Below are 54,727 nucleotides of genomic sequence, written 5' to 3'. Positions count from 1 at the left end.
TCGGGGCGCGCGAGCGCGCGGTCCACTAGGCGTCAGGGGACGTCCGTGCGACATGCGCGTCCACGACGACCTCCGCGCGCCTCCGGCGCCCCATCGCGAGCTCCGCGACGAGCTCGCCGCCGTCGTCCGCGAGCCGCGGCTCGTCCGAGATCCGCTCCCCTCCCTGGCGCCCGGCGCCCGCGCGCGCTCCTCCCGGCTCGTGCTGCAGCTCGACGCGCAGGTGCGGCGCGCCGACGGCGCCCGGCGCCTCGAGGCTGCCGCGCGCCGCGAGCTGCCCCTCCCCCCTCGAACGGCGACGAAGGCCGCCGCCCACGGAGACGTCGCCGACCAGAGCACACGCTGAAGCAGTGCGCGGGAGATCACCGCATGTACCACCAGAACTACAATCCGATGGGGAACAGGCTCCTCTCGACGCTCCTCGCCGCGATCCCGATCCTCGTCCTCCTCTACTTCATCGCCCTCCACCCGCACCGCGACGCGGAGGGGCGCAGGCACCTCGGCATCTCCGCGCCGTACGCCGCCTTCTACGGCGTGCTGGCCGCGTTCTTCGTCTCGTGCCTCCCGTTCGGGATGCCGCTCCCGTCGGCGATCTCCGCGTTCGCCCTCGGGTCGCTCTCCGGCTTCCTCGGGATCATCTGGATCGTGCTGGCGGCGATGTTCCTCTACACGATGACGGTGGTGACGAAGAAGTTCGAGATCGTGAAGGAGTCGATCATCCACATCTCCTTCGACCGCCGGCTCCAGGTGCTCCTCATCGCCTTCTCCTTCGGCGCGATCATCGAGGGGACCTCCGGGTTCGGCACGCCGGTGGCCATCGCCGGCGCGGTCATGGTGGGGCTCGGCTTCTCCCCGTTCCAGTCGGCCGTGCTGAACCTGCTCGCGAACACCGCCCCGGTGGCGTGGGGCGCGATCGGGACGCCCATCGTGACGCTCGCGGCGGTGAGCGGGCTCGACCAGGTGACGCTCTCGGCCATGGCCGGCCACCAGCTCCCGTTCGTGTCCGTCCTCGTGCCGTTCTGGCTGGTCGTGACGTTCGTGAAGATGGAGGGCGGCACCTGGAAGCAGGGGTTCGAGGTGTGGCCCGCCGCGCTCGTCTCGGGCGGCTCGTTCGCCATCATGCAGTACTTCGCCTCGGGGACGCAGTCGTTCCATCTCATGACCGACGTGGTGTCCGGCGTGTTCTCGGTCGTCTGCACCGCGCTGTTCCTGCGCTTCGTGTGGCACCCGAAGACCCGGTTCCTGCTGCGGTCCGAGCGCACGGCCGCGGCGGCGGCCGAAGCCCGCAGCGTGGGCGCCGCCGGCCGCGGACCGAGCACGACGTGGGAGTACCCGTACACGGTGGGCCAGACCGCGTATGCCTGGCTCCCCTGGGCCATCCTCATCGCCTGCTGCGCGATCTGGGGCATGCCCACCTGGAAGACGTATCTCAACAACCTCTTCTCCGGCGTGAAGTTCCACACCACCCTGCTCGGCTCGCCGTTCGCGGGGACGCTCTCGCTGCCGGTGTGGGACATGCCGGCGCTGCACAACCTCGTCCAGCGCATGCCGCCCATCGCGCTGCCAGGCGCGAAGCCGGAGGCGGCGAAGTTCACCATCAACTGGCTCTCCGCCGCCGGGACCGGCGTCTTCGTGGCCGCGCTCGTGTCGGGCCTCGCGCTCCGGATGAACGCCGCGCAGTGGCGCGAGTCCATCACCCGGACGCTGCGCCGCATGAAGACGCCCGTCCTCGTCATCGGCCAGGTGCTCGGCCTCGGCTACCTCACCCGGTACGCCGGGACGGACGCGGTGCTCGGGCTCGCGTTCACCACCGCCGGCGCGGCGTACCCGTTCTTCGCAGCGTACCTCGGGTGGCTCGGGGTGTTCCTCACCGGGTCGGACACCGCGTCCAACGCGCTGTTCGGGAGCCTGCAGCGGATCACCGCCCAGCAGCTCAAGCTGAACGAGATCCTCATCGTCGCGACCAACTCCACCGGCGGCGTCATGGGCAAGATGATCGACGCGCAGTCGATCATGGTCGCCTGCGCCGCCTGCTACGAGAACCCCAAGGAGCGGGCGCACGCGCTCGGACCGATCTTCCGGACCGTGTGGTGGCACTCCCTGGCCGGCGCTGCGGTCATCGGCCTCATCGCGCTGCTCCAGGCGTACGTCTTCCCGCACGCGATCCCCATCCCGCCCCTGAAATGAGTGAAATGAGCGCCGCGGGAGGGCTCCTCGCCCCTCCCGCGGCCGCGAGCGCGCCATGCCCCGGGTCGCCCTGTTCATCCCCTGCTACGTCGATCAGCTCTACCCCGCCGTCGGGCTCGCCACCGCGCGGCTCCTCGAGCGGCTCGGGTGCGAGGTGGTCTTCCCCGAGGAGCAGACCTGCTGCGGCCAGCCGATGGCCAACGCGGGCTTCGACGCCGACGCCGCCCCGCTCGCGCGCCGGTTCGTGGAGGTGTTCGCGCCGTACGAGCACGTGGTCTGCCCGTCCGGGAGCTGCACCTCGATGGTCCGCAACCACTACGACGGGCTCGTGCCGGCGGGCCCGGGGCTCGAGCGCGTGAAGCGGAGCACCTACGAGCTGTGCGAGTTCCTGGTGGACGTGCTCGGCGTCACCCGGCTCGAGGGGCGCTACCCGCACAAGGTCGGGCTGCACCAGAGCTGCCACGGGCTGCGCGAGCTGGGGCTCGGCACGCCGAGCGAGCGGGTCCTCCCGCCCTCGAGCAAGGTCGCGGGGCTCCTCGCCGGCCTCGAGGGGCTCGAGCTGGTCTCGCTGACGCGGCCCGACGAGTGCTGCGGGTTCGGCGGGACGTTCGCGGTCGCGGAGGAGGCGGTGAGCTGCCTCATGGGGCGCGACCGGATCGCCGACCACGTGCAGGCCGGGGCCGAGATCATCACGGGCACGGACGTCTCCTGCCTGATGCACCTGGAGGGGCTCGCGCGGCGGCGGCGCGAGCCGGTGACGTTCCGGCACGTCGCCGAGATCCTCGCGGAGGCGACGGCATGACGGTCGCGCGGTGTCCGTGCGCCTGGCTGGCGGCGCCGCCGGCCCGCGTCGAGGTGACGAGATGACCGCTGGACACGCGGAGCGCGCGGCGCGCTTCGCCGCGGACGAGCCGCGGGCGCACTGGCACGACCAGGCGCTCTGGTTCGTGCGGCTCAAGCGCGATCGGATGGCCCAGGCGGTCCCGGGCTGGGAGGAGCTCCGGGAGCGGGCGGCCCGGATCAAGGCCCACACCCGGAGCCACCTCGCCGACTACCTCGAGCAGTTCGAGCGCAACGCGACCGCCCACGGCGCGGTGGTCCACTGGGCGCGCGACGCCGAGGAGCACAACGCGATCGTCCACCGGATCCTCTCCGGGCGCGGGGTGACCCGCCTCGTGAAGTCGAAGTCCATGCTCACCGAGGAGTGCCACCTGAACCCGTACCTCGAGGCGCGTGGGATCGAGGTGGTGGACACGGACCTCGGCGAGCGGATCGTCCAGCTCGCCGGCGAGCCGCCCTCGCACATCGTCCTCCCCGCCATCCACAAGAAGAAGGAGGAGATCGGCGAGCTGTTCCACGACAAGCTGGGCACGCCCGCCGGCCTCGCGGATCCGAAGCAGCTCACCGAGGCGGCGCGGGGCCACCTCCGCCAGAAGTTCCTGGCCGCGCAGGCGGGGCTCACCGGCGTGAACTTCGCGGTCGCGGAGACCGGCGCGGTCGTCGTGTGCACGAACGAGGGCAACGCCGACATGGGCACCTCGCTCCCGCCCATCCACGTCGCCTGCATGGGCGTGGAGAAGGTGATCCCGCGCGCGCGGGACCTCGGGGTCTTCCTCCGGCTCCTGGCCCGGTCGGCCACCGGCCAGCCGGTGACCACGTACACGAGCCACTTCCAGGGGCCGATCCGCGGCGGCGAGCTGCACGTCGTCATCGTGGACAACGGCCGGAGCCGGCTCCTCGCCGACGAGACGCTCCGGGGCTCGCTCGCGTGCATCCGCTGCGGCGCCTGCATGAACACCTGCCCGGTGTTCCGGCGGAGCGGCGGGTACAGCTACGACTGGATCGTGCCGGGCCCCATCGGGATCGTCCTCGCCACCGCGCGCGACCCCGTGCGCCACGCCTCCCTGCCCATGGCCTCGACCCTCTGCGGCTCGTGCGACGCGGTGTGCCCGGTGCGGATCCCGCTCCACGACCTGATCCTCGCCCGCCGGCGCTCCGCGGCGCGCGCGGGCGCCGGCGGCCTCGCGAAGCGGCTCACCATGAAGGTCGCGGGGCTCGTCCTCGGCTCGCGGACGCTCTACGTCCTCGCCGGAAAGCTCGCCCGTGGCGTCGGCCGGCGCGCGCCGCGCGGGCTCCTCTACGGACGGTGGAACGCGTGGGGGCGCCAGCGCGAGCTGCCCCCGCTCCCGGCGGAGAGCTTCCGCGAGCGGTGGCGGAAGGAGCGCGCGCGGGAGGTCCGCCGTGGCTAGTACCGCGCGTCAGCAGTTGCGAGCCGGCGCCGCACGCGCGGTACGCGGGTGGGGGTTCGGGGGAGGCGGCGCTCCGCCTCCCCCGGTAGGGCTCCGCGGGGAGGGCCCAGGCCTTGCGCATCTTCTGCAAGGCCTGGAGCCTTCCTCGCGAAGTACTGCGGAGCACATGGAGTCGACTGGTTCATAAGTCATGCGGAGCAGTACTAGCCGAGAGGACATCCTCTCCGCGCTCCGGGCGGCCGAGCCGCCCGCGGTTCCCCTCCCCGAGCTCCCGGAGCCCGGGCCGCTCCCGGCCGATCCCGTCGCCGCCTTCGAGCTCTCGGTGCGCGCCGTCGGCGGCGAGCCGGTCCGCGTGCCCGATGCCGCGGCGTTGCCCGGGCTCGTCCGCGCGCTCGCCGAGCGGCTCGGGGCCCGTCGCGTCGCGAGCGCCGTGGACCTCCCGGGCGTCGGCGACGTGGACCTCCAGGCGCTCCCGGATCCGCACGCGCTCGAGGGGATCGACCTCGCGATCCTCCCGGGCCTCTTCGGCGTCGCCGAGAATGGGGCCGTCTGGGTGGACACCCGACCGCTCGCGCACCGGGGCGTCTTCGTGGTGGCGCAGCACCTCGCGCTCGTGGTCCGCGCCTCGGAGATCGTGAGCGACCTCCACGCCGCCTACGAGCGCATCGACCTCGCCGGCCCCGGCCTCCGGCTGTTCGTGTCCGGCCCCTCGAAGACCGCCGACATCGAGCAGGCGCTCGTGATCGGCGCGCACGGCGCGCGCTCCTGCACGGTGTTCGTGGTGGGCTAGTACTGCTCCGCACAACTCATGAGCCAGTTGACTCCATGTGCTCCGCAGTACATCGCGGGGAAGGCTCCAGCCCTTGCAGAAGAGCCGCAAGGCCTGGGCCCTCCCCGCGGAGCCCTACCGGGGGAGGCGGAGCGCCGCCTCCCCCGAACCCCCACCCGCGTACCGTGCGTGCGGCTCCGGCTCGCAACTTCTGACGCACGGTACTAGTCTTCCTGGTCGGCGCTCGCTGGTGCCGATCGAGGGGTGGTTGCTGGTAACGCGCACACCATGCCTTGGCTGAAGCCCGCCGCGCCGATGCCGAGCGCCAGGGCGAAGCGACCGCGCATGTTCTCCAACGCGATCACGTGCGTGAGCTCGACGAGCTGGGCGTCGTCGAGGTGCTTCCGCAGCTCGGCGAAGAGCGCGTCCGGCACCTCCACGGGCGTGCGGCTCATGCCGACCGCGTAGTCGAGCACGAGCTTCTCGACCTCGGTGAAGAGCGCGCTCTCCCGATGGGAGGACAGCACCAGCAGTTGCTCGTCGCTGAGGCCCGAGCGCCGCGCGATCTGCGAGCCCATGTCGATGCAGTACTCACATTGCGTGAGCGTGGCCGCCTTCAGCTCGGCCAGCACCTTGAGGCGCTCATCGAGGCGATGCAGCTTGGCCGTGGCCTGCTCCAGCCTGCCGTAACCGCGCAGCAGCGCAGGCACGTGCGCGTACATCTCCAGCGGCTCGATCATGCGCTCTGGCTCGCGCCCGGTGAGCCGTGCGAGCTGCCGGCGTGTGAAGACGTAGGCCAGCTTCACGAGCGGCCCCGCTTCGCGGCCGGAGACTCCTGCAATGCGTGCCATGCAACGCTCCCTTCCCCGGGCCAAGCGCCGGCTCGACCGCCCTGCAAGCAGCCGCCCGCGCGCCGGTCGTCCCCGTTCGCCCTGAGCGTAGCGCCGCGCGGTGCGCGGCGCGGAGTCGAAGGGCGCTCATCCGCTCGTCGCCGCTGCTTCGCCTGCGCCTGCTCCTGTCTTTTCGCCTCGGCCACCGCCCGCGCCAGCGCGGCCTCGTTCGTGGCCGCTGCGTCCGGCAGGTCGCTGCGGACGCGGGCGAGCTCGCCGAAGGCGTACGGGTCGCTCATCCGCTACGGAGCTGGGCGAGGGCGGCGTCGGCAGTCTTGCGTTTGCTCGCGCGCTGGTCCGGTGCCGCCGCGATAAACCGATCAGCGCCAGCCGCGCGCGCTCCGGGCGTACGATCTCGCTTTCCGAGCATCCTGTCTCCGGACGCCTACAAGCCGAGGCTCGAGCGATCGATTATCCGGGTGGCGTACCCCCGCCGGCGCGGAACACATTTGATGGTTACCGAGCGTCAGCTGCAGGGCGGACGCTGGGTGACGCAACTGCATCCGTCCTCTATGATTCTACACATGCGCTACTTCACCAGAGGCTGGGCGTCAGGCGAGCTGAGCGATGACGTGAGCGACCAGGCGAAGGAGGCTTATCACGCCCGAGTTGCTGAAATTACTCCGCGGTTGCCGCCAGCAATGGTTCGCCTGGTCCATGAAATCAGCGTACATGATGGCATCATCGAGCAGGTCATCTGGAACTCACACCTGAATCGCTTGCAGCTTACGATCGTTTGTACAGACGCGTACCAGAATTACATCCAGGCCCAATTGACCTACAGCGGAGCAATGCTTGGCTCATCTCGAATCGAATCACTGCAGAGGGCGGCCCTGAGCCGCGAGACCGAACTGCTCTACGACGAAGTGGATATCGATGATGATTCCGTATTTTCGCACCGCCTGCTGTTCGATCCATGCGAAGAGGTGACCATTGATTTCAAGAAACTCGAATTAGTCGTTTCTCCACGTGCCGATCAACGGGTTCATCTCGGAAGAGCATTCATCGTGGAGGGGCCCGAAGAGCTCGCCTGAGTTTGGCATCTCGCCGTGGCCCGGAGCCCGCAGATTGCGAGCACAGACTCGCAGTCTCGAACCAGCGAATCGCCTATGTCATCGTGAATTCCGCTTCCGTTCGCGCCGCGCTTCTGCCCAGCGACCGAGATCGCGCCCTTCTATCCACTCCTTCGGGCTCACGAATAGTGATTCGGAAGTCCTCGACCTTCAGAAGATCGCGCAGAGCTCCACGGATCCGACGTTGCCCAGCGAGCCGGGGGCGGTCGCCCTGAAGAAGCCGTGCCAGTCTCCCTGCACATCGCGCGAGGTGAGGTGCAGGTCCATCACCCCGACGGTCTCCACCGGGCTCTTCGCCAGCCGGTACGGGTAGACGCCCACGTCGCTGGACAGGCCCCCCAGCGCGTCCGCCACGTCGGCGAGGCCGTACGTCCCCACCGTGGCGATCTTTCCGAAGTCCCTCACGATGAGGTTCGCGAACGGGCTCGCCGTCGGCGTCCCGACGAGCAGCGAAGTGTCGGAGCCGAACGCCTGGCAGTCCCCGCTCCCTGTCTCCGCGCCGGTCCACGCCATCTTGCAGCCCGTGACCGCGGCGGTTCCATCGCAGAGCGAGCCGGTCCCACCGTCCGTCCCAGGGCTCGCGGTGCTGCCGCCGTCCGAGCCACCGCCGCAGGCCACGAGGACCAGCGCCAGCGCGCTCGCGAGCAGGCCGATCGATCCATTCGTCATTTGCTCTCTCACTGATGTCCCCCAGCGTTGACCGACCGTCGCGCGCAGGTGCGTCGCATTCCTTCAGCTCGAGCGACGCACTCGCACAGACGCGTTGTCCCGGGTCCCTACGTCCCCGTTCGCCCTGAGCGTAGCGCCGCGCCATGCGCGGCGCCGAGTCGAAGGGCGCTCACCGCCGCTGCTTCGCCTGCGCCTGCTCCTGCTTCTTCGCCTCGCCCACCGCCCGCGCCAGCGCAGCCTCGTCGATCCGGATGTCCGCCTCCTTCCAGATCGCGTCGAGGAACTCCTTCCGGTGCTGCTCCCGCCGCTCGCGCGTGAGGCGCGCCCGCATCACGTCCTTCAGCTCGTCGAAGCTCGGGTTCCGGGCCGGCTCCCGCCCGAGCAGCTTCACCAGGAAGAAGCCCCGCTCCGTCTCCACCACGCCCGGGTGCACCTCGCCCGTCTTCCCGAGCCTGAACGCCGCGTCGGCGAGCGGTGCGCCGAAGCGGTCCGTCAGCTCCTCGCGCGACAGCGGCGGGAGCTCGCCGTTGGTGGCGGCGGCCTCCGGCAGGTCGCTGCGGACGCGGGCGAGCTCGCCGAAAGCGAACGGGTCGGCGGTCCGCCCCCGGAGCTGGGCGAGGGCGGCGTCGGCAGCCTTGCGTTTGCTCGCGCGCTGGTCCGGCGCCGCCGCGATGAGCGCGATCAGCGCCAGCCGGGCGCGCTCCGGTCGTACGATCTCGGCCCGGTGCGCCTCGAAATAACCGCGGACCTCGTCGTCCGCCGGGGCCCGCTTACGCTCGGGCTCCTCGAACTTCCGCTGTAGGTACAGCGCTGCGAGGGACTCCGCGTACTGGCGCGTGAACTCAGGATCACGCTGCAGCCCGGCGTCCTCGGCCAGGCGCGCGAGGTACCGGGTGCGGGCGATGCCCTCCACCACTGCTGACGCGTTCGCCCCAGCAGGGCCAGCCAGCGCCGCCTCGAGATCCGAGCCGTGGACCTCGACGCGCCGCGCGCGCGCGACCACCTCGCCCGTACTTGCATCGAGCGGGCGGGGCGGCGCGGCGAGGCGATCTACAAGAACGCCAATCCCGGAGGCAGCGATCACTGCGAGCGCAAACAGAACGTTCCTGCTCATGCCGCCTCCACCTGCGTCGCCCGCCCAGATTCCGACGACTGTCTCGAGTTCAGCCCCGATCTCATCCAGGCCACCAGTCACGAAGAGCCAAAAGACGCTCGACCTCAAGTCAAGGAGAGGGCGGCAATCAACTCTTCATCGGTCGCAAGCCGGACTCGTTCCGACCAAGAAACACCACACTCTCCCGGCATCGCTGCCCCTTCGGACCGGACACCGCGCAGCGCTCGCGCTTTGATAGTTACGGTTTGAGCAGGCTCTTCCTCCATACTGTCGTCATCTCGAAAACGCGGGAGAAGCGCGTTGAACCTATATTCAACTCCACCATTAGCCGGAACCATACCTATCTCGCTTGCGAGCCAGCAACCGTTTGGCAAGCGTGCGCGGTTCATCGGCCACGAAATATCGGAGACATCCTCAAACACCAGCCACGCCCTCCTCATCGGCACATCCGCTCCTTCCGACAAGGGCGCATCAAGATCAAGCACAAGCCCCCATGACACAACATCCCACCGAATAGCCGCCACCCGCGCATCTCGGGTAATTTCGGCTGACTCAGAACCACTCAACAGCTTGACCGTGCTCATTGCTCTACCGACCCTTCGGTTCCGAACGAGGAGCCTTGCCCGATTCGATGTTCTTTACGTCTTCAGCAGACACAGGGCGGCCAGGCTGCTCACGCCCATTAACGAACCGCTTCCCTGCCCTATTCACATGGATCTTCGGATCGTGAGTATGACTTTGCCCTGCGCCATGATCTTCTTTTTGTAAAATGTCCGTCCGCCCTCCGCCAGGCTGGTTATAGCTCCCAGGAGGGGTCGAGTGAGTGTCGACCAGCGTCCCGTCCGGCTGCCCGACGAACCGCCCCTTGTCTGACGTCGAATATGTCCAATACGGCGCATCATCCCAGCTTGCAGTCGGGGCAGGCACGACGAGCAGTCCAACAGCGCCACCCAACATAGCTGACCGCAACACCACTACCGCCTCGGCCTCAATCGCTTGCGACAAGGCAATTACTTTGGCTACCCAACCAGGGAGCGCTATCGCCCTTCCATCTGGATCGATATACTTGTAAGGATCATTGCGGACATAGGCGTAACGGCTCAGCGACGCCGGATCGCTCGGGTCATCGCCGTAGGTATTGGCCGGGCCAAGCCTTCCAACTTGGTACCCATAAACCTGCCCGTTGCGCTGATCGACACTTCCAAATGGCAGAGCAACGATCGGGTCAGCCGTTAGCCACCTCGCCCGAACCGGCTCGTAGTACCTCGCCCCGAAGTAGTAGAGCCCCGTCTCCTCGTCGAGCTCCTTCCCGGTGAACAGGAACTGCTGCCCCTTCACCGGCGCGCCGTCGGACTCGCTCCGCCGATCGCGCCACACCTCGCCGAACGGGAAGTACTCCACGTGCTCGTGCACGCGCCCGTTCTGATCGGTGACCCAGCTCGTCGAGCCGAGGTGATCCGGGTGGTAGTAGTACGTCGCCGGCCGCACCTTCGTGGTGTCGATCCGGTGCTGCAGCACCGGGTCCGGGCCCGGGTAGACCGGGCACTTCTGCGGCTGGTAGTCCGACGGGTCGCACCCGCTCACGTTCGTCGCCACGGCAGCGGTCACAACCGCCGCGGTGGACGTGGTCGGGCTCTCCGGCTCGCTCCATCCGGGCGGAGGCAGGAGCTTCGAGGCGAGGCGGGTCTCGCCGACGAAGATGTGCTTCGTCCCGGCCTTCCGGCCCTTCAGCGAGAACCACTGGCCGATGGTGAGGCTCTCTCCGCCACGACCGAGCTTCGCCACCCGCTCCCCGGCCGCGTCGTAGACGAACCGCGTGACGTGCAGCCCACCGCCGTCGATCACCGCGTCGAGCCGATCGTCGTCGCTCCAGTAGTACCGGCGCAGGTGATCCGAGGTCGAGGTGCAGGTCGGATCCCCGTGATCCCGGCACTCCCGAACCGTGTTGCCGTTCCCGTCGTAGACCAGGAGCTGGTCGCCGATCTTCGTGGCCTGGTGCGGCCCCTTCCCGCCGTACTCGTACCCGAACGCGTGGTTCGTCTTCGGCGGGAACGCGACATCCACCCCCGTGTCCAGCACCGACCGGATCGCGTGGACCTGGGTGTTCGACGTCATGTTGTGGATCGGGTCGTAGTCGTAAGTGGCCTCGAAGGTGTCGCTGATCCCCGGCCGGGTCTCGGCCCTCCCGGTGGCGCTGGTGAGCCGGTACAGGTCGTCGTAGCCGAACGCGAAGTTCACCGGTCCGGACCGCTGCGACGTGGGCGGCGGCAGCGCGTTCGTCATGCCGAGGACGTTGCCCACCCGGTCGTAGCGATACGAGAGCGCCTGGAGCTGCTGACCGGGAACCTCGGTGCGCAGCGAGGCCAGCCGGCGGCTCTCGGGGTAGTACGTGTACGTGCTGACCGCGCCGTTCCCCAGCTCGACCCGACGCCGCTGGCCGAACACGTCGTACGTGAGCAGCCGGAGATAGGTCTCCTGGCCCGCCGGGTAGTGCGCCGTCGCCGGCCGCACGCCGGTCGCGCTCTTCACCAGGCCGCCGGCGTCGTACTGGTACGTCACGGTCTCGCGGTCCGGATACTGGATCTCCTGCATCCGGCCGAACGAGTCGAAGCGGAAGCGCGTCTCGAACCTCTTGTCGAAGTCGCCCGGTCGGAGCGGCTTCACCACCCGCGTGGTGCGAATCGTCTCGCCGAGCTTGCCGTACTCGCGCTGCTCGCTGCCGGCGTCGTCCAGCACGTTCACGATGCGTCCCGCGCCGTTCCCCGGCGCTCCCGGGGGCCCGTACACGTACGTGACGTCAGGCGCTTCAGGGAAGTCCACCGTGACGAGCTGGTCGAGGTCGTAGCGGTAGGTGATGGCCTCGTTTCGCGCACGCAGGTTCGGCGTGCGCTTCTGCCAGAGCTTGCTCGCGTCGTCGAACGTGAAGGACACGAGCCCGGTGTCGGGGTTGTCGATCGACGTTCGGTTGCCGAGCAGGTCGTAGCCAAGGCGGGTCGCATGGCCGGCCGCATCCGTCACGATCGTGAGCTGGCCGAGCGGATCGTACGCGTACCGGGTGAGGTAGGGTGCCCCCTTGTTCCGCTCCTCCACCGCGACGACCCGCTCCGCGGGATCGCGGTACATCACCTTCACCTTGCGCTCCGGGTCGGTCACCTCGGCCCGGAACCGGATCGCGCCGTCCAGCCCGCCGAACCCGTAAACGACGTCGGTCACGGCGTGCGTCGCGCCAGTGGAGGGCTCCACCGGCTCGTCGGTCCGCGTCTTCCGGTCCATCGCATCGAGGACGTAGGTCGTCGAGTTCACCATCGGCACGTCGTTGAAGAGCGGCGACGAACCGTACTCGAAGACGTTCTGACCCTGCTCCACCACTCGGAGCAGCCCGTCGAACGCCTGCCGCCCCGTCACGGACCAGCCCACCGACGTCGAGGCGCCATCGCTCGAGGTGGCGACCTCGGCCGTCTTCTTGGTCTGGACGACTCGCTTCAGCCCGTCCACGAGGATGACGGTGTCGATCGAGCGCCCGTCGGGCCCGCGGTTCCGGGTGCGCGCGTACGGGAAACGCGGCGAGAGGGCGTATTCGATGTCGACGGTCGGCACCGTGGTGTCGTAGGGGCCGAAGATGCGCCGGATCCGCCCGAACGCATCCAGCTCCCGGCTGGTGACATTCCCGTTCAGGTCTACGGTCTCCCTGACCTCGCCGAAGCGGTAGTCGTGCCTCGCCGTGGAGACGTAGTGGTGCGCGTCCTCGATCCGCTCCACATAGGTCCGGACGACCGGGTCGTAGCCGTAGGTGTACGTCTGGCGCACCGAGTCGACGACCGGCGCCAGATATTTCTGGAGGAGCCCGTCGTCGTTCCACTCGAGGTTCGACTCCACGGTGCGGCCCTGCTCCATCAGCGAGAGGATCCGTTTCAGGCTGCCGCGCTCGTCGAAGTATCCCTCGCGCTTCTGGAGCAGCCCCCCGCGCGCGTCCTTCACCTCGACCCGGAACGGGCGCGCCACCGAGTAGTACCGCTTCGCGGCCGTGTCGTCGGCCCAATAGACCACCGACGCCGTAACGTCGTCGGCTATGTTGGCAGGGTTTGCGTCCCCGAGATCCGTGAATTCCTTCACGTTGCCATAGGTGTCGTACAGGAACCGCTGCTCGGTCGTGACGCCAGCGGTCGGCTGCCCCTCGTGGAAGCGCTTCTCGGTCCGGGTCAGGGCGGGGAACAGCACCCCGCACCAGCCTTGGTCGTTGGTGAACATGAAGGGGCGCCGCGCGTCGCAGCCGGGCTCACCGTCCTGAAGCCGGTAGCCGGCTTCGAGGTACGGGTCCGCGTAGATGTTGACCGTCTCTACGAAGAGCTTGCCGTCCCCATCGAGCAGCCTCTCGGAGGCGAGCAGCCCCTTGAAGGCGATGGCCTCGTTCCGGTACGTGCGCACCACCTTGCGCAGCGGCGCTCCCACGGCATCGGGCTGCATCCGGTCGTAGCGCGGGTTCGTCGTGGTCACCGAGTCGAACCCGAGGAACTCCCGCTCGGTGCGGTCGTACCGCCCCACCCCGTACACCACGTCGATACGCAGATCGTGCCCGCCATCCGCGATGGCGCCCCCCGCGGCGCCGCTCCGGCCGTCGCGAACCACGGTCCAGTCGAGCACCCAGCGGCTCTCGGGCATCTCCACGGTGTTGCCGGTCCGCGCGTAGTGCAGATCGATCGCCCCGCCGAGCGGCCGGTCCACGTGGACGAGCAGATTGGCGCCGCCAAGCTGGTTGCGCCGGACCCACACGTCCTGGTTCGACCCCTGATCGCGCTCCTCCGCCTTGAGGACATGGTCAACCAGCCCGTCGCCGTCCATGTCCATCATCCCGAGCTGGTACCCTGAGACACGCCGCAGCGTGACGTCGCCGCCGACGGAGAAGTGGAGCCAGGGTGTGAGCGGCCCGATCATGATGCCGTAGCTGAAGGCGGCGTTCACGTTGGGCTGGGCGCTGTAGGTGCCGTTCACCTCCACCGCGTCGATGAACTCCGAGCTCGCGACCTTGCGGAGCAGGGCGTCTCCAGCGCCGCCGAAGAGGCCGTGGCCGCTGATCCACGGCTTCGTGGCCGCCGCGGGCCAAGCCGGCATCGCCCACGCGCGCTCGGACAGGAAGCCCGCCCCCGTGTTCAGCATGACGTAGAACTTCGGGTCGCTCGGCGAGCGGCGGACCCAGTCCGGCAGGCCGTCTCCGTTCACGTCCACGAGCGAGACGGCGGTGGCGGAGATGCTGCTCTCCCAGTTGGCTCCGCCCGCCCAGTTCTCGGCGAACGCGAAGCCGAGGTTGCTCTGCAGCGTGATGGCCGTGGTGCGCCGCACGCGATTCGGACTCACCATCGAGGCCGACACGCCAGGCGCGCCGCGGATCGCATCGGAGACGTCGTCCAGGTTCGGCCGGCTCCAGTCCTCCGCGGGGTAGCAGTCCGGCGCGCCGAACGCGGTGCCGAGATTCAGCCGAACGGAGAATCCAGGCTTTCCGTTACACGACCCGTCGCGGCGGACGGCGTCGGGCAGACCGTCGCCGTTGATGTCGACGAGCTCCTCCTCGGTGGACGACAAGTTGACGCCACCGCCGACGCCCATGCCGGGCAGCATCCCCGCGACGGCCCGGACGATGCCGTCCTCCGGGCTGATCTTGGTCCACGGGTTCGAGACCCCGAGCCCCGCCGAGAGCGTGACGTCCTTGTTGGTGCGGAGCGCGACCGCGCGGTGCTCGGGCGGGCGGGAGGCCAGATCGTGGATGCCCGTGATCCGAACGTCCACGCTGCCGCCGTCGCCGCTCACCACGTCGATGACGCGGTCGCCATTGAGATCGAGCACATCGGACTTTTGATGCGTGGTCCCCGTGCCGATGGAGACGTTGAGGCTACCGATGGAATAGCTGACTCCAGCAGAGAAGGACCGTGACGAGCCGCCGCTCTTGCGAACCGATTTGCCGATCCGGAATGCCTGCCCCGCCACGACCGAGCCGTCGCCGGGCTGCACCAGCCCGCCCTCTAGCGCGGCGTGCATTCCGGACGCGGTGATGAACGTGTTCCCGTCGCGCGTCACGTACCCGGGCACGTCCGGCGAGAGGCCCGGCGAGTCGGGGGTCCAGCGCGTTCCGCCGCGGCGCGGCAGGAGCGGAGCGGCGAGCTGGAGCCGCTCGGCCGCCTCGCCGCCCTCGGCGAGCCGGTCCGCGGTCTCGGCGTTCTGGGCGGCGTCGCCCGAAGCGTAGTCGTCGGGGTCGATGATCAGCCTCGCGGCGTCGAACGGATCGTTCGAGCGCCACACTCCGTACCGCCACCCGTGGTACCCGCCCGCAAAGATCGAGAACAGCGGGACCGACTCGCTCGCCCGCGCCACCGCGTCCCAGGTGCGCCTGAGCGGCGGAACCGCACCGGAGATGGTCGGCCGCCAGGTCTCGCCGAACTCCACCTCGGAGTGTGCCTCGAACCAGAGCCGGGCCCCGGCGGCGAGGGTCACGGTAATCGTCGCAGGTGCCTCGTCGAGCCGCTGCTTGAAGACGACCCCGGTGTCCGTCCGCGCCGAGATGAAGACGGGCCGCGGCGTGCTCCCGCCCTCGAGGATCTCCTGCCGCGTCGAGATGGTGTAGACCCCGGCCGCCGGCGCGACCCAGGGCTCGGGCGCATGCGGGTCCGGCGAGGGCGAGAGCTTGTCGCCACCCACCGGCCAGCCGCGCGCCGGCAGGTGCAGCGGGACGTACGGATCGACGCTGAACCGCGTGTAGGCGGCGTCGTCCGCCGTGGGAGCGCGGCAAGTCCCGCCCACGCCGTCGCAGACGCTCGTCATCTCACCGCGAATGCTCCAGTCGGTCGCGGCAGGATCCACCGGAAGATCGGAGTCCACGCGGAACACGAGGCGGTCCCCGCTCGCCACGGACCAGCTCCCCTCGATCGCCTCACCGGCGAAGGTCTTGTCGGGTGCGTACGTCTCGTCGAAGAGGAGCTCGACGCCAGCGGGTGTTTCGCCGCAGCGACGATCTCCCGTCTCCGCGCCCGCAGGGAATTTCTGGATGCAGACGTGCAGCCAGTCCGTCGAGAGCTTCTTCGTGAGGGTGGAGTGAATTTGCAGCGTTCCCTTCACCGGGACGGTGAGGGCGGTCATGGGCTGACCGGCCAGGCGGAAGTCGCGGCTCGCGTCGAAGACCCACACCTTCCCTCCGGTCGGGTCCACCAGCGACGGATCGTGGCCCCGGTACGTGATCACCGGCGCGAAGGACACCGCCTCGAGCGGCGTCGGCCCCGTCGTATCCACCGGGACGTCGGAGAGCGTCGAGAGCAGGAACACCAGGCGCGAGCCCGGCGAAACGTGGACCGCCTGCAGCGACACAGGGGAGGCCGCCTTGTCCCCGAGCTTCTTCTCCACCGTGAGGAGCTGCTCGGTCAGATAAGTCGAGTGCGCCAGATCCACGCTGACGCGGAACAGAGTGAGCCGCACCCCGTCCCATGCAGGATCCACCGGGCGCTGCAGGTCGTGGGCGAAGGCGAGCGCCCCCGAGACGTCCACCGTCCCTTCGTACGGCGCGAGCCACTCCAGCACCGGGCTCGAGGGCGTCCGGGTGATCGCGTCGTTCACGCCCGCCGCGTCGGGATCGCCGGCGGCCGGATCGGTGGCGATCTCCTGCAGCCCCGCCTGCGGGAGGAACTGGAACTCTGCGTCACCGGCGGATCGCGGCTGGTTGAGCAGCACGCCGCTCCCGGTGACCAGGTCCACCCGACCGTCGCCGTCGGCGTCGGCGAGGAATACGTCTGACTCGCTCCAGGACGAGCTGAAGCCAGCGTTCACCCAGGCGGTCCCGTAGCCGGCCTGGCCGGCGTTGTTGGTGCTGGCGCTCCGCTCGTGGCCGAGGCGGGAGAGTGGCAGCGTCGACATCGGGCCGTCCGCGCCGGGATCACCCGGCGGGAGGATGGGCCGGAGCGTCCCGGCCGCCCCCTGATTGAACTCGACCCGCACGCAGCGACCGTCCGGACACGAGCCGAGGGTCACCAGGCGGTCCGGCAGGCCGTCGCCGTTCACATCCACCAGGCTGGAGCGAGTCTCGCCCTCCGCCTGCGTTCCCCCGCGGCGGTACCCGCCGCTGCCGCCGATCTTGTCCGGCGCCGGGCCGACGCCGGCGTAGAAGTGATATCCCCACCCTCTCTCCTCGGAGCGCGTCATGGGGAGCGTGTCGCCGCCCTGCGGGAACTTCCACGCCTGCGGCTCGTCGAACGGCGCCGACAGGTCCGCGTCGGTCCAGCGAAACGCGTGCTCGTGGAAGAGCGGTCGTGCGCCGTCCGGCCCGGCGCCGTACACGGCGATCTTCTTCACGCGGGACTTGCCGAACGAGCCGGTCTCGTAACCGAGACGATACTCGCGGATGGTCTCCGCCGGGGGGCAGCTATCCGCCGAGGACGAGCAGTCGGGCTCGAGCCGGACCAGCACGCTGCCGAGCCGCCGCCGCGTGACGACCTTGAAGCCCAGGCGCGCGGAGCTGCTCACGTCCGGCCGCACCGAGGACCCGGTCTGGGTGCTCTCACCGTGCAGGTCAACCACATAGGCGCCGTGCTCTGAAACCTGACCAAACGCCGTGCCGGGATCGCGGACGGCCTTCCCGGGGTAGCGGATCGAGCGGAGATAGACCTGGCGGAAGTCCTCACCCTGGCTGGCGTCGCCCACGTCGCGCTGGTCGTGCTCGTAGGCGTACTCGGTCAGGTTGCCGTGGGTGTCGATCACCTGCTCCAGCATCCACTGGCCGATCCGGTCGTCCCGGTAGCTCTGAAGCCGCGCGCCTGCGTGCCGGCCGTACACGAAGACCGTGCCGGACTTGTCGGTGATCTCCCACCAGTAGCTCTCCGGCGTCGAGCCGCACCGTCGGATGCGCCGGAAGCTCTTCTCGATCCGCGCCCGGAACCGCGTGGCGGTGGTCCCGTCCTCACAAGCTTCCGACGTCACACCCGCCGATGGGACGAGTTGCTCGCCGTCAGCGAGGTATCGCTCGTCCCCATCATAGAACGGCACCCCGAACCGCGTGTCGATCTGCACGGACGGCACGGTCAGATCCCACCCCACCCCGAGCCAACCGTTCCCGGCGCTCGAGTCATAGGCGAAGCGCAGCTCGGGCTGGTACGCGCCGCGGGCGCGCGGCAACCGGACCGGCAGGGCGAGCTGGGCGGTGCCCATGTTGTTCGCCTCGGGCGCCTCGATGAGGTCGAGCCCCGCGGAGGGATCCGCGGCCTTCAGATCCTTGAGCGAGTTCGGGTTGAACGAAGCCGGGCCGGGGTGATCGGGCAGCACCAGCACCGCGTTGATCATGAAGGTGAAGTGGGTGGTCTCGCTGACGACCCGGTTCCGCGCAGGCTGGAGCTCGACGCGCGGCAGCGCCCGCCACTCCTCGGCCGCCTCGTCATAGTAGTAGGTGCGCACGTCGTCGGGCGGCACGCCTTCGGGCAGCAGGGCAGGATCGTACGGGAGGCCGACCTTCACCGGCTTCGCGAACCGCTGGCCGCGCGGCAGGAACCGGTAGCCGGCCTGCGGGGGGGCGGTGACGTTTACCATGCCCGGATCGAGCGGCGGCACCACCTCCGGCCCCTTCCGTGTGATCGAGAGGGCAGTCTTCGCCGAGAGCGCGCCCTCCGGGACCTCGAGCGAGACCTCCGTCCCGAGGGTCACCTTGCCACCGCGGCCGTCCACCTCGCCGGCGCCGGTCTGGTTCTCGCGGCCGAACCGGGCGTCGTCCGAGAGCGCCACCGCGGAGCCGACCTCGCCCGTGGCCACCTCGGCCTCGCGATCGTCCGAGAGCTCCAGGGTGCGGACCAGCTCGCTCCCGTCCGGGAAGCGGGCGGTCACGGTCACGAGCCACGTCCCGGTGTCGCTCGCCGGCCGGGAGAGCGGCGTCGAGAACGCGCCAGCCACCGCCACGCTCGCCCCGCCGATCTCGACGGTCCCCGGGCCCGCCGGCGATTCGGCCCACCCCTGCACGAAGGCGCGATCGCCGAAGCGCTCACCGACGCGCGTGGTATCGCGGAACGCAGGAGGCGGGTAGGTGATCACGAGCCGCGGCGATGCGACCCGCGGTCCTACACCCGATCCCGCCGCGACGAGCTCGCTCACGCTCGTCGCTGGCAGATCTGCGCGCGCCGAGGACGCCAGAGTGAGCCGGACGGCATCGGCGGTGCGCCCATCCAGCGGCAGGGATGCTGCGGGCGGGGCCAGCTGGACCGCGCCGGCGTCGCTCCAGGTTCCACTGTCACGAGTGGCGACGGCCGCCTGGCCAGCGGCCGAGGTGACCCGCAGCTCGGCGTGATGGAGTGCCGTCGGGCGATCGAAGATCAGCTCGTGGCTCGACGCCATGAGGGTCGCCGAGGTGCCGTCGTCGCCGTCGAGCTCGGCCGCGAAGCGAGCGTGGGCCTCGCGATCGAACGGATCGGTTCCGTCGTCGAGCACCTCGACGAGCCGCAGATCATTCACCGTGACGGGCCCCGTCGCGTCAGACGGGAGGCAAAGCAGCACCTCGGCCGTCTTCTGAAGCTGCTCCGGGTCCAGCTCGTCGACCACCGTCCGGCGGTGGTCGGTGGCGGTGATCCAGAACCCGCCGGACGGCGCCGCACCAGCGACGCTACGGGAGAGCACCACGGCGCGCTGGACGTTCGCCTCGTAGACCAGGTACGCGCGGCGCGCGACATGCGCGGCGGGGCGCGCCAACAGGGAGCGCATACAGGCGTCCCCTTGCTGGGTGCCAGCGGGCTGAAGCACCGAGGTCGCGGGATCGGCCCGCGCGACGACCACGTTCTCGAAGGTCATGCCTCCGGAGCGCGTCGCCTCTGCGAGCGCCTGCACGTCGCGCGGCGCGAGCGGCCGGCCCCCGCCCCACAGCTCGAGCTCGCCGATCCGCGGGGAGGCGCCAGTCGCCGTGACCGTGATGCGAAACTCTCGCCCGCGCAGCGGCGGCTCGACCACGCCACCCGACCAGCCGCTCGTGCCCACGAGCGTCGCCATGTTCGCTACGGAGAGCTGGACGTCCGCCGCGCCGGCGACGCGGATCTCGCGCACCTCGACCTCGTGGTCGAACGTCGCGACCAGCACCGACGGCGCAGGGATCGCGACGGTCGTCGTGGTGTCGCGGTCCGTCAACGCATTGAGCGGAGCGCGCTGCTCCGTGGTCACGACCGCGGCGGCGAGTCGGATCGTGCGCGGGTCCACGCTCGGCGCCTGCGTGCGCTCTCCGCACGCGGCGAGCAAGGACACGACGGCCAGGATGGTCCAGGTGCGGCTCATGACTTTTCCCCTCCCCTTCACATCCCGACGAAAGCCACCGGAGCGTAAGCGTTCTCGGACGCGGAGATCCGCGTCGGAACGGTGCTCCCGCTGGCGACATCGGCGCTGCTGGCGGTGACGTACGCGTCGTAGGCGACCCCGGGCGAGATGGAGCCCGGCGGAAACGCGGCCGCGGTGCCGGAGCTCCACTGACCGCTGACGAAGTGCGAGATCGGGTCCTGCTGCGTCGGGTGCGTGTAGAGGCTGGCGAAGTACGCAAGCGCCCCTGGAACGGCGTTCCAGGTCACGTCCGCGCCGCCCTGCGCCGCACCGGCTGCGGTGACGCCGGTCGGAGCCTCGAGGATCTCGGGCTCGCCGATCACGAAGACGACTGCGAGAGCGCCGCTGCCTCCGCGCGCCGTGGCGTCCACCCGGTAAGCCCCGCGATCCGGCAGCACCGCGTACGACCAGAGCGCGATCCGCGGGAAGCCGGACGGATACACCGTCAGCAACGGAGCCGAGTCCGGCAGGCCGGGGCCGGTGATACGGAGATCCCAGGTGTCCGTCGGGCCCGCCCCGTCCGGCGCGACGATGGACAACCAGAGCGCCAGGCCTGGTTCAGCGAGGCCGTAGTCGATCCGACCCCTGCCGCCCGGAAGAGGAGCGGCTCGCCCGCGTTTCCACGCCCGACCCCGACGCGCGCCGCGGAAACGTCGAAGCGTGGCGGAAGCGCCGGCGAGACCTCCGCAGTCGCGGCGAGCGTTGGGAGATCGGCGCTGTAGGCCAGCGTCTCCACCGTGATCGGCGGTTCGAGCCCAGTCATCGCGCAGCTCGGCGCGCCCGGGTACGAGATGGTCACCGCCCCGGCCGTGTCCCGCGCCACGCATCCGTAGGATGCGGCACCCGGGATCGAAGCCCAGGAAACCACCGCGCCATCTGGCGCGAGCTCCGGCACCGGAACCGCCAGCCGCAGCGTCGGATCTGCATCGACGTCCGTTCGGAGCGATGCTCCTTCGGTCGCGATGGACACCGCGTACTGGCCGGTAGCGGGCGGTACCGCAGGGAACGTCCACGCGGAGAACGAGCCGGCGGAGGCGCCCGCGTAGGTAGCGGTCCCGACCTCCGCCGCGCCGTCGAGCAACGCGACTGGAAGGGTCCCCGCCGGACCCGCACCCGAGGCATCCCGAACAGTCGCGAGCACGGCGAGGCCGGTACGGCCCGAGCCATCCTCGTACGTGCCGCCGCGCGCAGTGAGCACGTACACATGCGAGCCGGGGTGATCCGCGCACCCGAGCGCCGAAAGGACCAGCAGTAACACGGCACCGATGTCGTGGCGCACGCCTCCCCCTCGCACGACCGGGATGCGCGCTGCGCACGCCGGCATTCGGTAGGCCCTGGGGCCTCGTGGGTCCGGGCTTTTGCCTTCCCGCCTCGCGGTCGGGGTCGCTCTTGTCGTGCCTTCGCCTATACGATTGCGCTCGGTACGCCTCGTTCGTCAAGCACTGACCGTGATGTTCGTGATTCCGCTACACTTTTCATGCGCCTAGTCGCGCAGGGCTCGCGCTCACGCGTTGTCGCTCTCGCCAGTGACCCTCTGGATTTCCTATGGGTAAACGGGAAGCCAGCCCGACCCGAGCCCGCGCCGAGGGCCTCGGGGTCGGAGCGGCGACGAAGGTATCCCGCACCTCACCATGAGTGCCCGCCGCGGCTGCGGTGTCGAAGGGCGGGCGGCGCCGAAGTTTACTTCTTCGCCGGTGCCGGCGCCGCGGCGGCGGGCACGGCGGCGTGCGGCCGGAACGGCCAGGTGTCGTACCGACGCGCGAGCACCAGCCCCGCGGCGAGCGCCAGCAGCACGATCCAGGCGACCCGGCGCCGCCGCCGCGCGGCGCGATCTTCGTACGGATCCTCGAGCGTCCGGCGCGCGCCCGGCGGCAGGGCCGCCACGTGCGTGAGGGCGGAGCCGAGCGGCAGGTTCACCTTCACCCGGCCGTTCACCGCCCACCCGTTCGCGTCCAGCACCGGCCCGAGCGTGCGCTGCCTTAGCTTGAGCCACGCGATGAGCATCGAGGGGCCCGAGACCAGCATCAGGAGGCCGAGCACCGCCACGATCTTCGCCCACCAGGGCTGCAGGTCCATGAAGCCGGAGACGAACCCGCCGAACAGGGTGCCGATGGCGCCGGCGCCGACGCCGAGGGCGGCGATGATGCCGACCATCTTGCCCACGTCCACCGGCGCCGGCGGCGGCGCCTTGGCGCCCGTCGCGGCGCCCACCGTGACCTCGGCGCCCGCCGCGAGCCGCCCCTCCGACTCCCGGTCCTTCGCCGCCGCGAACCGCGCCACCTGCTCCTCGATCATCCGCAGGAACTTCTTGTAGGGCGCGAAGAACGCCTGGCGGATCGAGATGGGGTTCTCGACGATCTTCACGATCGTCGCGTCCCAGTCCCGGCCCTTGCGGTCGTAGAAGATCCCGTTCCGGCCCACGGTCAGGTAGTCGGAGTCGCCCTGCGTGAAACAGGCGGCGATCTTCAGGCTCTCGCCGCCGGGCCGCCGGCAGTCGCAGTACGCGAGGAACATCCGGGACCGCCCGGCCACCGCGGCGTGGGCGGCGGGATCGTCCACCCGGACGCACAGGTCGCAGCTCCGCGCGTCGAGGTAGAGCGTGCCCGCCTGGAACACGGCCTGTCGCGCCGGGTCGTACAGGTCCACGAAGGAGACGAAGTTCCGGAGCAGCGCGTGCAGGTCGCGGTGGTAGTGGACCATCCGGATGACGTCGCCGATCGCGGCGTCCTCCGCCTCGAGCGCCGCGTCCTCGGCGAGGAGCGCCTCGACGCCGCCCTTCCCCTCCGCGAGAATCGCGCGCACCCGCGCCGCCCCGAGCGGCTCGACCGCCGCCCCCGCTTTCTCGCCGCGCCACGCCTCCCAGGCGAGGAACCTGGCCCCGACGAGCGCCCACTCCTCCGCGGTGAGCGAGGTCTTCGCCTCTCCGTGCAGCGGCATGACCACCTCGCGCCGGAGCACGTCGAGCGCCGCGGCCCAGGCCGGGTTCACGCCGGCGAGGAGCGGCAGCGCCCGCCCGGCCTCGACCCGCGCCAGCGGAAACCGCGCGACCTCCTCCTGCGACGCCGCCAGATCGTGGGCGGCCAGGGCGACCAGCTCCGGCTCGGACCGGTTCATCGCCGCCGCCGCGCGGGGATCCTGCGCCGCGAGGCTGCAGCGCACGAAGAAGTCGTCCACCTTCGCCTTCACCGCGAGGTACGCGGCGCCCGCCGCGGCGGTGCGCTCTCCGAACACCGCCACCTCCGGTCCCTCGCCCGCGCGCGCCCACGCGTCGAAGCGCGCCGCCTCCTCGAAGAACGTCTCGAGCCGCTTCGCGTCGATGCCCGGCTTGCCGCTCCGATCCGTGACGCTCCCGACGCACGCCATCACGTCGAGGACGAGCTGCCGGGTGGCCGGATCGCGCGCCGCCTCCGGCGGCACGACGCCGTCGCCGTTGAAGACGGTGTTCTCGTAGATCCGGGTGACGTCGGCCACATCGGCGATCGACACCGCGTCCGCGTCCGGCTTGCCGAGGTGCCGGAGCACCTGCCGGGCGGCGCCGAGGAGCGCGCGCCCCGCGGGGCGCGACCCGTCGATGGCCGAGAGCGGCAGGGCCGCGCCGGCGTGGACGAGGACGCCGAGGTCCACCAGCCGCTCGCCGCACCAGCGGACCGCCGCGACGATCTCCGCGGCCCGGACCCGGCCGTCCCCGTCGGTGTCGAGCAGCTCGAGGGTCCGGGAGTCCAGCTCGAGCCCCTTCGTCGGGCACGACAGCGCGACCCAGAGCTTCTGGTCGAGGTGCACCAGCTCGGCCAGGTCCTCCGCGGTCTCGAGCCGGACCTGATCGAGCCCGCCCACCCGGTGGAACCGCCACCGGTGCGGGCCGCCGGCAGGGCGGGACCGTTCGGACGCGGCGGCCTCGGGGGCGGGGACCGGTTCCAGGTGAACGGGCTGGGACACGCGACGACTCCTTGCCCGCGCGCTCGAGCAGCGGGCCGCGCCATTATCCCACCATGCGGCCCGCCGTCCGCCAGCCTCGCGGCACTCCGGGCGGGTTCTCGCCGGGCCGCCGCTCGTGCGCCCGGTCGGCGTTGGGCGAGGGCCACGAACGCGGGCGCGCCCACTCGGCCGTGACGCGACGCGCCGCTCCCCCCCGGCTATGAGCGCTCCCGTCCGACGGCCCGCCGCGAGGCACCGGCCCAGGGGGAGATGAGCCATGGACTTCGAGCAGGAGGTCGCCGAGCTCCGGCGCTGGTTCGCGAGCCCGCGGTTCGCGGGCCTCAAGCGCATCCACACGGCGCGCGAGGTGGTCGAGCAGCGCGGGACGATCCGTGTGGACTACGCGGTCGCGCGCACTGCGGCCGAGGCGTTCCACGCGCGGCTGCGCGAGCTCTTCGAGCAACGGCGGTGCATCACCACCTTCGGCCCCTACTCGCCCGGCCAGGCGGTGGCGATGAAGAGGATGGGGATCGAGGCCATCTACCTCGGCGGCTGGGCCACCTCGGCGAAGGGCTCGGCGCACGAGGATCCGGGCCCCGACCTCGCCAGCTATCCGCTCAGCCAGGTGCCCGACGAGGCGGCGCCGATCGTCCGGGCCCTGCTCACCGCCGATCGGAACCAGCATTTTGCGCGCGCGCGGATGACGGAGGAGCAGCGCCGCGCCGCGCCGGCCGTGGACTTCCGGCCCTTCATCATCGCCGACGCCGACACGGGCCACGGCGGCGACGCGCACGTGCGCAACCTGATCCGGCGCTTCGTCGAGGCGGGCGTGCCGGGCTACCACATCGAGGACCAGAAGCCCGGCGTGAAGAAGTGCGGCCACCAGGGCGGGAAGGTGCTGGTCCCGGAGGACGAGCAGCTCAAGCGCCTCTCCGCGGCCCGCTTCCAGCTCGACCTCATGGGCGTGCCCGGCATCCTCGTGGCCCGCACCGACGCCGAGTCCGCCACGCTGCTCGACGGGCGCGGCGACGATCGCGACCATCCGTTCATCCTCGGCGCGACCAACCTCTCGCTGCCCACCTTCCGGGCGGCGTTCCTCGCCACGCTCCGGCAGTTCCAGCGGGCGGGCGTGGAGGAGCTGAGCGGGAACGAGCTGTACGCGCTGTGCGACGAGGAGCTCGCGGCCGCGGACGCGTGGCTGGAGCGGGGCGGCTTCGCCCGGGCGATCGCCGCCGCCGCGGCCGACTACCGGCGGGGCGCGATCGCGAGCGTGGACGCCGTCCTCGACAAGGTCTTCGACCGGCTCGTGGACGTCTGGCAGCAGGAGGCGGGCGTCTGCACCTACGCCGAGGCGGTGGGCGAGGTGATCGGCTTCCGCCAGAGCGAGGGCTACCCGCCGGGGATGAGCAAGGCGGAGTGGCTGGAGTTCGCGGAGCGCGCCCCGTTCTACAAGGCGCGCGAGAAGGCCCGGGCGATCGGCGTCAACATCGCCTGGGACTGCGAGCACGCCAAGACGCCCGACGGCTACTACCAGGTGCGCGGCGGCATCGACTACGCCATCGCGAAGTCGCTCGCGGCGGCGCCGTTCGCCGACCTGCTCTGGATGGAGACGAAGACCGCCGACCTGCGCGACGCGAAGCGGTTCGCGGACGCCATCCACGCCGTCTTCCCGGACAAGATGCTGGCCTACAACCTCTCGCCCTCCTTCAACTGGGACACCACCGGGATGGACGACGAGCAGATGCGCCGCTTCCCGGAGGAGCTGGGGAAGCTGGGCTTCGTGTTCGACTTCATCACCTACGGCGGCCACCAGATCGACGGCCTGGCCGCGGAGGAGTTCGCCGCCGCGCTCCGCCACGACGGCATGCTCGCGCTGGCGCGGCTGCAGCGGAAGTTCCGGCTGCTCGAGTCGGGCTACCGCACGCCGCAGACGCTGGTCGGCGGGCCGCGGGCCGACGCCGCGCTCATGTCGATCTCGGGCCGCACCGCCACCACCAAGGCGATGGGCCGGGGCTCGACGCAGGCCCAGCACCTCGTCCAGACGGAGGTGCCGCCCAAGCTGCTCGAGGAGTGGGTGGACGCCTGGCGGCAGCACCACGGGATCCCGGGCAAGCTGCGGGCCACCCTCAAGCCGCACACCGCGGAGTCCGACCTCCTCGAGCTGGCGCTGGTCTCGTCCGACGGTCAGAAGCTGCTCGACGTGATCTTCGCCAGCATTCACGACCGGCGCGGCCGCAGCATCCTCTCGGTGCGTGACCAGAACAACTTCGAGCTCGGCCTGCGCAGGAAGCGGCTCATGACGCTGGCGCAGCTCTTCCTGCTTCACCGGTACCGGGTGGACTCGGTGCACTTCGTGACGCCGACCGAGGACAACCAGCGCCAGGCCGAGGGGATGAAGGCGCTCGGCCTGTACCGCTCGGTCGTGCAGGAGGTCGGGGAGATCATCGTCGCCGAGGTGGACAAGGGGCGGGTGCGGGAGCTGGTCACCGACCGGGAGGCGCTGAAGGCGCTCATCGCGCGCCAGCCGGCGTAGGCCCCTGGCACCCGGCCGTGGGTGCCGCTCGCGTCGAGCCCCTGCGACGTACGCCGCCCGCCTGCGCTGCTCGCCCTTCGACTCCGGCGCGCTCGGCGCGCCGGAGCCTGTCCTGAGCGGAGCTGCCGCAGGCAGCGGAGTCGAAGGGCTCAGGGCGAACGGAGATCATGTACCTCGCGACGCGACGCAAGCGGGTGGCGCCGTCAGCCGCCGCGTCCGGCGCGGTGCCGCGGGTTCCGCCGGTCCCGCGCGGCGGCGAGCTGCAGCTCCACCATCCGGTCGAAGGCCGCGCGCATCGGCTCGAACCGGGCGGGATCGCCCTCGAGCGCGCCGAGGGCGATGGCGGTCGCCTCGAGCGTGGACAGGAACTCCGGCTCCGGCTCGCGGCGCAGCTCGCGGTAGCCGCCGGGCCGGTCCGGCGCGACCGCGATCCGCGGCAGCGCGGCGAGGCGCGGGTTCGCCTCGAGCATCTTCACGACCTGCACCCAGGTCCCGTCGATGACCACCAGGATCCGGGGCGGGTCCTTCGCCCGCTCCGCGGCGGGCACCGCGCCGGGCCCCGGGAACAGGAGCGCGGCGCCGGGGTCGGCCGCGATGGCGGAGAGGGGCGGCCTCGCGTCGAGCGCCACCCCGGTGTGCAGCTCGGAGTTCGGCAGCGCGATCCGGGTGAGCCAGGCGGTGCAGATGGCCAGCCGCGCCTCGCGCGGATGCTGGAGGAGGACCACCCGGGTCCGGGTGGGGATCTCCGGGAGCTCGGCGCAGACGCAGAACGCGGTGGGTCGCAGGCAGCGGCGGCAGGTCTCGCGCACGGGGGGCGGAGACTAGAGTCACCGACGCCCCGGTTCAAGGCCTCCCGCCGCCCGGGCGCCGCCCCGCCCGGGCGCGCTGCGACCGGCCCGGCGCGACCGGGAGTCCGTCGTATACTCCCGCGGACGGCGCGGGGACGCCGCCGCGGGGGACGGCGCATGAGCGGAGCGCAGGCGGCCGCCGAGCGACGGATGCGGGCGATCCGGAACATCGGGATCATGGCCCACATCGACGCGGGCAAGACGACGCTCACCGAGCGCCTCCTGTTCGTCGCCGGACGGACCCACCGGATGGGCGAGGTCCACGAGGGCGACGCGGTGATGGACTGGATGGACCTCGAGCGCGAGCGCGGGATCACCATCACCTCGGCGGTCACCCGGTTCGAGTGGGCCGGCCACGAGCTGCACCTCATCGACACCCCCGGCCACGTGGACTTCACCATCGAGGTCGAGCGATCCCTCCGGGTCCTCGACGGCGCCATCGCGGTCTTCGACGCCGCCCACGGCGTCGAGCCGCAGAGCGAGACGGTGTGGCGGCAGGCCGACCGCTACCGGGTGCCGCGCCTCGCCTTCGCGAACAAGCTCGACCGGGTGGGCGCCGATCTCGCGATGACGCTGGCCTCGCTCCGCGCCCGCTTCCCCGATCACGTGATCGCCCCGGTCCAGCGGCCGCTCGGCGTCGAGGCCGCCTTCATCGGGCTCGAGGACCTGGTCGGCCGCCGGACCATCCGCTTCGAGGATCCCGACGACCCGCGCGTCCTCTCGGTCGCGCGGGGGATCTCGGCGGAGGCGGAGGCGGACCGGGCCGCCCTCGTCGCCGCCCTCGCGGACCTCGACGACGCCGCCGCGGACGCGGTGCTCCAGGATCGCGATCTGGACGAGGCCGCCCTCCGCGCCGCGATCCGGCGCGCCACCATCTCGGGCCGCTTCGTCCCGCTCCTCTGCGGCGCCGCGCTCCGCAACAAGGGCATCCCGCAGGTGCTCGACGCGGTCTGCGACTACCTCCCCTCCCCGCTCGACGTGCCGCCGCCCGCCGGCGTGCACCCCGACACCGGCGAGGAGGAGCGCCGACCTGCGAGCGAGTCCGCGCCACTCCTCGCCCTCGCCTTCAAGGTCTCGCTCCTCGACGAGCGCCGGCGGCACGTGTTCGTCCGGGTCTACTCGGGGCGCATCGCCGAGGGTGACGCGGTCTGGAACGCGAGCCAGCGCCGGTTCGAGAAGGTCGGCCGGGTGCTCCTCATGCATGCCGCGCAGAAGGAGCGGGTCCCGGCGCTCGGCGCCGGGCAGATCTTCGCGATCGCCGGCCTCAAGGTGACGCGCACCGGCGACACGCTCACGGACAAGGGCCACCCGCTCCTGCTCGAGCGGCTCTCCGTGTACGAGCCGGTCCTCTCGCAGGCGATCGAGGCGCCGTCGGCGCGCGAGCGCGAGCTGCTGATCGACGCGCTGGCCCGGATCGCCGACGAGGACCCGACCTTCCGGCACGGCGAGGACCCGGACACGGGCCAGCTCGTCGTCTCGGGGATGGGCGAGCTGCACCTCGACGTCGTGGCCGAGCGGCTCCGGCGCGAGTTCGGCCTCGCGGTCCGGACCGGCCCGCCGCAGGTCCTGCTCCGCGAGACCATCACGGCCGAGGCGGAGGCCGAGGCGACCTTCGAGCGGACCACCGACGAGGGGCCGATCTTCGGCGCGGTGTCGGTCCGGGTCGCGCCCCTGCCGCGCGGGGGCGGGCTCGAGTTCCGGCTCGCCCCGGCCGCGGCGGCGCTCCCGTTCCTCCGGGAGGAGACGCGCCGCTTCGTCGAGGACGGCGCGCGGGAGGCGGCCGAGGGCGGCGTGCTCGAGGGCCACCCGCTCCAGGACCTCGCGGTGACGCTCACCGGCGCGACCTGGCGCGAGGGGGCGTCGAAGCCGTTCGCCTACAAGGTCGCCGCCGCCGACGCCGTCCGCACCGCCGCCACGCGGGCGCGCCCGGTCCTGCTCGAGCCGGTGATGCGCCTCGAGGTGGTCCTCCCCGCCGAGGCGCTCGGCGACGTCCTCGGGGGGCTCGATCGCCGGCACGGCTCCGTGAGCGACGTCGCGGACCGCGGCGTGGCGACCAAGGTGATCCAGGCGGAGGCGCCGCTGCGGAGGCTCTTCGGGTACGCGACCGAGCTCCGCTCCGCGACCCAGGGGCGCGCGCTCTTCACGATGCGGTTCGAGCGGTACGACGCGGCGTGAGGGAGGCGTCGGGCCGGTAGCGCCTCGTGCCCGTACCCGGCTGCGAACCCGCCCTTCGACTCCGGCGCGCTCCGCGCGCCGGAGCCTGTCCTGAGCGCCAGGCAGCGGAGTCGAAGGGCTCAGGGCGAACGGGAAACCGGCGTCTCCCATACGAAAGAACCCCGGCGGCCAGCCGGCCACCGGGGTCCCGGAACGACGCTCGAGCGCGCCGGCCTACAGGCCGATCTTCTTGAAGAAGTCGTTCCCCTTGTCATCCACCAGGATGAACGCGGGGAAGTCGACCACCTCGATCTTCCAGACCGCCTCCATGCCCAGCTCGGGGAAGTCGATGCACTCGACCTTCTTGATGTTCTCCTCGGCGAGGACCGCGGCGGGGCCGCCGATCGACCCGAGGTAGAACCCGCCGTGCTTCTTGCACGCGTCGGTGACCTGCTGGCTCCGGTTGCCCTTGGCGATCATCACCATCGACGCGCCGTGGGACTGGAGCAGGTCCACATAGCTGTCCATGCGGCCTGCGGTGGTCGGGCCGAACGAGCCGGACGGCTTGCCCTTCGGCGTCTTCGCCGGGCCCGCGTAGTAGACCGGGTGGTCCTTCAGGTACTGGGGGACGCCCTTGCCCGAGTCCACCAGCTCCTTGAACTTCGCGTGGGCGATGTCGCGGGCCACGACCAGCGTCCCGGTGAGGAGGAGCGGCGTCGAGACCGGGTGCTTGGTGAGCTCGGCGAGGATCTCCTTCATCGGCTTGTTCAGGTCGATCTGCACGCCGTGCTGGTGCTTGCCCTTCTTGAGCTCGAGCGGGATGAGCCGGCCCGGGTTGTGGTCGAGCTCCTCGATCCAGATCCCCTCCCGGTTGATCTTCGCCTTCACGTTCCGGTCGGCCGAGCAGGAGACCGCGACGCCCACGGGGCAGGACGCGCCGTGGCGCGGGAGGCGGACCACGCGGACGTCATGGGCGAAGTACTTGCCGCCGAACTGGGCGCCGATGCCGAGGCCGTACGCCCTCTCGAGGAGCCGCTTCTCGAGGTCGAGGTCGCGGAAGGCCTGGCCGCCGCGGTTCCCCTCGGTGGGGAGCGCATCGTAATACTTCGCCGAGACCATCTTCACGGTCTTGAGGCACTGGTCGGCGGAGGTGCCGCCGATGACGATCGCGATGTGGTACGGCGGGCACGCCGCGGTGCCGAGGTACTTCATCTTCTCGACGAGGAACTTCTCGAGCTTCTCCGGCGCGAGGAGGGCCTTCGTCTCCTGGTACAGCATCGTCTTGTTCGCCGAGCCGCCCCCCTTCGCCATGAAGAGGAACTTGTACTCGGCGCCCTCGGTCGCGTAGAGGTCCACCTGCGCCGGCAGGTTCGTGCCGGTGTTGGCCTCCTTGAACATGTCGAGCGCGACCGTCTGCGAGTAGCGCAGGTTCTCGCCCGTGTACGTGAGGTACACGCCCTCGGACAGGTAGCGCTCGTCCTTCGCGCCCGTCCAGACCTGCTGGCCCTTCTTGCCGATGATGGTGGCGGTGCCGGTGTCCTGGCAGATCGGCAGCTCGCCCCGGGCGGCGATCTCGGCGTTCTTGAGGAACGCCATCGCGACGCCCTTGTCGTTCTGCGACGCCTCGGGGTCGGAGAGGATCTTCGCCACCGACTCGTTGTGCTCCGGGCGGAGGAAGAACGAGACCTCGCGCATCGCCTCCTTCGCGAGCCGCGTGAGCGCCGACGGCTCCACCTTGAGGATCTCCTGCCCGTCGAACTGCGCGACGGAGACGCCCTCCTTGGTAAGGAGCCGGTACTTCGTCTGGTCCTTCCCGAGCGGGAAGGGATCCTGGTACTCGAACGCGGGGGTGGCCATGGCGGTCTTCTTCTCCTTTGGCTGCGAGATAGAGAGAGGGGCAACGGAACACCGGCTCGAGCGCTGCCGGTGAGCCGTGCTTGCCGGGCGCTCAGGTAAGCACGGAGCGGCGCCGGTGTCGACCGCTGGCGCGCGCGAATTTGCGTGGGAATTCCGCCCGGAGCGGTCCGGTTTCGCCCCGTCAGGAGAGCCCGGGGGCGGCCGGCGCCGGCGACGCCGGCGCGTGCCGCGGCGCGAGGCGATCCTTCAGCCCCAGGAAGGGCCGCTCGATGACGTGCCAGCTCGTCCACGCGAGCGCGAGGCTCGCGAGCGCCCCCGCGACCGCGTAGGCGAGGTACCCGGCCCGCGTCGCGAGGAGCGCGGCCCCCGCCGGCGTGGCCCGGAGCGCCCGGAGCGCGCCCACGTGGACGAGGTAGTGCACGACGTACAGGCCGTAGCTGTAGCGCCCGAGCGCGACGAGCGGACGCGCCTCGAGGAGGCGCGCGAGCGGGCGGCCGGTGTCGGCGAGGAGGACCGCGCCGGCCAGGAGCCCGCCGGCGGCGAGGGCGAGGAAGGTGTGGCTCCAGATCTCGAGGGCGCGCACGTGCATGTCGAACCCGCGCGGCGCCCCGAGGGCGAGGAACGCGGCCGCGCCGGCGGCGGCGATCCAGGCCCAGCCGCGCCGGACAGCGGCGCGGCCCCGCTCGGAGCGGAGCAGCACCGCGAGCAGGGCGCCGAGGGCGAGCGAGTCGATCCGCCCCGGCGTCACCCGGTAGGCGGTCCCGACCGGCCACCCCGATGCCGCGATCGCCGCGCGGAGCGCCGGCCCCGCCGCGAATAGCGCCGCCGCGAGCGCGCCGAGCCGCGCGCGTCGCCCGCCGCGCGCGACCAGGACCAGCGCGGGCCAGACCAGGTAGAACTGCTCCTCGACCGCGAGCGACCACAGGTGCGAGAGCGCCGGGATCACCTGCCGCGCCGGGTACGCCCAGTTGCCGAGGTAGCTCCAGTACCACCAGCCCCAGCGCCCGAACGTCCAGGGATCGACGAGCCCGAGCGCGGGGCCGGCGAGGCCGAAGACGGCGAGGACCACGAAGTACAGCGGGAAGATCCGCAGCGCGCGCCGGACGAGGAAGCCGGACCAGTACCGCTCGTCCCCCAGCGTGTCGACGAGGATCCCGGTGATGAGGAAGCCGGAGAGGACGAAGAACAGGTCCACCCCGGCCCAGCCGAGGCCGAGCGCGGCGATCGCACGCCGATCCCAGGCGCCCTCGCCCGGCCACGCGTTCAGGAAGTGGCAGGCGAGGACGCCGGAGATGGCGATCCCGCGGAGCCCGTCCAGGCTCCGGATGTGCGCGGCGGCCGCTACTTCCCCGCCTCGAGCCGGCGGACGATCTCGTCGGCCATCGCCTTGGTCCCGAGCTTCCCGCCGAGGTCGCCCGTCCGGCAGCCGTCGGTGATGGCCTGGTCCACCGCCCGCTCGACGGAGGCGGCCTCCGCCTCGAGCCCGAGCGAGTGCCGGAGCAGCAGGGCGGCCGAGAGGATGGTGCCGACGGGGTTGGCGATCCCCTTCCCCGCGATGTCCGGGGCGGAGCCGTGGATCGGCTCGTACAGGCCGGGCCCCTTCTCGCCGATGGACGCCGACGGGAGCATGCCCATGGAGCCGGCGAGGACGGAGGCCTCGTCGGTGAGGATGTCGCCGAACATGTTCTCGGTGACGATCACGTCGAGCGACGCCGGGCTCGTCACGAGCCGCATGGAGGCGGTGTCCACGAGCAGGTGATCGAGGGCGACGTCCGGGTTGGCCTTGCCGGTGGCGGTCGCGATCTGCCGCCAGAGCCGCGACGACTCGAGCACGTTGGCCTTGTCCACGCTCGTGACCTTCTTCCGCTTGCGCGCCTTCGCGAGCCGGAACGCGAGCTCGACCACCCGCCGGATCTCGAAGTCCGCGTAGTCGAGGGTGTCGAACGCGTGCTCGACGCCGTCCCGCGTCGCCCGGCCCTTCGGCTGGCCGAAGTAGAGGCCGCCGGTCAGCTCGCGGATGACGAGGATGTCCACCCCGGCGAGCCGGTCCGCCTTGACGGGCGAGGACTCCACCAGCGCCGGGTGGACCCGCACCGGGCGCAGGTTCGCGAAGACGCCGAGCCCCTTGCGCAGGCCGAGGAGCCCCTGCTCCGGCCGCACCTTCGCGGTGGGATCATCCCACTTCGGCCCGCCGACGGCGCCGAGGAGCACCGCGTCGGAGGCCCGGCAGTCGGCGAGCACCTCGTCCGTGAGGGCGACGCCGTGGGCGTCGATGGAGCACCCGCCCATGAGCCGCTCGGTGAAGGTAAAGGAGTGGCCGCCCTTGCGCGCCACCACCTGCAGCACCCGCACCGCCTGCGCCGTCACCTCCGGCCCGATCCCGTCGCCCGGCAGCACCACGATCTTCGCGTTCATGTCCTTCCCTGTCTCCCTGTCCCGGACCCGCCGCGCGGGCCTCGAGGTGTTCAGTCACCGACCAGCGTGAGCCCGTACTCCATCGCGTCCACGAGGGCGATCCAGCTCGCCTCGATGATGTTCGAGCTCGCGCCGACCGTGCTCCAGCGGCGCTTCCCCTTCTGCATGTCCACGAGGACGCGGGTCACCGAGGCGGTCCCGCCCTTCCCGTCGAGGATGCGGACCTTGTAGTCCGAGAGCTGCAGCTCCGCGATCCGCGGGTACCGGCCGACGAGCGCCTTGCGGAGCGCCGCGGCGAGGGCGTCCACCGGGCCGTCGCCCTCGGCGGCGGTGTGCTGGACCTCGCCGCCGACGCGCACCTTGACCATCGCCTCGGCGAAGAGGCCGCGGCCGTCCCGGTGCTCGACGTTCGCGACGAAGTCGATCAGCTCGTAGGGCGGGCGGTAGCCCGGCTTCTGGCGCGCGAACATGAGCGCCACCGAGGCCTCGGCGGCCTCGAAGGCGAAGCCCTTCGCCTCGAGCGCCTTGATCTCGTTCAGGACCGCGCCGACGTCGGCGTCCTCGCCGATCTCGAGCCCCCACTCCTCGGCCTTCGAGAGCAGGTTGCCGCGGCCGGACAGCTCCGAGACCACCACCCGCATCCGGTTGCCCACCAGCGCCGGGTCCACGTGCTGGTAGGAGGTCTCGCTCCGGCGCATCGCGGCGACGTGGATCCCGCCCTTGTGCGCGAACGCCGACTTGCCCACGTAGGCGAGGTGCTCGTCCGGCGCGAGGTTCGCGACCTCGGCGACGAAGTGCGCGACCTCGAACAGCGTCGCGAGCTTCCCCTCCGGCAGCGTGCGCAGCCCCATCTTCAGCTCGAGGGCGGGGATGATGGAGCAGAGGTTCGCGTTGCCGCAGCGCTCGCCGTAGCCGTTGAAGGTGCCCTGCACCTGGGTGGCGCCCTGCTGCACCGCCGCGAGCGAGTTCGCCACCGCGCACTCGGAGTCGTTGTGGCAGTGGACGCCGAGCGGGTGGCGGATCGCGGCCTGGACCTCGCCGACGACCTCGCCGATCTGCCAGGGGAGCGACCCGCCGTTGGTGTCGCAGAGGACCAGCGTCTCGGCGCCGCCCTTCACCGCGGCGCGGAGCGTCTCGAGCGCGTACTCGGGATCGGCGCGGTAGCCGTCGAAGAAGTGCTCGGCGTCGTAGACGACCCGGCGCCCCTGCGCGCGCAGGTACGCGAGGCTCTTCTCGATGATCCGGAGGTTCTCCTCGCGCGTCGTCCGGAGGACCTCCTCGACGTGCAGCGTCCAGGTCTTCCCGACGACCGTGCAGACGGGGGTCCGCGCCTCGACGAGCGCCTGGATGTTGGCGTCGTCCTCCGGCGCGCCGTTCACGCGGCAGGTGGAGCCGAACGCCGTGATCTTCGCGTGCCGCCATGGGACGTCGCGGGCGCGCTCGAAGAACTCGGCGTCCTTCGGGTTCGACCCCGGCCAGCCGCCCTCGATGAACGTCACGCCGAGGTCGTCGAGCCGCCGCGCGATCCGGAGCTTGTCGTCGCACGAGAGGGAGACGCCCTCGCGCTGCGTCCCGTCCCGAAGGGTCGTGTCGTAGATCTGGATCACCGCCGCGCTCTCCCGGGACGGCGTACCCCGCCCGCCGGATCGCCTGCCGATCCGGCGGCCGCACCGCCGCCCGCTGTGGTCGAGGTCCGAGAGGACCACACGCCACTATACACGACCGCGCCGAGCCGCTGGGCCCGCTGCCGCGTGCGCATCACACCGCCCGCCGTCCGGCCGGCCAGCGGCCGAGATCGGCCGGATGGTGGAGACCCGGTGGCCCCCGCTCCGCGCCCCCGAGCCGCCGGCGTGGCGCGCCGCGCGAGGGGACGCCGGCTCGCAACTTCTGACGCCCGGTACTAGGATTCGCCGCTCGTTTTCCAAGGGGAGCGACATGGCGAAGCCGCAGATCGAGGACCTGGTGAAGGGCAAGGGGCCCGAGGCGGTCCGGGGCAAGACGGTCGAGGTGCACTACACCGGCCGGCTCACCGACGGGAAGCAGTTCGACTCGTCCGTCGGCGGCAGCCCGTTCTCGTTCCGGCTCGGCGCCGGCGAGGTGATCGAGGGCTGGGATCGGGGCGTGGCGGGGATGAAGGTGGGCGGGAAGCGGAAGCTCACCCTCCCCCCGGAGCTCGCCTACGGCGCCCGCGGCGCGCCGCCGGACATCCCGCCCAACGCGACGCTCGTCTTCGAGATCGAGCTCCTCTCGGTCTTCTGACCGCCGGCCGCCCGCCGGGCGCTCCGGCGCCGGCCCTTCGGCGCGCTCCGCACCGCGGGGGGCGCCGCCGGCGCCGGCGCGTGGCCGAGCCGCGCCGCCTCGACCAGGGCCGAGAGCCGCGCGAGCGGCTTGCCCGCCGCGTTCCGGTCGAGCGTCGCCTGCACGGTCGCGCGCACCCGGGCGGCGAGCGCCGCCTGCGCGTCCGGGTCGCGGAGCACGCTCCGCGGCGACCGCACCCGGACCGGCCGGTGGAACACGATCTTCCACCGCGCCGGCAGCGGGACGAGCGAGAGCGGCAGCCCGAAGATCGAGCCGATGACCGGCTCGAGGCACCGCACCGTCCAGGCGACCGGCAGGCTCTCCTCGCCGCCGAGCACCGCGACCGGCACGATCGGCGCGTCGAGCGCCGCCGCGACGCGCACGAACCCGCGCTTCCACGGGCGTTGCCGGTACGCGCGCCAGAACGGCTTGCAGTTCCCCTCGACGCCCTCGGGGAAGATCCCGCAGGCCCGGATCTCCGGCGGGAGCCGCTCCGGCCGCTTCATCCACGAGACCGGCACCGCGCCGAGGCGGCGGAGGAACGGCCCGAGGAGCGGCGCCGCGAGCGCGCTGTCGTGCGCCGCGAAGAACGGGGCCTTGCCGGGGCCCAGCGCGTTCGACACGGTGAGGCCGGTGAAGAACGCGTCGAGCGGGAACCACCCGGCGTGGTTCATCGCGTACACCGCCCGGCCGTCGCGCGGCAGCCACTCCGTGCCCTCGACCTCGAGCCCGAAGTAACCGACCCGCAGCAACGTCCGCATGAGCGGCTCGACGCTCCGCTCCAGCAGGGCGTGGTCGATTCGCGGCGGTACGGACGCGTCCGCCCGCCGGAGCTTCAGGAGCATCGGTTCCCCCGGGGCTCGCCACGCCGCCGCTCGCCGCGGCACGCAGCGTGTCGGCACTCTACGATCGGACGGCTCGCGTTGGGATGGCCCCGGGCGGACCGATTCGGCCGTCGAGGCGCTCGGCGCGCCGTCCGGCGCGTCCCGATCGCCGCCTCGCGCCCCGCGGGTGCGGTCGCAGCGCGCGGGCGGAATGGTTAGCTCGATCGGCACACGAACCCGACCCGGAGGCGGAGATGGTCCAGGCGATCGACGTCGAACGGCTCTCGCTGCGTGACGCGCTCGACCTCGCGATCCTCATGGAGCTGGAGGCGCGCGACCGGTACGAGGAGTTCTCGCACCTCGTCGGCGGCCGCTACGAGGGGGACGCGTCCGACGTGTTCCGGTCGATGGCGCAGTCCGAGGAGAGCCATCGCCAGGAGCTCGCCGCGCGCCGCGAGCGGCTCTTCGCGGGCGTGCCTTCCGCCGTCACGCTCGACCAGCTCGACGACGTCGAGGCCCCCGACCGCGGCGAGCCCCGGGTCTTCATGTCCCCGCGCCAGGCGCTGGCCGTCGCCCTCGACTCCGAGGAGAAGGCGCGGGACTACTTCGACGACGCGCTCCGCCGGGTGAAGGACCCCGCGGTCCGGGCGCTCTTCCAGGAGCTGCGCTCGAAGGAGGAGCAGCACGCGGCGCTGGTGCGCGCCAGGATGGCCCCGCTGCCCCCGGGGCCCGATCTCGAGGATGACGAGGCCGACGAGCCGGGCTCGGACCCGGGCTGATCCGCGACCCCCGCTCGCGTCGAGCTGCTGCGCCGGCGTCGTCGCCGGCGCAACCTCACCCGGCGCGCGCCGCCAGGAACCCGCTCTGCCGCAGGGCGGCGATCACGGCCGCCTCGTCCGGGCCGGGCACGCCGCGCGCGGCCGACTGGGCGAGGGCGTCCACGATCTCGTTCACGGCATGGCCGTCGTGGCCGCGGACCCAGCGGTAGGCGACGGACAGCTCGCCGGCCCGGGCGTCGAGCGCCTCGATGAGGTCGCGGTTCAGCACCGGGTCGCCGCTCGCCGTCCTCCAGCCCTTGCGCCGCCAGCCGTGGATCCACTTGGAGAGGGCGTCCACCACGTAGCGCGAGTCGGAGAGCACCTCCACCGCCTCGCCCGCGGGCAGCCCGTCCAGCGCCTCGAGCACCGCGCGGAGCTCCATCCGGTTGTTCGTGACCGCGTAGGTCCCGTCCACGACCCAGCGCGTCCCGCCGAAGCGGAGCGCCCCGCGGACGCGGTCGAGCACGACGAACCCGGTGCCGCCGGGGCCGCCGGGGTTCACGAGCGCCGAGCCGTCGGAGAAGACGAGGAAGCGAGCGGGGGTTGGCATGGGGCGCGCACCCTACCCCGGCCGCCCCACCGCTCGCCAGCGCCGCCGCTACGCGCGCTCCAAGATCCCCACCAGGAAGCGCCAGAACCGCTCCACCGACGGGATGGAGACGTGCTCGTCGGGCGTGTGCACGTCCCACATGCTCGGGCCGATCGACACCATCTCCATGCCCGGGTACTTCTCGCCGACGAGGCCGCACTCGAGCCCGGCGTGGATGGCCTTCACGAGCATCCGCTTCCCGAACAGCTCCTCGTGAACGCCGTCCACCAACCCCACGAGCGCGCTCCCCGGCTCCGGCTTCCAGCCCGGGTAGCCGTTCGAGTGCGCGACCTCGAACCCGGAGAGCGCCGCGACGCCGGCGATGCGGCGGGTGAGGGCGCGCCTCGACGCGTCGAGCGCGCTGCGGGTGAGGAACGACACCTCCACCCGGTCCTCGTACGTCTCCACCAGCCCCATGTTCGTGGAGGTCTGCACCAGGCCGGGGATGTCCGGGCTCATCGCCTCGACGCCGTGCGGACCGGCCAGGAGGAACCCGATCACCGCCCGCGCGTCCGCGGCGGAGAGGACCGGCTGCGGCTCCGCCGGCTCGAGCGCGACGGAGAGGTTCGGGTCGAGCGCGCCGAAGGCCGCCCGCCACTCCTCCGCGAGGCGCCGCACGTCGGCGGCGAGCGCCGCCTCCCGCGCCGGATCGACCAGCACGATCGCCGACGCCTCGCGCGCGATGGCGTTCCGCTTGTTGCCCCCCTTCACGCTGACGACGCGCAGCGCGTGCGCCTCGACGATCGCCTCGAGCACCTCCGCGAGGAGCCGCAGCGCGTTCGCGCGGCCGGCCGCGATGTCCATGCCGGAGTGGCCGCCCTTCAGGCCCGACACCTTGAGCCGGAGCGCCCTCCGGCCGGCGCTCGGCGCGTCGCGCCTCACCCGCCGGGTGGTTACCGTGTCCACGCCGCCCGCGCAGCCGATGGTCAGCTCGCCCTCCTCCTCGCTGTCGAGGTTCACGAGCCGCCGGGCGCGGAGCCACCCCGGCTGGAGGCCGTTCGCGCCGGCGAGGCCGGTCTCCTCGTCCACGGTGACCAGGACCTCGAGGGCCGGGTGGCGCACGTCCTTCGCCGCCAGCGCCGCCAGCGCCGTCGCCACCCCGATGCCGTTGTCGGCGCCGAGGGTCGTCCCCCGCGCGCGCACCACGTCGCCGTCGCGGTACGGCTCGATGGGGTCCCGCGCGAAGTCGTGGGGCGTGCCCTCGTTCTTCTCGCAGACCATGTCCACGTGCGCCTGGAGCGCGACGGCCGGCCGGTCCTCCCTCCCGGGCGCCGCCGGCTTGCGGAGGAGCGCGTTCCCCACCGCGTCGCGCTCGGCCTCGCACCCCAGGGCGCGCGCCTGCTCGACGAGCCACGTCATGGCCGCCCCCTCGTTGCCGGAGCCCCGCGGGATCCGCGAGAGGTCGAGGAAGTACTTCCACAGGAGCTTCGGCTCGAGATCGGCGAGGTCGGACATTCGGAATCTCCCGGAGACCGGAACCGGCCCAACATACAGCGATCGGGGGGCGCCGGCACCGCCGCGCGGCGCTCGCGACGAGTTCCCGGCGGCGGTTGACGCCGCCGCGCTCGGCGACGACGCTCACCAAGCGGTGAGCTCGTCATCGCTCTCCGAGCGGGCGGCCGCGCGAGCGCCGCGCCGGATCACGCCCTCGCCCTCTGGACGCGTCGCGCCTCGGGGTGACCTCCGCGCGGTCATGGCTCACCGCGGGTCGTTGCGCGAGCGAGCACGCGGACCCCACTCCTTCCCAGCGGAGCGGTCGGGTGCGGGCGGGAGGGGTGGCGATGGAGTTCGACCCGAGCGAGGAGCAGCGCGCGCTCTGCGAGGCTGTCCGGGCGTTCGGGCGGACCCTGAACGATCGGCTCGGGGAACGGGATCGCCGCGAGACGTTCGACGGCACCCTCTGGCGGCGCTGCGCAGAGTTCGGGCTCCAGGGCCTGCCCATCCCGCCCGAGCACGGCGGCTCCGGCCAGGACCTCACGACGACCCTCCTCGCGATGGAGGCGCTCGGCCACGGGTGCCGCGACAACGGCCTCGTGTTCTCGCTCAACGCGCAGCTCTGGGCGGTGGAGCTGCCGCTCCTCCGGTTCGGGAGCGACGCCCAGCGGCGACGCTGGTTGCCGCCGCTCTGCCGCGGCGAGCGCATCGCGGCGCACGCCATGACGGAGCCGGCATCCGGCTCGGACGCCATGGCGCTCGCCACCCGCGCCGTCCGCGACGGAGACACGTACGTGCTCACCGGGACGAAGACGTTCGTGACGAACGGACCGGTCGCGGATCTCGTCCTCGTCTTCGCGACGGTCGATCCGGCGGCGCGCGCGGCGGGCGTCACCGCGTTCCTCGTCGAGCGCGGCGCGCCCGGGCTCACCCTGTCGGGCCCCATCGCGAAGATGGGCCTCCGGACCTCGCCGATGGGGGAGGTGATCCTCGACGGCTGCCGCGTCCCCGCCGAGCAGCGCCTCGGCGCCGAGGGCGCGGGGATGGGGATCTTCACCGCCGCGATGGAGTGGGAGCGGTCCTGCATCTTCGCGGCACACCTCGGCGCGATGGAGCGGCTCCTCGAGGAGACCATCGCGTACGCGAAGTCGCGCCGGCAGTTCGGGCAGGCGATCGGAAAGTTCGCGGCGGTCGCCGACGCGATCGTGGACGCCAAGGTCGCGCTCGAGGCCGGCCGCCTGCTCCTGTACCGCGTCGGGGCGCGGAAGGACGCCGGCCGGGACGCGGTCCTCGACGCCGCGATCGCGAAGCTCTTCGTCTCGGAGGCGCACGTCGCGCAGGCGATGTCCGCGTTGCGGTTGCACGGTGGGTACGGCTACACGACCGAGCTCGGGATCGAGCGCGAGCTGCGCGACGCGATCCCCGGGACCCTGTACTCGGGGACCTCCGAGATGCAGCGGAAGATCATCGCCCGGCTGCTCGGGCTCTGACCGGGACGCCATGGAGCCGCGCACGCTCGTCGAGTGCCTGGACGTCGGGGTCGCGCGCGCCTCGCCCGTCAAGCTCGCCGTCGCGGACGCCGGCGGCGCGCTCTCGTACCGGGCGCTGCACGCCGGGGCGCGGGGGATCGCGGCCCGGCTCGCCGCGGCCGGCGTCGGGCGCGGCGATCTCGTCGGCGTATGGATGGACAAGGCGCCCGCGGCGGTGCAGGCGATCCTGGGCGTCCTCCGCGCCGGCGCCGCCTACGTCCCCCTCGACCCGCGCTCGCCTTGGCCGCGCTGCCGCGCCGCCGCGCTCGACGGCGGCCTCGCCGCGGTGATCGTGGACGCGCCGAAGGTCGATCCGTTGCCCATGTTCCTCGAAGGCCAGGCGCCGCGTCTGGTCCTCGTCCACGGCGTCGAGGCGGAGCGCGCCCGCGCCGCCGTGCCGGGACGCGCGGTGGAAAGGCTCGAGGCCGCGGCGGCGCTGCCGCCGGCGCCGGTCGCGCCGCCCGCGCCGGACGACCTCGCGTACGTCCTCTACACGTCGGGCTCCACCGGCACACCGAAGGGCGTCGCGCACACGCACCGGTCGGGGACGGCGTTCGTCCGGTGGGTGCAACGGCGGTTCGAGATCGCCCCCGACGACGTGTTCTCGAGCCACGCGCCCCTTCACTTCGACCTGTCGATCTCGGACCTGTACGCGTCCCTCGGCGCGGGTGCCTCGGTGCGGCTCCTCTCCGCCACCGAGGGCATGCTCGCGCCGCACCTCGTCCGGACGCTCCACGCGTGGGGGATCACGGTCTGGTACTCGGTGCCGTCGATCCTCGCCTCCATGCTGGAGCACGGGCTCGCCGCGCGGCCGCCGGCGACGCTCCGCCTCGTGCTGTTCGCGGGCGAGGTGTTCCCGATCGCGCAGCTCCGCCGCCTCCGCCGGGCGCTCCCGGGCGCCACGCTCGTGAACGCCTTCGGACCGACGGAGACGAACGTCTGCACGTATCACGTGGTCGCGGCGGACATCCCCGACGCGCGAACGGAGCCCGTGCCCATCGGGATCGCGTGCGAGGGGCTCGACACGTTCGTCGCAGACGAGGACGGCCGCGTCGTGGAGGGCCCCGGGGTCGAGGGGACGCTCTGGGTGAAGGGCGCGCACGTGATGCGCTGTTACTGGAACGCGCCGGACCGGACCGCTGCGACGCTCCGGCAAGACCCGCGCGGCCTCCCGGGCACCGCCTGCTGCACCGGAGACCGCGTGAGGAGGCTCCCGGACGGTACGTACGAGTTCCTCGGGCGCCGCGACCACCTGGTCAAGGTCCGCGGCCACCGCGTCGAGCTGGGCGACGTCGAGGCGGCGCTCGCGGCGCACCCGGCGGTGGCCGAGGCGATCGCGGTCGCGCTGCCAGACGTGATGCACGGCACCCGGATCGTCGCCTCCGTGACGCTGCGCGCCGGCGAGGCGGTGGACACCCGCGCGCTCCGAGCGTGGATGGGCGGGCGGCTCCCGAGCTACATGGTGCCGAGCGGGCTCGAGGTGCGGCCGGACCTGCCGCGGACGACCACCGGGAAGGCCGACCGCGCGCGGCTGCGCGTCGAGTGGGAAGGCGAGGGGGGGCGGAGATGGCGGACGGAACGGGGTGGCGGGGCGGGGACGACGGGATCGAGGGCGCGCTCCTCGCGTTCATCGCGCGGGAGGTGGCGAGCACGCCGGACGGCCTCACGACGGAGGAGCACCTCGTCGAGACCGGGCGCGTCGACTCGCTCGGCCTCCTCCAGATCGTGTCCTTCGTGAACACGAGCTGGCGCGTGGACCTGATGTCCTTCGGGGATCCCGGCGACCTGCGCTCGATCGCGACGCTCGCGGCCGCCGTCCGGCGCGAGCGTACGGCCCGGCACGCCGTGGCGGAGGGCGCGTGAGCGCCGCGCTGGCCGCGAACCCGGCGACGGGGGCGTGGGCGTCGTTCCGCGCGGACCTCGGGCGTTACTTCCGCTACGCGCGCGCCGAGACGTTCTGGGCGCGGCTGCGGATCGCGGTCCACACGGAGGCGCTCGCGGCGCTCGCGGTGTACCGCTTCGGGCGGTGGCTCCAGGACGAGGCGCCCGCGCTGGTGCGCGTGGCGATGAAGCTCCCGCACTCGCTCGCGCACGAGACCGTGCGCGTGGTGCTCGGCATCTGCCTCTCGCCGGGCGCGCGGATCGCCCCCGGCTTGTACATCGGCCACTCGGGAGGGATCTGGGTCGCCCCCGACGCCGTGATCGGCCGCGACTGCAACCTCTCCCAGGGCGTGACGCTCGGGGCGGGCGGCACCGTCCGCCGCGGCGCGCCGGTGCTCGGCGAGCGGGTCTGGATAGGTCCGAAGGCGACGGTGATCGGGCCGGTGAAGGTCGGCGCCGGCGCGGTGGTGGGGGCGAACTCGCTCGTCGTGACGAACGTGCCGGAGCAGGGCGTCGCGGTGGGAGTGCCGGCGCGGATCGTGGCGCTCTCCGGGTCGGGCGCCCTCATCGGGTGAGCGTCGCTTCTGCTGCTCCGCGGCGGCGCGGCGGACTATTCACTTTCGGTACGCCTTGTCGGGATCCACCCCGAGCCGCTGCAGGGTCTCGTGGTCCGGCACCCCCGTCGCGGCGAGGTGCTCGTCGGACTGGAACCTCCGCACGGCGCGGGTGGTCGGCTCGTCGAGCTCGCCCCGCCGGTGCGCCGCGAGGTAGCCGCGCTCGGCGAGCGCGCGCTGCAGCTCCCCGATCGCCCCCGGCGCGAGCAGCCCCTGTGGTGACGCGGGCACGCGCGGGCGCCCGGCGCGTGGCGGGATCCCGCGCGGCGCCGGCCCCGTGGTCTCCGGCGGCTGCTCCGCCGCGCGCTCCTTCGGATGGCGCTTGACGCAACCGGCGGCGAGCGCGCCGGCGAGGAGCGCGGCGACGGCGATCCGCCTCGTCATTGCTTCCCCCCGCTCGGCTGGGCCCGCGGCGGCCCGTGGCCCGGCGAGAGGCCGCGGCGCGCCTGCTCCAGGACCCCCTCCTTCTTCTTCGCCTTCGGCGGCGGGAGCGCGCTGAAGCTGGCCGTGAGGCCGCGCACGAAGGCGTTCCGGAGGATGCCGACGATCGTCGGGACCGCCTGGATCTGGGGGCCCGTCACGGTGCCCTGGATCGGGATGGTGGTGGCCACCGCGTCGCGGCCGCGCGTCTCGTCGGCGAAGATGTCGAGCGCCGCGTTCCCGACCAGGGCCTTGAGCGCGTTCCCGATCCCGGGCTTGGCCGCCTTCAGCTCGGCGCCCTTCAGCACCGGGCGGACGCCGCCGTCGAGCCGCCCGTCGAGGGCCTTGAACGCGACGGCCACCTCCAGCTCGCCCTTCTCCGGCTTCACCCCGCTCTTCGCGCCGATGAGCCCGGAGAGCTCGGCGACCTGGAGCCCCTGGAGCTTGCCCTCCCCGGCGAAGGTGAGCGACTTCGCGAGCGGATCGGCCGTCGCGAACACGGTCATCTTCCCCGAGCGCTGCACCGTGGCGCGCGCCGCGAGCACCGTCGGCTCGTGCTGCGCCAGAGCCGGGCGCGTGGCGAAGTTCTCGAGCGTCGCCTCGATCCCGTGGACGCGGACGCGAGGGCGCTCCTTCTCGCGCGCGTCGATCCACAGGATCTCGCCGCGGCGCACCTCGACGCGGTCCAGGCGGAAGGGCGCGAGCCGCTCGAGCCGCCGGCCGATCTTCGGCACCTCGCGCGGGGTCTGGCTCGCGCGCTTGTCCTCGCGCTCCGGGGCGAGGAGGAGGTTGAGGCGCGGGCGGTCGAGCTCGACGGCGGCGACCACGTGACCGCGGAGGAGCTGGCGCCCGTAGAGGCCGACCTCGACGCGATCCGCCGCGATGTACGGCAGCGCGGCGCCTCCGGCGGTCGTCTTCTCGATCCGCAGGTCGTGGATCTCGCACGAGAGCCCCCGGAGCTTGACGTTCACCCCCGAGAACGACCCGCGCATCCCCTCCAGCCCGGCGAGCGTCCGGCGCAGGTACCAGCCGACGAGCGGCGTCAGCGCGAAGTTCAGCGCGATCAGGAGAACGGCGATCGCGCCGAGCGCGATCGCGACCACCTTCGCCAGCCGGCGCACGACGAGAGTCCCTCCGTCTCCATCGTGCTCATCCTGCCCGCGGCGAGATCGGGAGACGCGCGCCCGCCCGCCCCGCCGCGGGGCGGCGACCGCGCCGCGCCCGCCCCGCCTCGGCCGCGTCGCGGCAAACCGCTCCGTGCGGTCACGCGCCGACGGCGGCGAGCGCCTGCTCGAGATCGGCCTCGAGGTCGCCCGCGTCCTCGATCCCCACCGCCAGCCGGAGCAGCGCCGGGGGCGCCTCCGGGTCCTGCTTCCGCCGCCACTCGACGAGCGACTCGACCCCGCCCAGCGACGTCGCGTCGCGGAACAGCCTGAGCTTGCCGGGCAACGCCCGCGCCGCCTCCTCGCTCGCGAGCTCGAACGACAGCATCGGCCCGGGCCCCTTCATCTGCCGCGCCGCGAGGGCGTGGCCTGGGTCGGTGGGCAGGGACGGGTGCCACACGCGCGCGACGCGGGGGGCGAGGAAGGCGGCGAGCCGCGTGGCGGTCGCGGTCTGCTGCCGGACGCGGAGCGAGAGGGTGCGGACGCCGCGGAGCGTGAGCCAGGTCTCGAGGGCGCCCGGCACCGCGCCCGAGGTCGTGCGCGCGGCGCGGAGCGCGTCGGCGAGGGCCGGGTCCCGCGTGACGAGCACGCCGCCCAGCGCGTCGGAGTGACCGGCGATGAACTTGGTCGTCGAGTGGTAGGAGAGGTCGGCCCCGAGGGCGAGCGCCTGCTGCAGGACCGGCGTGGCGAACGTCCCGTCCACGATCAGCCACGCGCCGGCGGCGCGCGCGCGGGCGGCGTGCGCGGCGATGTCCTGGAGCTCGCAGGTGGGGTTCTTCGGCGTCTCGAGCCAGATCGCGTCGCCCTTCCCGATGGGCGCGTCGAGCGGGACCTCCTGGATCCCGAAGCGCGCGAGCGAGGCGATGGCGTGGTGCGTGGCGTGGTATCCGCCGCGGGCGATGGCGACCCGCCTCGGCGCGAGGTGCAGCAGCGCGGCGTTCGCGGCGGCCTGGCCGGAGGGGTACGCCACCGCGTGCCCGCCCTCGAGCGCGCCGAGGACCGCCTCGAGGCGGCGGCGGGTCGGGTGCTCGGCCCGCGCGTACACGAGCCCCTCCGCGTTCCCGGCCTCGTAGGTGGTGGAGACGTGGATGGGCGGCGCGACGTCGGGCGCGGGCTCGAGGCCGTCGTCGGCGTGGAGGGCGAGGGTCTCGGGCGTGAGGGATGAGCTCATGATGGCGCATGGTCGCGTCGCGCCGGCGCGGACGCAAGCCGTCGGCGCGCCGGCCGGCGTGCGCCGCGGCGGCTCGAGCGCGGGCAGGCGTCATCCGTCACGAGCCGGCGTCCCTCACAGGGCGCGCGCTTCTGTTACGAGCGCGACCCGGTCCGCCGGATATAGGATGCGGCCATGGCGAGAAAGCGCGTCGGCATTCTCACGGGCGGCGGGGACGTCCCCGGCCTGAACTCGGTCATCAAGAGCGTCGTCTACCGCGGCGCGGAGCACGACATCGAGGTGGTGGGCCTCCGGCGCGGCTGGGAGGCGCTCACCCACCTCGACCTCGGGGACCCGGCCAGCCGGGCCCGGTACGTGCTGCCGCTGAACCGGGACAACACCCGCACGGTGGACCGGAGCGGCGGCACCTTCCTCCACTCCTCGCGGACGAACCCCGCGAAGATGAAGACCCTGCCGCGCCACCTCGCGGGCCAGACCTTCCCGTCCGCGCAGAGCACCAAGGGCGGCGTCACAACGACCACCTTCGACGTCTCGCGGCAGGTGCTCGCCAACCTCGAGGGGCTCGGCCTCGAGTACCTGCTCGCCATCGGCGGCGACGACACCCTCTCCTACGCGCAGAAGCTCCACGCGCAGGGGTTCAAGGTGATCGCGATCCCGAAGACGATGGACAACGACGTGCGCAACACCGAGTACTGCATCGGCTTCTCCACCGCGATCACCCGCGCGATGGACGCCATCGAGCGGCAGCGCACGACGGTCGGCTCGCACGAGCGGATCGGCATCTTCCGCGTGTTCGGCCGCGACGCGGGCTTCACCGCGCTGTACACCGCCTACGTCTCCTCGATCCGCTGCCTGATCCCCGAGTACAAGCCGAAGCTCGAGCTCCTCGTGGATCTGCTCCACCGCGACAAGCTGGAGAACCCGTCCTCGTACGCCCTGGTCGTCCTCTCCGAGGGCGCGCAGTGGGAGGGCTACAAGGTGCAGGAGTACGGCGAGCCCGACGCGTTCGGCCACCGGAAGAAGGCGAGCGTCGCCGAGTCGCTCTCCGACGAGATCAAGCGGCGCACCGGCGAGGAGACCATCGTCTCCGATCTCACCTACGACCTCCGCTCTGGCGAGCCCGACTTCATCGACAAGATGGTCGCGCTCACGTTCGGCACGATGGCGTTCGACGCCGTGCTCGAGAACAAGAGCGGGCTCATGTCGGCGCTGGTGGACGGGAAGTACGACCTCGTGCCGATCCCGGATCCGAAGCTCGGGCCCCGCAAGGTGGACGTGGACTCGATGTACAACAAGCAGCGGCTGCGGCCGATCTACGCGAACAAGCGCGGGCTGCCGATTTTCTTGAATAAGATCTAACGGGGCGTGCCGCCCCGCCCCGCCGAGCAGAGCTCGTCGGGGCCCCACCCCTGCTGCGCGGGGCCCGTGACCTCGCGCGCTTCGCTTCGCGATCGCGCGCGAGGTCCCCGCGCGGAGGGGCTGCGCCCCTCCCCCCGCCTGCGGCGGGGTCCCTCCACCCTGCGTGACGGCTGTAATCCGCTTCCACGCTCCGCACGCACGACGCGGCCCGCAGTCGCCCGTGGTCCGTGCCCGTCACCGTCACCGGTACTCTCCGTGACCCGTGAACCGGGTCGCGTGGCCTGTGGCCCGATCCCGTGATCCGACCGCGCCGTCGGATCACGGGCCAGGGGACACGGGAGGCGGGATGCGGGCACGGGAAACGGTTACGGTGACGGGCACGGTGACGGGTGCGGGTTCGCGTTCGGGTTCGCGCCGCGCACCGAGCCCGATGTCGTGAGCCATCCGACCCGCGCCCCCCTCGACCAACCTACCGTGAAGGTGCTTTAACGCCGTCGTTGGTCCATGGCACACCGCATGGATCTCCGGCGCGGCGCCCATCGGCGGACGCGTCCGGTGGGCGTGGTGCCGCGGTGCTCGACTGGTGCGCGGCTGCGCCTGCAACTCTCGTGGAGAACAACGACATGATCCGACTCCGACGCATCGTCCTGCTCGCCGCGTTCCTCACGGCGTGCAGCGGCGGCAGCGACAAGAAGTCCTGTGACCCCGTGGCCAAGACCGGCTGCGACAGCGGCCTGGTCTGCGAGTACGTGCAGGGCGGCGAGCCCGGGTGCTTCGCGCCCGTCGTCATCTCCGGCGCGGTCTCGAACCTCGTCACGACGGCCGATTCCACGCTGGTCAACCTGAACGACGCGCGGGTGGTGGCGCTCGACACGAACCAGGCGCCCCTCTCCAGGGTTGCGGTGACGTCGGGCACCGACTCCACCGGCGCGGCGCTGGGCAACTACTCCCTCAGCGTCCCCGCGCAGCGCGACTCGAGCGGCAAGCCCCTCCAGACCTTCTTCACCGTGCGAGCGGACAAGCAGGGCTACGAGACCTTCCCGAGCGGCCTGCGCTCGGCGCTGCCCATCGACCTCTCCCTCGCGAAGCTCGACACCAACAGCAACACCTGGGTGATCTCGACGGCCGAAGCCTCGACGCTGAACGTCAAGCTCCTCAAGCTCGACCCGACCACCGCGGCCAGCGCCACCGCCTTCATCCATGGCACCGTGGCCCGGCCGCCCTCCGGCGCCGGCGCGCTCGTCGTCGCCGAGCCGGCGCCCGGCGGCGCCGGTCCGCAGACCGGGGTCACCGGCGTGGCGGACGCGAATGGGAGCTACGCGATCTACAACCTGACCCCCGGGACGCAGTACGTCGTGACCGCCTACACCAAGGGCGCGAACTACGCTCCCGTGACCACCGCCGCCCTCGCCGACGGCGACAACCTCGTGGACCTCGCGCTCGCCGGCGGCGCAGGCGCGGCGGTGAGCGGCACCCTCATCTACAACAACGGCGCGGCCTCGCCGGTCGCGGTGACGCTCGTCGTCGAGTCCACCTACGTCCCGAACCTGGACCGCGGCGAGTCGCCTCCGGGGCTCACCGTCAGCGCCGGCGGCACCTATGACTTCGCCGGGATCCCCGACGGCCGGTACATCGCGCTCGCCGCGTTCGGCCTCGACGGCGACGTCCGCAACATCTCCGGCACCGGCAACACCGCCGCGCCCCAGATCGCCGTCCAGGGCGGCGTCGTGGGGACCTTCTCCGGCGGCACGTTCACGCCGGGCACGCCCCCGAACTTCAAGATCGTCCCTGCGGTCGATCTGCTGAAGATCGACGGGGTGGCCGTGAGCGGGACGCCGGCCGTCATCTCCACGCCGACCCCGGTGTTCGATTGGCAGAAGAGCAGCGTGGACTCCTCCGCTGCGACCTACCGCGTCCAGGTCTTCGACACCTATGGGAACCAGATCTGGACCTACGACATGACCGCCACCACGACGGACTCCTTGCAGTTCAACTCCGACGGCACCGCGACCGCCGCGCTGGAGCACGGGATGACCTACCAGCTCCGGATCCTCGCGATCAAGGAGGCCATCGGGACGTTCACGACGACGTTCACGCAGCTCTCCCAGACCGAGGACGTCGCCGGCGTCTTCACCTATCCGTAGCGGCGCAGAACAGTAATCACCGGACGCCCGGCTCGCGCGCACGCGCGGCCGGGCGTTCGTCTTTCCTGCGCGGGGTTCCGCCCGCCGCTAACAGCAGGCCATGGGCTCCGCGCCGCCGGATCCGTTCCCGCAGGCCGCCCAGATGGCGGACGAGTCGATGGTCCGCACGCTCGCCGCCCAGGCGGAGGCGATCTGGTCGCAGGAGGCGCCGCTGTTCGCACGCTACCGCCTGCCGCTCGACGCGCGGGTCCTCGACGCGGGTTGCGGCACCGGCGAGGCGACGGTGCGGCTGGCCGCGCTCCTGCCCGGGGCCGAGCTGCTCGGGGTGGACCTGCTGGAGCCGCACCTCGAGCGCGCGCGGACCCGCGCCGCCGCCGAGGGGCTCGGCGGCCGCGTGGCGTTCGAGCGACGCTCGATCCACGACCTCGGCCTGCCCCCGGCCTCGTTCGACCTCGCCGTCTGCCGCCACGTCCTCCAGGCGATCCGGAGCCCCGAACGCGCGGTCGCCGAGCTGGTGCGGGTGACGCGGCCGGGCGGCGTCGTGCACCTCCTCGCGGAGGACTACGCGATGATCCACTTCACGCCGGGGAGGCTCGACGCGGCCGCGCTCTGGCCCGCCGCGGCCCAGCGGCTCGGCGCCGCCACGGGGACGGACATGCTCGTCGGCCGCCGCGTCCCTGGGATGCTCCGGGGCCTGGGCCTCGAGCACGTCTCCGTGGACTACGTCGTCGTGGACAACCTCCGGGTGCCGCGGGAGACGTTCGCGGCGATCTGGAGCGCCTGGCGCGACGGCTACTCCGACCTCATCGCCCAGCAGCTCGGCTGGACCCGCGAGCGGGTCGCCGCGCACTTCGACGACCAGATCGCCACGATCCGCGATCCGCTCGGCTACGCGGTGTGGCTCGTGCCCGTGGTGGCGGGGCGGATCCCGTCCCGATGACGCGGGGGCGGGCGTTCACGACGGCGTTCGTGCTCGCGGCGCGCGCCCGCCGGGCGCGGGGGGCGCGGGGGGGGGGGGTTCCGCGCCGGCCCCGGGGCGCCGCGACGATCGTCGCGCGCGCCCGGGGCCGGGCGATGGTTCAGTCGTTCGTGTACACCTGCACCGTCCAGAACGAGCCCGTCCCGAAGCCCGGGAGCGGCCACGGCGTGAAGACGCTCGCGCTGGTGGCGATGCCGTTCACCACGCCCAGGGACGGCGACGGGTTCACGCGGAGCGTGCAGCCCGCGAGGAGGAGCGGCGCCGGGACGCCCTGGATCGGGAACGTGAGGCTGGTCAGGGTGCAGGTGCCGTTCGCCGTGAGCGTCCCGCCGCCGAACTCGAGCCGGAGCGAGAACGGGTTCTGCGCGTTCGGATCGAAGGGCGTGTAGCTCCTGGTCGTCCCGCAGCCGATCGCGGTGCCCACCGGCTCCCCTGCGTCCTTCATCACGAGCCCGTCGGACGCGCGGGTCCGCGGCGTGTACAGGAGCGCGCCGAGGATGATGTCCTCGCCCGGGGCGCAGTTGGCCTTGATCGACGAGACCTCCTGCGTGCGGAACAGGTAGACGTGCTCGCCCGCGGCGGCGGGCAGCGCGAAGACGGCGAGGAAGAGGCCGACCGCGAGACGCTTCGAGAGGGACATGGCGTTCTTCTCCTCCGAAATGACTTCGGGTGACTGCTCGCCGTCCATTCTACGTCACACGCGCACGATCTGGCCGCCGAAGTGGACGCCCGCGCCCACCGCGGCGAAGAGGACGGGCTCGCCGGAGCCCAGCTTCACCCGGCCGGCCTCCACGTCCTCGGAGAACAGGAGCAGCGTCGAGGCGGCGGACGTGTTGCCGTAGCGGTCCACGTTCACCGGGACGCGATCGAGCGGGATGCCCGCCTTCTCGGCGAACGACAGGAGAACCCGCTTGTTGGCCTGGTGCAGGTAGTACCGCTGGAGCTCCGGGACCACCCTGGGCACCGCGGTGCGTAGCTCGTTCACGGCGCGGGTCATGTACTCCGGGTAGGCGCGGGCCACCACGGGGCCGTCCACGAAGAACGCGTGGTCCGGCGTGCTGGCGCGGAACGTCGGGACCTGCGACCCGCCGACGGTGCGGATCACGAGCTGCTCGTGCTCGGTGCCTGCCGTCGAGGCGATCACGCCGAGGTCGGACCCCTCGTCGCCGCGGAGCACGATGGCGCCCGCGCCGTCGCCGAACATGTACATCGAGAGGAACGCGTTGATCCTGCGGTTGCTCGGCAGCGGCGAGGTGTAGACGTCGCGATCGAGGAAGCAGGACGCGAACGTGGAGGCCGCCACCACGATCGTCTTCGCCTGACCGGAGAGGATGAGCTTCTGCGCCATGTCCATGAGGTAGACGGCCCCGCCGCACCCCGAGTCGATGACCATCGCGCTCGCGTCGGAGCGGCACCCGAGCCGGCGGTGGAGCTCGACGGCGTCGTAGCAGAAGTTCATCCGGTCCGGCGTGCTGGTGACGAGGTAGATCCCGTCGATCTCGCGCGCGGGGAGCCCCGCCCGGTCGAGGGCCTGCCGCACCGCGATCTCCACCATGTCGGTGTTCCACCGCGGGCCCGCAGAGCCCTCCGGCGGCGCGATCGCCCGCCCCTGCTCCACGTCGAAGTCCCACAGGTACCGGCGCTCCCGGATCCCGGTGCGATCCTCGATCCGCTCGGCCGACCACCCCGGGATCGCCTGCGTGAGCCGGTCGTTCTTCACGACCAGCGGTGGGACGTACGAACCGACCCCGACGTAACGCACCGTCTTCATCACCCGATCTCCAGTTCCGGCGCGGCGTGCGCCGCGCTCGTTCCCCCCTGGGTGCAAGCGTGCACCCGGGGTCAACAGACACCCCTCCCCGGTCGCGGCGAAGGGCTCGACTTCGCTGGCCCGCAGCGCGCCGTCCGCCGCCCCGGTCGTTTCTGCCCCGAGTGCATGCGAGCCCGATGCCACTCATGGTAAACGACGCGTCACGTCACCCGGCTGGAGCCGAATAGCCGTGCGTTCACGCACGGTTGGAGAGCCCCACCGGGCCTGACGTTCACACAGGGTTTACTGAGCCGCCGCCCTGCGCGCCGCGAGCGCCGCCGCGAGCGCCGGCGGGGTCAGCGGGAGGGCGCCGGGGGTGCGTCGCAGGGCGCTCTCCGGCATGGACGGCACCACCGCGGTGGCCGGCGCCTGGCACAGCGCCGTCCCGCCCGCGCGGGCGATCTCGGCAAGCCCTGCCGCCCCGTCCTGCCCCATCCCCGAGAGCACGACGCCCGCCGCCCGCGACCCGAGCCCGCTCGCCGAGGCGAGCAGCCGATCGCCGCTCGGCACGAAGCGCGACGAGGACGGCGCGCCGCGCAGCACCGCCCCGTCCAGGACGAGATCGCGACCGCCCGCCGCGACGTACGCCGCCCCGGGCGCGAGCGGCACCGGGCCGTCCACGAGCACCGTGCGCCAGCCGGAGGCCCCCTCGAGCCACTCCGCGAAGAAGGGGACGAACTCGGCCTCCATGTGCTGCGCCACCAGGGCGGCGCGCCCCCGCGCCGGGAGCGCGCGGAGGAGCGCCGCGAGGACCCAGACGCCCCCCGTCGAGCTCGCGATCGCGATCACGTCGTCTGGAGCGCCGCCTCCGCCGGGGCCGGCCGCGGCCGCTGGAGGCTCGGCCCCGCGGACCCGCACCGGCGGCGTGGGCGCACCGGGCGCCGCCGCGGCCCCGGACGGCTCACCTCTCCGCTCCGGCCGCTCGGCGCCGGGGCGCGGCGCCCGCGCCGCCGACACCACCGGCACGGACGCCATCAGGATGATCCGCCCGGCGATGTCCGGCGCGTCCGCGGGCACGAGGTCCACCACCCCCGGGCCGCGCAGCTCCGGCGAGGCCGCGACGCCCGGCGGGAGGATGCCGATCACCGGCGCCGCGACGGACGCGGTCGCGCGCTCGAGCCGCGCGACGAGCCCCGCCCGATCCGGCCCGCCGATCACCGCCACGCCGCGGTACCGCCGGAGGAGGTTCGGGTTCGGCGAGCCCTGGAACGCGCGCATCACGAGCGCGCCCGCCCGCGCGAGCGCCGCGTCGAGCCCCGGCACGGCGGCGAGCGCGTGGTCGTCCAGGACCACCGCCACCGCGGTCATCCGGTCCTCACGCCCAGCCGGGCGAGCGTCTCGGCCAGCACGCCCGCGTTGAACTTGGACTTCACGAGGTACGCGTCCGCACCCGCGGCGGCGCCGGCGGCCCGGGTGGCCGCGTCGTCCTGCGAGGTGAGGAGGACGATGGGGAGCCGCTCCGTCTCGCGACGCGCGCGGAGCGCCCGCGCGAGCGAGAGGCCGTCGCGGCGCGGCATGTTCACGTCGGACACGACCACGTCCGGCGCGGCCTCCGCGATCCGCGCGAGCGCCTCCTCGCCGTCGGCGGCGAGCCGGACCCGGAACCCCTGCGCCTCCAGGAGGACGCGCAGGACCTCGCGCGTCGCGAGCGAGTCCTCCGCGAGGACCACCTCGAGGGCGCGGGCGCTCCGCGGCGAAGGCGCCGCCGCCG

39 protein-coding genes are annotated in these 54,727 nt (G+C 72.3%); 17 read left to right on the top strand and 22 right to left on the bottom strand.

Annotation, left to right across the window (positions count from 1 at the left end; all coding sequences use genetic code 11):
• The first annotated feature begins 52 nt into the window (after positions 1-52).
• The 5 genes from MNZ27_RS11815 (at position 53) to MNZ27_RS11795 (ending at position 5,223) form a co-directional block, all read left to right on the top strand.
• Positions 53-343, top strand: coding sequence for a hypothetical protein (locus tag MNZ27_RS11815; RefSeq protein WP_242394276.1), 291 nt, complete (start codon positions 53-55; stop codon positions 341-343).
• 23 nt (positions 344-366) lie between these two features.
• The gene (locus MNZ27_RS11810; protein ID WP_242394275.1) at positions 367-2,184 is read left to right on the top strand and encodes an L-lactate permease; all 1,818 of its coding nucleotides are present in this window, start codon (positions 367-369) and stop codon (positions 2,182-2,184) included.
• A gap of 55 nt (positions 2,185-2,239) precedes the next feature.
• Positions 2,240-2,986, top strand: coding sequence for a (Fe-S)-binding protein (locus MNZ27_RS11805; protein ID WP_242394274.1), 747 nt, complete (start codon positions 2,240-2,242; stop codon positions 2,984-2,986).
• 61 nt (positions 2,987-3,047) lie between these two features.
• Complete coding sequence (locus MNZ27_RS11800) at positions 3,048-4,433, top strand: lactate utilization protein B (RefSeq protein WP_242394273.1); 1,386 nt, start codon at positions 3,048-3,050, stop codon at positions 4,431-4,433.
• Between the two features lie 190 nt (positions 4,434-4,623).
• Positions 4,624-5,223, top strand: a complete 600-nt coding sequence (locus MNZ27_RS11795) for a LutC/YkgG family protein (protein WP_242394272.1) — start codon at positions 4,624-4,626, stop codon at positions 5,221-5,223.
• 203 nt (positions 5,224-5,426) lie between these two features.
• Here the strand turns inward: MNZ27_RS11795 and MNZ27_RS11790 are convergent, their stop codons facing one another.
• On the bottom strand, positions 5,427-6,053 hold the full coding sequence (locus tag MNZ27_RS11790) for a carboxymuconolactone decarboxylase family protein (RefSeq protein WP_242394271.1): 627 nt from the start codon (positions 6,051-6,053) through the stop codon (positions 5,427-5,429).
• A 563-nt stretch (positions 6,054-6,616) separates the two neighbouring features.
• On the opposite strand from MNZ27_RS11790, the gene MNZ27_RS11785 reads away from it, so the two are divergent.
• Positions 6,617-7,126 carry a DUF4085 family protein gene (locus MNZ27_RS11785; RefSeq protein ID WP_242394270.1) on the top strand — a complete coding sequence of 170 codons (510 nt, stop codon included), beginning with the start codon at positions 6,617-6,619 and terminating at the stop codon, positions 7,124-7,126.
• Positions 7,127-7,315: 189 nt separating this feature from the next.
• Here MNZ27_RS11785 and MNZ27_RS11780 read toward each other — a convergent pair whose 3' ends face one another.
• From MNZ27_RS11780 to MNZ27_RS11745, 6 genes are all read right to left on the bottom strand, one after another.
• Entirely contained in the window at positions 7,316-7,834 is a 519-nt protein-coding gene (locus tag MNZ27_RS11780; protein ID WP_242394269.1) for a hypothetical protein, read from the bottom strand.
• A gap of 169 nt (positions 7,835-8,003) precedes the next feature.
• Positions 8,004-8,948, bottom strand: a complete 945-nt coding sequence (locus MNZ27_RS11770) for a peptidylprolyl isomerase (protein WP_277957867.1) — start codon at positions 8,946-8,948, stop codon at positions 8,004-8,006.
• A gap of 104 nt (positions 8,949-9,052) precedes the next feature.
• Positions 9,053-9,532, bottom strand: coding sequence for a hypothetical protein (locus MNZ27_RS11765; RefSeq protein ID WP_242394268.1), 480 nt, complete (start codon positions 9,530-9,532; stop codon positions 9,053-9,055).
• 4 nt (positions 9,533-9,536) lie between these two features.
• Positions 9,537-20,222 (bottom strand): SpvB/TcaC N-terminal domain-containing protein, encoded by a 10,686-nt coding sequence (locus MNZ27_RS23595; protein ID WP_277957866.1) that lies wholly within the window; start codon positions 20,220-20,222, stop codon positions 9,537-9,539.
• A 17-nt stretch (positions 20,223-20,239) separates the two neighbouring features.
• Complete coding sequence (locus MNZ27_RS11750; RefSeq protein WP_242394267.1) at positions 20,240-20,800, bottom strand: hypothetical protein; 561 nt, start codon at positions 20,798-20,800, stop codon at positions 20,240-20,242.
• A 1,141-nt stretch (positions 20,801-21,941) separates the two neighbouring features.
• Entirely contained in the window at positions 21,942-24,197 is a 2,256-nt protein-coding gene (locus MNZ27_RS11745) for a hypothetical protein (RefSeq protein ID WP_242394266.1), read from the bottom strand.
• Between the two features lie 256 nt (positions 24,198-24,453).
• On the opposite strand from MNZ27_RS11745, the gene aceA reads away from it, so the two are divergent.
• Positions 24,454-26,709: an isocitrate lyase ICL2 gene (gene aceA, locus MNZ27_RS11740; protein WP_242394265.1), complete on the top strand. Its 2,256-nt coding sequence runs from the start codon at positions 24,454-24,456 to the stop codon at positions 26,707-26,709.
• A 203-nt stretch (positions 26,710-26,912) separates the two neighbouring features.
• Here the strand turns inward: aceA and MNZ27_RS11735 are convergent, their stop codons facing one another.
• Positions 26,913-27,518 carry a tRNA-uridine aminocarboxypropyltransferase gene (locus MNZ27_RS11735; RefSeq protein WP_242394264.1) on the bottom strand — a complete coding sequence of 202 codons (606 nt, stop codon included), beginning with the start codon at positions 27,516-27,518 and terminating at the stop codon, positions 26,913-26,915.
• Positions 27,519-27,674: 156 nt separating this feature from the next.
• Here MNZ27_RS11735 and fusA point away from each other — a divergent pair, with 156 nt between their 5' ends.
• A complete protein-coding gene (fusA, locus tag MNZ27_RS11730) occupies positions 27,675-29,732 on the top strand; it encodes an elongation factor G (protein ID WP_242394263.1) in 2,058 nt (685 codons plus the stop codon).
• 213 nt (positions 29,733-29,945) lie between these two features.
• Here fusA and MNZ27_RS11725 read toward each other — a convergent pair whose 3' ends face one another.
• The 4 genes from MNZ27_RS11725 to cimA all read right to left on the bottom strand — a co-directional run bounded on the left by MNZ27_RS11725 (position 29,946) and on the right by cimA (position 35,590).
• Positions 29,946-31,568 (bottom strand): fumarate hydratase, encoded by a 1,623-nt coding sequence (locus MNZ27_RS11725; protein ID WP_242394262.1) that lies wholly within the window; start codon positions 31,566-31,568, stop codon positions 29,946-29,948.
• A gap of 181 nt (positions 31,569-31,749) precedes the next feature.
• Positions 31,750-32,886 carry an acyltransferase family protein gene (locus MNZ27_RS11720; protein WP_277957870.1) on the bottom strand — a complete coding sequence of 379 codons (1,137 nt, stop codon included), beginning with the start codon at positions 32,884-32,886 and terminating at the stop codon, positions 31,750-31,752.
• Between the two features lie 23 nt (positions 32,887-32,909).
• Entirely contained in the window at positions 32,910-33,983 is a 1,074-nt protein-coding gene (gene leuB / locus MNZ27_RS11715) for a 3-isopropylmalate dehydrogenase (protein WP_242394261.1), read from the bottom strand.
• Positions 33,984-34,033: 50 nt separating this feature from the next.
• Positions 34,034-35,590 (bottom strand): citramalate synthase, encoded by a 1,557-nt coding sequence (gene cimA / locus MNZ27_RS11710; RefSeq protein WP_242394260.1) that lies wholly within the window; start codon positions 35,588-35,590, stop codon positions 34,034-34,036.
• A gap of 328 nt (positions 35,591-35,918) precedes the next feature.
• Here cimA and MNZ27_RS11705 point away from each other — a divergent pair, with 328 nt between their 5' ends.
• Positions 35,919-36,242, top strand: a complete 324-nt coding sequence (locus MNZ27_RS11705; RefSeq protein ID WP_242394259.1) for an FKBP-type peptidyl-prolyl cis-trans isomerase — start codon at positions 35,919-35,921, stop codon at positions 36,240-36,242.
• On the opposite strand, the gene MNZ27_RS11700 is transcribed toward MNZ27_RS11705, so the two are convergent.
• A complete protein-coding gene (locus tag MNZ27_RS11700) occupies positions 36,161-37,126 on the bottom strand; it encodes a 1-acyl-sn-glycerol-3-phosphate acyltransferase (protein ID WP_242394258.1) in 966 nt (321 codons plus the stop codon). The genes MNZ27_RS11705 and MNZ27_RS11700 overlap by 82 nt on opposite strands.
• Before the next feature lie 233 nt (positions 37,127-37,359).
• Between MNZ27_RS11700 and MNZ27_RS11695 the strand changes: the two genes are divergently transcribed.
• Positions 37,360-37,884, top strand: coding sequence for a ferritin-like domain-containing protein (locus MNZ27_RS11695; protein ID WP_242394257.1), 525 nt, complete (start codon positions 37,360-37,362; stop codon positions 37,882-37,884).
• Between the two features lie 55 nt (positions 37,885-37,939).
• Here MNZ27_RS11695 and MNZ27_RS11690 read toward each other — a convergent pair whose 3' ends face one another.
• Positions 37,940-38,473: a ribonuclease H family protein gene (locus tag MNZ27_RS11690; RefSeq protein ID WP_242394256.1), complete on the bottom strand. Its 534-nt coding sequence runs from the start codon at positions 38,471-38,473 to the stop codon at positions 37,940-37,942.
• A gap of 48 nt (positions 38,474-38,521) precedes the next feature.
• Complete coding sequence (locus tag MNZ27_RS11685) at positions 38,522-39,967, bottom strand: aminoacyl-histidine dipeptidase (RefSeq protein ID WP_242394255.1); 1,446 nt, start codon at positions 39,965-39,967, stop codon at positions 38,522-38,524.
• A 326-nt stretch (positions 39,968-40,293) separates the two neighbouring features.
• On the opposite strand from MNZ27_RS11685, the gene MNZ27_RS11680 reads away from it, so the two are divergent.
• The 4 genes from MNZ27_RS11680 to MNZ27_RS11670 are packed head-to-tail and all read left to right on the top strand — an operon-like array spanning position 40,294 to position 43,931.
• Positions 40,294-41,436 (top strand): acyl-CoA dehydrogenase family protein, encoded by a 1,143-nt coding sequence (locus tag MNZ27_RS11680; RefSeq protein ID WP_242394254.1) that lies wholly within the window; start codon positions 40,294-40,296, stop codon positions 41,434-41,436.
• A 10-nt stretch (positions 41,437-41,446) separates the two neighbouring features.
• On the top strand, positions 41,447-43,213 hold the full coding sequence (locus MNZ27_RS11675) for an amino acid adenylation domain-containing protein (protein WP_242394253.1): 1,767 nt from the start codon (positions 41,447-41,449) through the stop codon (positions 43,211-43,213).
• The gene (locus tag MNZ27_RS23590) at positions 43,210-43,338 is read left to right on the top strand and encodes a hypothetical protein (RefSeq protein ID WP_277957865.1); all 129 of its coding nucleotides are present in this window, start codon (positions 43,210-43,212) and stop codon (positions 43,336-43,338) included. The genes MNZ27_RS11675 and MNZ27_RS23590 overlap by 4 nt, the downstream gene beginning before the upstream one ends.
• Positions 43,335-43,931 carry a serine O-acetyltransferase gene (locus MNZ27_RS11670; RefSeq protein WP_242394252.1) on the top strand — a complete coding sequence of 199 codons (597 nt, stop codon included), beginning with the start codon at positions 43,335-43,337 and terminating at the stop codon, positions 43,929-43,931. The genes MNZ27_RS23590 and MNZ27_RS11670 overlap by 4 nt, the downstream gene beginning before the upstream one ends.
• A 39-nt stretch (positions 43,932-43,970) precedes the next feature.
• Here the strand turns inward: MNZ27_RS11670 and MNZ27_RS11665 are convergent, their stop codons facing one another.
• The 3 genes from MNZ27_RS11665 to MNZ27_RS11655 form a co-directional block, all read right to left on the bottom strand.
• On the bottom strand, positions 43,971-44,354 hold the full coding sequence (locus MNZ27_RS11665) for a peptidoglycan-binding domain-containing protein (RefSeq protein ID WP_242394251.1): 384 nt from the start codon (positions 44,352-44,354) through the stop codon (positions 43,971-43,973).
• Positions 44,351-45,511 (bottom strand): DUF748 domain-containing protein, encoded by a 1,161-nt coding sequence (locus tag MNZ27_RS11660; protein ID WP_242394250.1) that lies wholly within the window; start codon positions 45,509-45,511, stop codon positions 44,351-44,353. Before MNZ27_RS11660 ends, MNZ27_RS11665 begins: the two co-directional genes overlap by 4 nt.
• Before the next feature lie 142 nt (positions 45,512-45,653).
• Positions 45,654-46,724 carry a trans-sulfuration enzyme family protein gene (locus MNZ27_RS11655; RefSeq protein ID WP_242394249.1) on the bottom strand — a complete coding sequence of 357 codons (1,071 nt, stop codon included), beginning with the start codon at positions 46,722-46,724 and terminating at the stop codon, positions 45,654-45,656.
• A 174-nt stretch (positions 46,725-46,898) separates the two neighbouring features.
• On the opposite strand from MNZ27_RS11655, the gene MNZ27_RS11650 reads away from it, so the two are divergent.
• From MNZ27_RS11650 to MNZ27_RS11640, 3 genes are all read left to right on the top strand, one after another.
• Positions 46,899-48,083, top strand: coding sequence for a 6-phosphofructokinase (locus MNZ27_RS11650; protein ID WP_242394248.1), 1,185 nt, complete (start codon positions 46,899-46,901; stop codon positions 48,081-48,083).
• Between the two features lie 623 nt (positions 48,084-48,706).
• Positions 48,707-50,227, top strand: a complete 1,521-nt coding sequence (locus MNZ27_RS11645; RefSeq protein WP_242394247.1) for a carboxypeptidase regulatory-like domain-containing protein — start codon at positions 48,707-48,709, stop codon at positions 50,225-50,227.
• Between the two features lie 100 nt (positions 50,228-50,327).
• A complete protein-coding gene (locus MNZ27_RS11640; protein WP_242394246.1) occupies positions 50,328-51,167 on the top strand; it encodes a class I SAM-dependent methyltransferase in 840 nt (279 codons plus the stop codon).
• A gap of 139 nt (positions 51,168-51,306) precedes the next feature.
• Here MNZ27_RS11640 and MNZ27_RS11635 read toward each other — a convergent pair whose 3' ends face one another.
• From MNZ27_RS11635 to MNZ27_RS11620, 4 genes are all read right to left on the bottom strand, one after another.
• Positions 51,307-51,846, bottom strand: coding sequence for a hypothetical protein (locus tag MNZ27_RS11635; protein ID WP_242394245.1), 540 nt, complete (start codon positions 51,844-51,846; stop codon positions 51,307-51,309).
• 54 nt (positions 51,847-51,900) lie between these two features.
• Positions 51,901-52,977 (bottom strand): 3-oxoacyl-ACP synthase III family protein, encoded by a 1,077-nt coding sequence (locus tag MNZ27_RS11630; protein ID WP_242394244.1) that lies wholly within the window; start codon positions 52,975-52,977, stop codon positions 51,901-51,903.
• A gap of 282 nt (positions 52,978-53,259) precedes the next feature.
• Positions 53,260-54,324, bottom strand: coding sequence for a chemotaxis protein CheB (locus MNZ27_RS11625; RefSeq protein WP_242394243.1), 1,065 nt, complete (start codon positions 54,322-54,324; stop codon positions 53,260-53,262).
• A partial coding sequence (locus MNZ27_RS11620; RefSeq protein WP_242394242.1) for a response regulator occupies positions 54,321-54,727 on the bottom strand: 407 nt, incomplete at its 5' end. The genes MNZ27_RS11620 and MNZ27_RS11625, both read right to left, overlap by 4 nt.

The sequence above is a fragment of the Anaeromyxobacter oryzisoli genome (genome assembly GCF_022690765.1).
GTDB classification, from domain to species: Bacteria; Myxococcota; Myxococcia; order Myxococcales; family Anaeromyxobacteraceae; genus Anaeromyxobacter; species Anaeromyxobacter oryzisoli.
Note: the sequence above shows the minus strand (reverse complement) of the source record. Positions and strands in the feature narration are given on the sequence as shown.

Bases quoted from the DNA above. Each gene is read 5' to 3' on its own strand.
- MNZ27_RS11645 (WP_242394247.1), top strand. From the start codon at position 48,707: ATGATCCGACTCCGACGCATCGTCCTGCTCGCCGCGTTCCTCACGGCG.
- MNZ27_RS11725 (WP_242394262.1), bottom strand. From the start codon at position 31,568: ATGGCCACCCCCGCGTTCGAGTACCAGGATCCCTTCCCGCTCGGGAAG.
- MNZ27_RS11815 (WP_242394276.1), top strand. From the start codon at position 53: ATGCGCGTCCACGACGACCTCCGCGCGCCTCCGGCGCCCCATCGCGAG.
- aceA (WP_242394265.1), top strand. From the start codon at position 24,454: ATGGACTTCGAGCAGGAGGTCGCCGAGCTCCGGCGCTGGTTCGCGAGC.
- MNZ27_RS11680 (WP_242394254.1), top strand. From the start codon at position 40,294: ATGGAGTTCGACCCGAGCGAGGAGCAGCGCGCGCTCTGCGAGGCTGTC.
- fusA (WP_242394263.1), top strand. From the start codon at position 27,675: ATGAGCGGAGCGCAGGCGGCCGCCGAGCGACGGATGCGGGCGATCCGG.
- MNZ27_RS11635 (WP_242394245.1), bottom strand. From the start codon at position 51,846: ATGTCCCTCTCGAAGCGTCTCGCGGTCGGCCTCTTCCTCGCCGTCTTC.
- MNZ27_RS11790 (WP_242394271.1), bottom strand. From the start codon at position 6,053: ATGGCACGCATTGCAGGAGTCTCCGGCCGCGAAGCGGGGCCGCTCGTG.
- MNZ27_RS11800 (WP_242394273.1), top strand. From the start codon at position 3,048: ATGACCGCTGGACACGCGGAGCGCGCGGCGCGCTTCGCCGCGGACGAG.
- MNZ27_RS11785 (WP_242394270.1), top strand. From the start codon at position 6,617: ATGCGCTACTTCACCAGAGGCTGGGCGTCAGGCGAGCTGAGCGATGAC.
- MNZ27_RS11650 (WP_242394248.1), top strand. From the start codon at position 46,899: ATGGCGAGAAAGCGCGTCGGCATTCTCACGGGCGGCGGGGACGTCCCC.
- MNZ27_RS11765 (WP_242394268.1), bottom strand. From the start codon at position 9,532: ATGAGCACGGTCAAGCTGTTGAGTGGTTCTGAGTCAGCCGAAATTACC.
- MNZ27_RS11665 (WP_242394251.1), bottom strand. From the start codon at position 44,354: ATGACGAGGCGGATCGCCGTCGCCGCGCTCCTCGCCGGCGCGCTCGCC.
- MNZ27_RS11780 (WP_242394269.1), bottom strand. From the start codon at position 7,834: ATGACGAATGGATCGATCGGCCTGCTCGCGAGCGCGCTGGCGCTGGTC.
- MNZ27_RS23595 (WP_277957866.1), bottom strand. From the start codon at position 20,222: ATGAGCCGCACCTGGACCATCCTGGCCGTCGTGTCCTTGCTCGCCGCG.
- leuB (WP_242394261.1), bottom strand. From the start codon at position 33,983: ATGAACGCGAAGATCGTGGTGCTGCCGGGCGACGGGATCGGGCCGGAG.
- MNZ27_RS11690 (WP_242394256.1), bottom strand. From the start codon at position 38,473: ATGCCAACCCCCGCTCGCTTCCTCGTCTTCTCCGACGGCTCGGCGCTC.
- MNZ27_RS11770 (WP_277957867.1), bottom strand. From the start codon at position 8,948: ATGAGCAGGAACGTTCTGTTTGCGCTCGCAGTGATCGCTGCCTCCGGG.
- MNZ27_RS11805 (WP_242394274.1), top strand. From the start codon at position 2,240: ATGCCCCGGGTCGCCCTGTTCATCCCCTGCTACGTCGATCAGCTCTAC.
- MNZ27_RS11630 (WP_242394244.1), bottom strand. From the start codon at position 52,977: ATGAAGACGGTGCGTTACGTCGGGGTCGGTTCGTACGTCCCACCGCTG.
- MNZ27_RS11685 (WP_242394255.1), bottom strand. From the start codon at position 39,967: ATGTCCGACCTCGCCGATCTCGAGCCGAAGCTCCTGTGGAAGTACTTC.
- MNZ27_RS11640 (WP_242394246.1), top strand. From the start codon at position 50,328: ATGGGCTCCGCGCCGCCGGATCCGTTCCCGCAGGCCGCCCAGATGGCG.
- MNZ27_RS11700 (WP_242394258.1), bottom strand. From the start codon at position 37,126: ATGCTCCTGAAGCTCCGGCGGGCGGACGCGTCCGTACCGCCGCGAATC.
- MNZ27_RS11695 (WP_242394257.1), top strand. From the start codon at position 37,360: ATGGTCCAGGCGATCGACGTCGAACGGCTCTCGCTGCGTGACGCGCTC.
- MNZ27_RS11655 (WP_242394249.1), bottom strand. From the start codon at position 46,724: ATGAGCTCATCCCTCACGCCCGAGACCCTCGCCCTCCACGCCGACGAC.
- MNZ27_RS11810 (WP_242394275.1), top strand. From the start codon at position 367: ATGTACCACCAGAACTACAATCCGATGGGGAACAGGCTCCTCTCGACG.
- MNZ27_RS11705 (WP_242394259.1), top strand. From the start codon at position 35,919: ATGGCGAAGCCGCAGATCGAGGACCTGGTGAAGGGCAAGGGGCCCGAG.
- MNZ27_RS11795 (WP_242394272.1), top strand. From the start codon at position 4,624: ATGCGGAGCAGTACTAGCCGAGAGGACATCCTCTCCGCGCTCCGGGCG.
- MNZ27_RS11625 (WP_242394243.1), bottom strand. From the start codon at position 54,324: ATGACCGCGGTGGCGGTGGTCCTGGACGACCACGCGCTCGCCGCCGTG.
- MNZ27_RS11675 (WP_242394253.1), top strand. From the start codon at position 41,447: ATGGAGCCGCGCACGCTCGTCGAGTGCCTGGACGTCGGGGTCGCGCGC.